The sequence below is a fragment of the Rosistilla oblonga genome (assembly GCF_007751715.1).
Classification (GTDB): domain Bacteria; phylum Planctomycetota; class Planctomycetia; order Pirellulales; family Pirellulaceae; genus Rosistilla; species Rosistilla oblonga.
Window position 1 is genome coordinate 5824822 of the sequence record NZ_CP036292.1, and the last position, 57671, is coordinate 5882492.

General features: G+C 58.3%; 45 protein-coding genes and 1 pseudogene (2 of these 46 only partly in view). 20 read left to right on the forward strand and 26 right to left on the reverse strand.

Features of this window, described 5'->3' with window-relative positions; genetic code table 11:
* Positions 1-1081 carry the 5' portion of a beta-propeller fold lactonase family protein gene (locus CA51_RS20615; RefSeq protein WP_145123064.1) on the reverse strand. Its footprint begins 737 nt before the window's first position, so the window shows 1081 of its 1818 coding nt (coding positions 1-1081); the start codon lies at positions 1079-1081; the stop codon falls past the left edge of the window.
* Between the two features lie 191 nt (positions 1082-1272).
* On the reverse strand, positions 1273-2127 hold the full coding sequence (locus CA51_RS20620; RefSeq protein WP_231745807.1) for a class I SAM-dependent methyltransferase: 855 nt from the start codon (positions 2125-2127) through the stop codon (positions 1273-1275).
* Positions 2128-2396: 269 nt separating this feature from the next.
* Here CA51_RS20620 and CA51_RS20625 point away from each other — a divergent pair, with 269 nt between their 5' ends.
* Both CA51_RS20625 and CA51_RS20630 read left to right on the forward strand, forming a co-directional pair.
* Complete coding sequence (locus CA51_RS20625) at positions 2397-3887, forward strand: sulfatase family protein (RefSeq protein ID WP_231746214.1); 1491 nt, start codon at positions 2397-2399, stop codon at positions 3885-3887.
* A gap of 105 nt (positions 3888-3992) precedes the next feature.
* Positions 3993-4439: a Dabb family protein gene (locus CA51_RS20630; protein WP_231745808.1), complete on the forward strand. Its 447-nt coding sequence runs from the start codon at positions 3993-3995 to the stop codon at positions 4437-4439.
* Between the two features lie 58 nt (positions 4440-4497).
* Here CA51_RS20630 and galE read toward each other — a convergent pair whose 3' ends face one another.
* Both galE and CA51_RS20640 read right to left on the reverse strand, forming a co-directional pair.
* Positions 4498-5520, reverse strand: a complete 1023-nt coding sequence (gene galE / locus CA51_RS20635) for a UDP-glucose 4-epimerase GalE (protein ID WP_145123066.1) — start codon at positions 5518-5520, stop codon at positions 4498-4500.
* A gap of 366 nt (positions 5521-5886) precedes the next feature.
* Positions 5887-7437: an adenylate/guanylate cyclase domain-containing protein gene (locus CA51_RS20640; RefSeq protein ID WP_145123067.1), complete on the reverse strand. Its 1551-nt coding sequence runs from the start codon at positions 7435-7437 to the stop codon at positions 5887-5889.
* Between the two features lie 136 nt (positions 7438-7573).
* Between CA51_RS20640 and CA51_RS20645 the strand changes: the two genes are divergently transcribed.
* The gene (locus CA51_RS20645; RefSeq protein WP_145123068.1) at positions 7574-8857 is read left to right on the forward strand and encodes a 3-keto-disaccharide hydrolase; all 1284 of its coding nucleotides are present in this window, start codon (positions 7574-7576) and stop codon (positions 8855-8857) included.
* A gap of 12 nt (positions 8858-8869) precedes the next feature.
* Here CA51_RS20645 and CA51_RS20650 read toward each other — a convergent pair whose 3' ends face one another.
* The 7 genes from CA51_RS20650 to CA51_RS20680 form a co-directional block, all read right to left on the reverse strand.
* The gene (locus tag CA51_RS20650) at positions 8870-10066 is read right to left on the reverse strand and encodes an LptF/LptG family permease (protein WP_145123069.1); all 1197 of its coding nucleotides are present in this window, start codon (positions 10064-10066) and stop codon (positions 8870-8872) included.
* 216 nt (positions 10067-10282) lie between these two features.
* On the reverse strand, positions 10283-12232 hold the full coding sequence (locus tag CA51_RS20655; RefSeq protein WP_231745810.1) for a redoxin domain-containing protein: 1950 nt from the start codon (positions 12230-12232) through the stop codon (positions 10283-10285).
* Between the two features lie 1102 nt (positions 12233-13334).
* On the reverse strand, positions 13335-13562 hold the full coding sequence (locus CA51_RS20660; RefSeq protein WP_145123070.1) for a hypothetical protein: 228 nt from the start codon (positions 13560-13562) through the stop codon (positions 13335-13337).
* 664 nt (positions 13563-14226) lie between these two features.
* Entirely contained in the window at positions 14227-15261 is a 1035-nt protein-coding gene (locus CA51_RS20665; RefSeq protein WP_145123071.1) for a DUF4917 family protein, read from the reverse strand.
* A gap of 546 nt (positions 15262-15807) precedes the next feature.
* Entirely contained in the window at positions 15808-16440 is a 633-nt protein-coding gene (locus CA51_RS20670) for a LutC/YkgG family protein (RefSeq protein WP_145123072.1), read from the reverse strand.
* Positions 16430-17854, reverse strand: coding sequence for a lactate utilization protein B (locus CA51_RS20675; protein WP_145123073.1), 1425 nt, complete (start codon positions 17852-17854; stop codon positions 16430-16432). The genes CA51_RS20670 and CA51_RS20675 overlap by 11 nt, the downstream gene beginning before the upstream one ends.
* 81 nt (positions 17855-17935) lie before the next feature.
* Positions 17936-18727: a (Fe-S)-binding protein gene (locus CA51_RS20680; RefSeq protein WP_145123074.1), complete on the reverse strand. Its 792-nt coding sequence runs from the start codon at positions 18725-18727 to the stop codon at positions 17936-17938.
* Positions 18728-19170: 443 nt separating this feature from the next.
* Between CA51_RS20680 and ppnP the strand changes: the two genes are divergently transcribed.
* Positions 19171-19461 (forward strand): pyrimidine/purine nucleoside phosphorylase, encoded by a 291-nt coding sequence (gene ppnP, locus CA51_RS20685; protein WP_145123075.1) that lies wholly within the window; start codon positions 19171-19173, stop codon positions 19459-19461.
* Between the two features lie 158 nt (positions 19462-19619).
* Here the strand turns inward: ppnP and CA51_RS20690 are convergent, their stop codons facing one another.
* Positions 19620-20756: a hypothetical protein gene (locus CA51_RS20690; protein ID WP_145123076.1), complete on the reverse strand. Its 1137-nt coding sequence runs from the start codon at positions 20754-20756 to the stop codon at positions 19620-19622.
* A gap of 238 nt (positions 20757-20994) precedes the next feature.
* Between CA51_RS20690 and CA51_RS20695 the strand changes: the two genes are divergently transcribed.
* From CA51_RS20695 to CA51_RS20730, 8 genes are all read left to right on the forward strand, one after another.
* Positions 20995-22803: an ATP-binding cassette domain-containing protein gene (locus CA51_RS20695; RefSeq protein WP_145123077.1), complete on the forward strand. Its 1809-nt coding sequence runs from the start codon at positions 20995-20997 to the stop codon at positions 22801-22803.
* A 244-nt stretch (positions 22804-23047) separates the two neighbouring features.
* Positions 23048-23782, forward strand: coding sequence for an arginyltransferase (locus CA51_RS20700; protein ID WP_145123078.1), 735 nt, complete (start codon positions 23048-23050; stop codon positions 23780-23782).
* A 170-nt stretch (positions 23783-23952) separates the two neighbouring features.
* Positions 23953-24387 carry a thioredoxin family protein gene (locus CA51_RS20705; RefSeq protein ID WP_145123079.1) on the forward strand — a complete coding sequence of 145 codons (435 nt, stop codon included), beginning with the start codon at positions 23953-23955 and terminating at the stop codon, positions 24385-24387.
* Positions 24388-24460: 73 nt separating this feature from the next.
* Complete coding sequence (locus CA51_RS20710; RefSeq protein ID WP_145123080.1) at positions 24461-24904, forward strand: anti-sigma factor; 444 nt, start codon at positions 24461-24463, stop codon at positions 24902-24904.
* A gap of 773 nt (positions 24905-25677) precedes the next feature.
* Positions 25678-28731 (forward strand): vitamin B12-dependent ribonucleotide reductase, encoded by a 3054-nt coding sequence (locus CA51_RS20715; protein WP_145123081.1) that lies wholly within the window; start codon positions 25678-25680, stop codon positions 28729-28731.
* Positions 28732-28873: 142 nt separating this feature from the next.
* Positions 28874-29353: a dihydrofolate reductase gene (locus CA51_RS20720; protein ID WP_231745811.1), complete on the forward strand. Its 480-nt coding sequence runs from the start codon at positions 28874-28876 to the stop codon at positions 29351-29353.
* 396 nt (positions 29354-29749) lie between these two features.
* Complete coding sequence (locus tag CA51_RS20725; protein ID WP_145123083.1) at positions 29750-31174, forward strand: TonB-dependent receptor; 1425 nt, start codon at positions 29750-29752, stop codon at positions 31172-31174.
* A 40-nt stretch (positions 31175-31214) separates the two neighbouring features.
* A complete protein-coding gene (locus CA51_RS20730; RefSeq protein WP_145123084.1) occupies positions 31215-32282 on the forward strand; it encodes a potassium channel family protein in 1068 nt (355 codons plus the stop codon).
* 18 nt (positions 32283-32300) lie between these two features.
* On the opposite strand, the gene CA51_RS20735 is transcribed toward CA51_RS20730, so the two are convergent.
* The 6 genes from CA51_RS20735 to rpsM all read right to left on the reverse strand — a co-directional run bounded on the left by CA51_RS20735 (position 32301) and on the right by rpsM (position 36680).
* Positions 32301-32810 (reverse strand): RDD family protein, encoded by a 510-nt coding sequence (locus CA51_RS20735; RefSeq protein WP_197451360.1) that lies wholly within the window; start codon positions 32808-32810, stop codon positions 32301-32303.
* Between the two features lie 187 nt (positions 32811-32997).
* Positions 32998-33627: a class I SAM-dependent methyltransferase gene (locus CA51_RS20740; protein WP_231745812.1), complete on the reverse strand. Its 630-nt coding sequence runs from the start codon at positions 33625-33627 to the stop codon at positions 32998-33000.
* A gap of 305 nt (positions 33628-33932) precedes the next feature.
* A complete protein-coding gene (locus tag CA51_RS20745) occupies positions 33933-34556 on the reverse strand; it encodes a bL17 family ribosomal protein (RefSeq protein ID WP_145123087.1) in 624 nt (207 codons plus the stop codon).
* A 93-nt stretch (positions 34557-34649) separates the two neighbouring features.
* On the reverse strand, positions 34650-35639 hold the full coding sequence (locus tag CA51_RS20750; protein WP_145123088.1) for a DNA-directed RNA polymerase subunit alpha: 990 nt from the start codon (positions 35637-35639) through the stop codon (positions 34650-34652).
* A gap of 100 nt (positions 35640-35739) precedes the next feature.
* Positions 35740-36123, reverse strand: a complete 384-nt coding sequence (rpsK, locus tag CA51_RS20755; RefSeq protein WP_145123089.1) for a 30S ribosomal protein S11 — start codon at positions 36121-36123, stop codon at positions 35740-35742.
* Between the two features lie 185 nt (positions 36124-36308).
* Complete coding sequence (gene rpsM, locus CA51_RS20760) at positions 36309-36680, reverse strand: 30S ribosomal protein S13 (RefSeq protein WP_145124283.1); 372 nt, start codon at positions 36678-36680, stop codon at positions 36309-36311.
* Between the two features lie 1924 nt (positions 36681-38604).
* On the opposite strand from rpsM, the gene CA51_RS20765 reads away from it, so the two are divergent.
* Both CA51_RS20765 and CA51_RS20770 read left to right on the forward strand, forming a co-directional pair.
* On the forward strand, positions 38605-38910 hold the full coding sequence (locus CA51_RS20765; RefSeq protein ID WP_145117213.1) for a transposase: 306 nt from the start codon (positions 38605-38607) through the stop codon (positions 38908-38910).
* Positions 38907-39791, forward strand: a complete 885-nt coding sequence (locus tag CA51_RS20770; RefSeq protein ID WP_145117212.1) for an IS3 family transposase — start codon at positions 38907-38909, stop codon at positions 39789-39791. Before CA51_RS20765 ends, CA51_RS20770 begins: the two co-directional genes overlap by 4 nt.
* 776 nt (positions 39792-40567) lie before the next feature.
* Here CA51_RS20770 and CA51_RS20775 read toward each other — a convergent pair.
* Both CA51_RS20775 and CA51_RS20780 read right to left on the reverse strand, forming a co-directional pair.
* The gene (locus CA51_RS20775) at positions 40568-42010 is read right to left on the reverse strand and encodes a PP2C family protein-serine/threonine phosphatase (protein ID WP_145123090.1); all 1443 of its coding nucleotides are present in this window, start codon (positions 42008-42010) and stop codon (positions 40568-40570) included.
* Between the two features lie 477 nt (positions 42011-42487).
* Positions 42488-43489, reverse strand: a complete 1002-nt coding sequence (locus CA51_RS20780; RefSeq protein ID WP_145123091.1) for an LOG family protein — start codon at positions 43487-43489, stop codon at positions 42488-42490.
* A gap of 95 nt (positions 43490-43584) precedes the next feature.
* On the opposite strand from CA51_RS20780, the pseudogene CA51_RS20785 reads away from it, so the two are divergent.
* A pseudogene (locus CA51_RS20785) lies at positions 43585-44226 on the forward strand (NADPH-dependent F420 reductase); the annotation flags it as partial.
* Between the two features lie 79 nt (positions 44227-44305).
* Positions 44306-45319 (forward strand): DUF6807 domain-containing protein, encoded by a 1014-nt coding sequence (locus CA51_RS20790; RefSeq protein ID WP_145123093.1) that lies wholly within the window; start codon positions 44306-44308, stop codon positions 45317-45319.
* 40 nt (positions 45320-45359) lie between these two features.
* On the opposite strand, the gene CA51_RS20795 is transcribed toward CA51_RS20790, so the two are convergent.
* The 4 genes from CA51_RS20795 to CA51_RS20810 all read right to left on the reverse strand — a co-directional run bounded on the left by CA51_RS20795 (position 45360) and on the right by CA51_RS20810 (position 50249).
* The gene (locus CA51_RS20795; protein ID WP_145123094.1) at positions 45360-46400 is read right to left on the reverse strand and encodes an aldo/keto reductase; all 1041 of its coding nucleotides are present in this window, start codon (positions 46398-46400) and stop codon (positions 45360-45362) included.
* Positions 46401-46421: 21 nt separating this feature from the next.
* A complete protein-coding gene (gene sdhB / locus CA51_RS20800; RefSeq protein WP_145100442.1) occupies positions 46422-47267 on the reverse strand; it encodes a succinate dehydrogenase iron-sulfur subunit in 846 nt (281 codons plus the stop codon).
* A gap of 39 nt (positions 47268-47306) precedes the next feature.
* Complete coding sequence (gene sdhA, locus CA51_RS20805) at positions 47307-49280, reverse strand: succinate dehydrogenase flavoprotein subunit (protein ID WP_145123095.1); 1974 nt, start codon at positions 49278-49280, stop codon at positions 47307-47309.
* A 69-nt stretch (positions 49281-49349) separates the two neighbouring features.
* Positions 49350-50249 carry a succinate dehydrogenase cytochrome b558 subunit gene (locus CA51_RS20810; RefSeq protein WP_231745813.1) on the reverse strand — a complete coding sequence of 300 codons (900 nt, stop codon included), beginning with the start codon at positions 50247-50249 and terminating at the stop codon, positions 49350-49352.
* Positions 50250-50653: 404 nt separating this feature from the next.
* Between CA51_RS20810 and CA51_RS20815 the strand changes: the two genes are divergently transcribed.
* Both CA51_RS20815 and CA51_RS20820 read left to right on the forward strand, forming a co-directional pair.
* The gene (locus CA51_RS20815; protein WP_145123096.1) at positions 50654-51070 is read left to right on the forward strand and encodes a response regulator; all 417 of its coding nucleotides are present in this window, start codon (positions 50654-50656) and stop codon (positions 51068-51070) included.
* A gap of 288 nt (positions 51071-51358) precedes the next feature.
* Positions 51359-52120, forward strand: a complete 762-nt coding sequence (locus tag CA51_RS20820; RefSeq protein WP_145123097.1) for a hypothetical protein — start codon at positions 51359-51361, stop codon at positions 52118-52120.
* Between the two features lie 103 nt (positions 52121-52223).
* Here the strand turns inward: CA51_RS20820 and CA51_RS20825 are convergent, their stop codons facing one another.
* On the reverse strand, positions 52224-52817 hold the full coding sequence (locus tag CA51_RS20825; protein ID WP_145100429.1) for a peroxiredoxin: 594 nt from the start codon (positions 52815-52817) through the stop codon (positions 52224-52226).
* Positions 52818-53243: 426 nt separating this feature from the next.
* Between CA51_RS20825 and CA51_RS20830 the strand changes: the two genes are divergently transcribed.
* Entirely contained in the window at positions 53244-54980 is a 1737-nt protein-coding gene (locus CA51_RS20830) for a methionine-R-sulfoxide reductase (protein ID WP_231745814.1), read from the forward strand.
* Between the two features lie 361 nt (positions 54981-55341).
* A complete protein-coding gene (locus CA51_RS20840) occupies positions 55342-56589 on the forward strand; it encodes a class I SAM-dependent methyltransferase (RefSeq protein ID WP_145123098.1) in 1248 nt (415 codons plus the stop codon).
* 105 nt (positions 56590-56694) lie between these two features.
* On the opposite strand, the gene CA51_RS20845 is transcribed toward CA51_RS20840, so the two are convergent.
* A protein-coding gene (locus CA51_RS20845) for an IS630 family transposase (RefSeq protein ID WP_145124286.1) occupies positions 56695-57671 on the reverse strand; the annotation gives its coding sequence in 2 pieces (ribosomal slippage) (positions 56695-57392 and positions 57392-57671; 1134 coding nt in all); it runs 156 nt beyond the window's last position.

The following is a 57671-nucleotide window of genomic DNA, read 5'->3' on the forward strand; positions in this document are numbered from 1 at the left end:
GAGAGTTCTTCAGATAGTTGGCGACATAAACCGTTTGATTGTCCGATGCGATCTCCAGTCCCATCGGCCGACCGCCAACGTCGATCCGACTGAATCGATCCCGATCGCGCTGCAACCGTCGATCGATCAGATCGCCGGGCCCACCGGTCGAGACAAAAGGAAGATCGGGCAAGCGATAGACGAGCAATTCGTGTGTCCCCGACGAGGACGCAACCAAACGCTGGCCGTCGCCGCTGATCGCCAAGCCATGCGGATCGGCCACCGCCATCTCGGGCACATCCAACGAGATCGCCTCGCGATACGAAGCTCCATCCAGACGGACGCGGCCGATTCGGCTGGCCAAAATCCAACCCCGTTGAATGTTGTCGCGAGTGATTGGATTGGTGCGATAGATCATCCAAGTGAAGTAGGCGTATTGCCCGTCGGCTGATGGCGTCATGTGTCCAATGTTCACGCCGTTAGCCAACGGCTCCTCATACAGCGGTTCAGCCGTTGCGGTGTCGATGACTTCGATCTCGGCATCGCCGCTGGAACCGACAGCCAGTCGTGTTCCATCGGGCGAGAGCGTTAGATAACGCGGCCAATTCCCAACGTCGATTCGGCGGACGACCGACAGGCTGCGAAGATCGACTTGCGCGACCTGAGCCGCTGCGGTCAGTCCCACGTAAACAGTTCGGTTGTCCGGGGCGATCGCAAAACCTTGCGGATGCCCGCCGACGTGAACCGATCCGATGGCGGCAAGTTTGCCATCGCGAATCGCCAGCAGACTCAGTTCCCCCGACCACTGATTGGTCGCCAAAACCGTAGTCCCATCGGGCGTGAAGTCGATGTGTGCTGGATGGCTTCCAATCCGAAGCTCGTCGACCACACGTCCCGCGGCGGCGTCGATCAACGACACGCTGCCGGAGGTTTCGTTGGCGGTGACCAGCCACTTTCCATCGGGCGAGAGGGCCAAGTCGACGGGCGAACGATCGATCGATGGATCGATCACGTCCGCTCGAGCCGCAACCGCAGCTCCGCAACCGACAGCCAAACTCAGGTAAACCAACGTCAGCAACAAGGCTCGCGATCGAGATTGCATAAAGCGGTTCCGGTGGGATTTCGGGAAGGAAGGAGTAAAGGATCGGGGCACGGCTCCAATCCGTTTCGCGTTTCCATCGCGGAGATCAACCGGCACACGCTAGCGTCCGATTCGCCCCAATGGAAACCACCTCGACGCAGTGCATTGTATCAACCAAGGTTCCCACTGTCCGCGCCGATCCTTGCAACGAATCAACTGGGCAGTAGCAAACCGCTGCGGGGCTCGGCGGTTTGCTTGCGCCGCGCCTTGATCCGCACATAGGGAGCGATATAGCTGGCTCGGTGCGCGAACGCCCCCGGTTCGGCATCGGGCTTGGTGTGCATCGGTTCGACAAGATCTTCGATCACCATCCCGGCGCGGCAGATTCCGCCAACGATCTGTTCCCAGCGATGCAGGTATTCGATCGCGCGATCCTCCCGCAACCGCTTGGCGGCGTGCGTCTTCTCCGTCGCCGCGGGGATCGCTTGCTGCCGGTAATAGGTGTGCTGTACCGCATAATGTCCGCTAGCCGATGGGGACAGCGTCGACTGCAAACTTGTCGGTTGTTTGTGTTGGCTGATGTACAGACCGCCGGGGAGCAGCAACCGCGCGATCTCTTGAAAAACAGGAGCCACGTCGGGGACGTAACATGTGCTGACGGGATGGATGATCAGATCGAAACTGGCCGAATCCAACATCGGCAGATGCTGCATGTTCGCCTGGATCGTGCGGATCGGCAACTGATGCTCCTGCGCCGCTCGGCGATCGAGTTCCAGCATCTCGCCGCTGATATCGACCACCGTCACGTCGGCTCCCGCCTTGGCATACAACGCACTCTGCCGACCGCCGCCGGCCGCCAAGCACAACACTCGCCAACCGGCGATGCTTTTGCCCAGCCAGCCGATTCGATCGACAGTCCCCAGCGGATCGCTCAATTCCGCTTTGGTCGCCGGGCGACATAACGGCTCGCCCGCCAACGCCATCTGATCGTACGCGCGGCGGTTGTGATCGATCGCGGCATCGTGATCGTTTTGCGTCAGCCGGGACTGCGGGTCGGAATTGCTCAATTCAATCAACTTTTCTGGTGCGTGATGCGACGCTGCGCTCAGTTTTGCCCTGATTCGCTGACAAACTGCTCGATTCGAGCGATCACATCTCGGTATGATAGGGAGGCCCCGTTCTTGCGGAACCGATCATTGTCGGATCGATTCCCAAAAACGCAACTTCAAATCCGTTTGCCCTCAAATTCCAACGGAATCCCAACATGACGTACGCTCCACTTTCGACGAGCCGACCGCGCGTCGGCCGCTCTGCGATAATCAGCTGCTGCCTGCTGATGATCCTCGCCTCCTCGGCGATGCTGCAAGCCGCCGACCGTCCGAATATCTTATTCATCATCGCCGACGATCAGTCTCCGTTCGACTTGAAGTCGTACAATCCCGATTCAGCCCTGGAGACTCCCGTCCTGGATCGCTTAGCCGCCGAGGGGATGACGATCGACGGAGCGTATCACATGGGATCGTGGTCGGGCGCAGTCTGCACCCCGTCGCGGCACATGGTGATGTCGGGGCGAACGCTGTGGCATCTACCCGGCCCCAAACCGAACAAGAAGCAAAAAGCGAAAGCGGGAAACAACAAGCCGGTCGGATTCGATCACGCCCCCGCCGATCTGGCGGAGCAAACGATGGCGGCGGTCTTTAACCGCGCCGGGTACGCGACGATGCGAACCTGCAAACGGGGGAACAGTTACGAAGCGGCCAACCGCCAGTTCACGCGGCGGCACGACGCGACGAAACGTGGCGGGACGGCGGAATCCGGCAGCGCGTGGCATGCCGAACAAGTGTTGGACTATCTGAACGATCGCGAATCGGAAAAACAGACCGATCCGTTTCTGATCTACTTTGGTTTTTCGCACCCTCACGACACGCGTGACGGTACTCCCGAACTGTTGTCAAAATATGGAGCGGTCAACCACGCCGATCCCGAAACGCTACCGCCAGCCAGCGAAGATGCACCGCAACTGCCGGTCAACTATCTTCCCGAACATCCGTTCCATCACGGCCACCCGAACCTTCGCGATGAGGTCAGCGTCAGTGGCGTCTGGAAACGCCGCGACCCGACGACGATCCGCAACGAGATCGGACGCGAATTCGCCTGCAGCGAGAACATCGACATCCAGATCGGCCGCGTGTTGGAAAAGTTGGACGCGATGGGCGAACTGGACAACACCTACATCGTCTACACCGCCGACCATGGCATGGCGATTGGCCGACACGGCTTGCAGGGCAAACAAAATCTGTATCAACACACCTGGCGGGTGCCGTTGATCGTCAAAGGTCCCGGGATCAAAGCGGCCAGCCGCGCCGAGGGGAACGTCTATCTGTTGGACGTCTTGGCGACGCTGTGCGATCTGACGGGCGTCCAACCGCCGAATACCAACGAAGGAACCAGTTTTGCCCCAATCCTGAAAGGCGAACAACAGAAGATCCGCGACGTTCTCTATGGCGTCTACTGCGGTGGCACCAAGCCGGGGATGCGATGCGTCAAACAAGGGGATTGGAAACTGATCAAATACGATGTCCTCGATGGCAAGGTCCGCGAGACGCAACTGTTCAACTTGGCCGCCAATCCGCATGAATTTCTGACGCAGCATCACGCATCGTCGGTCAGCCAGTTGACGGGGACTGCCCCCACCGCGGACCAAGTGAACCTGGCCGACGACCCGCGATTTGCGGAGAAGCGGAAAGAAATGGAAGCCCTGCTGTTATCGCAGCAACAGAAGTTCGACGATCCCTACCGATTGTGGGACCAGCCGCAGAACGACTGATCCAGATTGCCAGCATCCCACCGCCAAGGCATCGTTGCCGGGGCGGTGGTGTTATAATTCGACCTTCAAAAATCACTCACCTTTCACCCCGACAGGTTCCACATCATGAGATTTCAAACTCTTGCTTCACACAAATGGTTCGTCGCAGCATCCCTGGCCAGCGCTCTGCTGGGCGGTGCGATCATGAGCGGACAACTGGGAGACCGATCGGTGGCGATCGCCGACGAAAAACCAGCAGCCAAGACACAGCTGTTGCGGCACGTGGTGCTGTTTAAGTTCAAAGAGAGTTCATCCGAGGCGGACGTTCAGAAGGTCGTCGACGAGTTCGGCAAACTGAAGAGCAAGATCCCGCAGATCTACGCCTATGAACACGGCACCGAGAACAGCCCCGAAGGGCTCGCCGACGGGTTCACCCATTGCTTTCTAGTGACCTTCAAAAGCGAAGCCGATCGCGCGGCCTACCTTCCCCACGCCGATCACCTCGCCTTTGTCGACGTGCTGAAGCCCCATTTGGACAAAGTGTTGGTCGTCGATTATTGGACCAACGAATAGGCGTCGCCCGATCGCTTGCCGCCGCTGGTCTCGCCGACCAGCGCGGCCGGCCGAAGCATTAGACCGCTTCGACCATCCCTTCGGGATTTTTGTGTTGCCAGTTCCATCCATCGCGACACATGTCCAATAGATTCCGCGTCGCCTTCCAGCCCAGTTCTCGCTCGGCACGCGACGGATCGGCATACGCGACGATCACGTCGCCGGCGCGACGGTCGACGATTTCGTAAGGCAGATCGATCCCGGTTGCTTCGCGGAACGCAGCGATCACCTGCAACACGCTCGACCCGGTTCCCGTTCCCAGATTGTACGTGAAGATCCCCTCGTCGGTGCCGACCTTCTCGACAGCTTTGACGTGCGCCAGGGCGAGGTCGACGACATGGATGTAATCGCGGATGCAGGTTCCATCGGGCGTGTCGTAATCGCCGCCGAAGACATTTAATTTCTCGTGTTTGCCCAACGCAACTTGCGTGATGAATGGCATCAGATTGTTAGGAATGCCATTGGGATCTTCGCCGATGTCGCCGCTGGGATGGGCTCCGACGGGATTGAAGTAACGCAGCAGAGCGAAGTTCCAACTGGGGTCGCTGACATAGACGTCGCGCATGATCTGCTCGGTCATCAGCTTGGTCCAACCGTACGGGCTCTCCGCTTGAGCGACCGGATGGTCCTCGGTCACAGGGCGTTGCTGCGGTTCGCCATAAACGGTGCAGGACGAACTGTAGACGAGGTTCTTGCAACCGCAGGAGCGCATCGCATCCATCAGGTTGATCGTGCCGGTGACGTTGTTCTGGTAATACTCCAACGGTTTGGCGACCGATTCACCAACCGCCTTAAAGGCTGCAAAGTGGATCACGGCATCAAAATCGGCAGCGGCCAAGACGCGGGTTAACGCATCGCGATCCAACAGGCTCAGTTCGTGGAAATCCAGCGTCTTGCCAGCCAGTTGTTGGACGCGGCGCAGCGACTCGCGTTTGCTGTTGCTCAAGTCGTCGACGACGACCAGTTCGTGCCCCGCCTGCAATAATTCCACGCAGGTGTGGCTGCCGATATAGCCTGCACCGCCGGTCACTAGAATTCGCATCCGTATCGATCCTGCCCAAGTTAAATAGGAAGTTGGTGTTGTGTCGTGATTTGCGATCGCAGCGATCATCCGGCCCCATCGTGGCTCGAAAAACAGACGTCGCCGCACTCGAGACAAATCGCTGGACGCTAAAGCTTAGGTCACAATCCCACGCTGTCCAACCAGTCGTCGCCGCGCCGCCCCGGGGCCAAATCACGGTTTCATTTGAGCTATCAGCCGCCACGCGTCAGCAGCCCGTTGTCGGGAGAACCGGACGCTAACGGCTCGTCGGTTTAAACGTTAGCCCCGGTTCCGCTGCCACGAAACCGGGGCTAACGCCCAAACGGCTAATGCAAGGAAGCTCGTTGTGAGTAAACCGACAAGCCGCTAATGCGTGGCGGCTGATTCGCGGAGACCATAGGTGACGATCGGATCTCGGATTCCCTTGACCGGTTGCGGAGCGTGAGGCTGCAGATCGTGAGTGCGCTTCAGTCGCCTGTGCGTTGCCGCGGTCAACAGCATCGTGGCGCCGACGGTTTTGGTCAGAGATTCGATTCGCGAAGCGATGTTCACCGCATCCCCGATCGCCGTGAATTCCAGCCGTTGGTTCGATCCGATACTTCCGACCAGCGCGGTTCCCGTATGGATCCCGATACCGATCCGCAGCGGCGGCATCTGCCGCGAATCAAACGTCGCGTTCAGTTCCGCCAATCGATCGATCATGCTCACCCCGGCATCGACAGCATCGTCGGCGTGTTGCGGTCGATCGTCGCCGACGCCAAACAGAGCCATAAAACCATCGCCCAGATATTTGTTGACCATCCCGTGATGTTGCGTCTCGACGACCTCGACCATCGCCGTCAGGAACTCGTTCAGCACCGCAACGACTTCGGTTGGCTCGCGTCCTTCGCTGCTGGAGGTGAAGCCGCGGATATCGACAAACATCACCGTGACCTCTCGCTCCACACCGCCCAGCCCCGGCACGCTGGCTAGGATCTGTTCGGCCGCTTGGCGACCGACGTGCAGACCAAACATCCGCCGCAGCGATTCCTTCTCTCGTAGGCCCCGTGTCATGTGGTTGAACTCTTCGATCAACGGCCCAAACTCATCGGCTCGCAACAGCCGGATGTCGGTATCCAGCTGGCCGCGGCCAACCGCTTGAGCGGCTTTCTTCAGCTCGCGGATCGGCGTTCCGTACAAGCGACCGACCAGCCACGCCGATACGAGCCCGAACAGCATCGCGATACATCCGACGGCGATCGGAAACGCCAGCCCCCGCTGCGCCTCGGGCTGCGGTACGTAGAACAACAGCAGGATCGAAACGATCGGACAGAAGACCGCCGACAGACTCCAAGCGATCCCGCGACCGCGGAGAGTCAATGGATACGCGCCCCGGATCGACGACGGCTGGTTCTTTTCAAACAACAGCGGAAACAGACACTTATGAAGAGCAAGTTCCAACGCAAAGAAGGCGTGCGTCAACGCGATCATCGCCGACACGATGATCGAAACCGTCAACAGGATCGGGACTCGAGAGTCGAGCCCGCTGTCGGCGAGGTTCAGCGGGATGACGATCATCGGAATACAAGACAGCCAAGCCAGGCTGCCGATCAAAATCATCCACCAGGGAAGATTGATCGCCAGGCGTTGAATCGATTCAAGTCGGTCGGGGGGGATCGGTAGGGCACGCTCCCGCTGACTCAGTATCGATTGAAAACGCCAGACGACGCTCCCCCAAGCAATCGTCGCCGCCGGATAGACAAGGCAATTGACCCACATGATCGAACGCAGCAGCACCGCCTGCTGAGCGTCGGAGATTAGAGGGCGGACGTGGGCGACGTTGTAAAAAATATTGAACGCGCTACCGACCAATTGAGCCGCGATGGGAATGATCGCAACAAAAATCAAGGCTTGGCGGTAGGTAATCGGACGCTGCATCTTCTCATTGAACCCAACGGCGGGGGTTTCGGGAATGTGGGGCGCCAGAAACCGTAGCTTACCTGGGATGCTCAGGTTACAATGGCGATCCCCGTCAATCTAACCCACCTCTATTTCAATCTGGAGTGCCTCGCACATGCAGCGTTCTGCTTTTATCGTTCCCCTTTTGGCGTTGGTTTGCACCTTCGCCAACGCACAAGATACCACATCGAAGTTCACCTCTTTGGTCCCCGAATCGGGACTCGAAGGCTGGCACGGGCGTCCCCATTTGGACCCCCGCAAATATGCTGACGTCGACGCGGAAAAGCTTGCTCAATGGAAGCAAGAGACCGAAGCCCACTGGTCGAACAAAGACGGCGTGCTGATCAACGACGGCCACGGCCCGTACCTGACGACCGACAAAGAATACACCGATTACGAACTGAAGCTGGAATACCGCACCGTTGCCAAAGCGGACAGCGGGATCTATCTGCGCGGCACACCGCAGGTTCAGATCTGGGACACGACCGACGAAAGCAAATTCAAACTGGGTGCCAACCTCGGCTCCGGCGCCCTCTGGAACAACTCCGCCGGCGCTCCCGGCAAAGACCCACTGGTCAAAGCCGACAAGCCGTTCGGCGAATGGAACTCGGTTCGCGTGATCCAAGTCGGTCAACGCACGACCGTCTACCTGAACGATCAATTGGTCGTCGACAACGCATTGATGGAAAACTACTGGGACCGCAGCCAACCGCTATTCCGCAGCGGCCCAATCCAACTGCAAACCCACGGCGGAGAGATCCTGTGGCGCGACGTTGCGATCCGCGAGATCGGTGCCGACGAAGCGAATCAGATCCTGGCGTCTCATGGAAACGAAGGCTTCGAATCGGTATTCGATGGCAAAACGCTGAACGGTTGGAAGGGTGCAGTCGACAACTACGAAGTCGTCGACGGCATGATCCGCTGCAAGCCAAAGCATGGCGGAACCCTGTTCACCGACAAGACCTACGGCGACTTCAAGGTCCGCGTGATGTTCCGTCTGCCTCCAGGCGGCAACAACGGCTTGGCGATTCGTTACCCCGGCGAAGGCAACCCAGCTTATTCGGGAATGACCGAACTGCAGGTTCTGGACAACACAGCTGAAAAGTATGCCAAGCTCGACGCGCGGCAATATCACGGTTCGGCTTACGGCATGGCAGCGGCAGCTCGCGGCTTCCTTCGCGACGTCGGCCAATGGAACTTCCAAGAAGTGACAGTCAAAGGACCGACGATCACTGTCGAACTCAACGGCAACAAGATCTTGGAGACCGACGTCAGCAAGGTGACCGAATTCATGGCCGATACGCCACACCCAGGTCGCGAACTCAGCAAAGGTCACTTCGGATTCGCTGGACACAACGATCCGGTCGAATTCAAAGAGATCAGCATCTTGCCACTGTAAGCTGCTTGAAGATCAATAACGCCAAACGCGTTTGATCATAAAGACAGCGACAATCGCCACGACGGAGTTTGCCATCCACACACTGTAGGGTGGCAATTCTCCGTTTTTGGCATAGTCCTGGCCGACGATGAAGATCGGAAAATAGAACAGCAGGATCGGCAGGAAGACCATTCCAAAGCTGGTCCAATAATCGGCGGTCTTGGCCATGATCGCCAACGGTGCACCGACCAGCACGAAGAAGAAACAAGAGAATCCGAACGACCAGCGTCGCCAGGGTTCGACGTGCAATCGAGTCAACCGATGGGCGCCGCCACCGATCGCTCCACGCAGCTGTGCCCCCGGCGATCCGACGATATCGCTCCATCGCCCGTTGGCTAACGCGAAACCTGTCTGAGCCGCCAACCGTTGCCGGTCGATCGACATCGCTTTCTCGCTGCGGATCGCCTCGGGACCAATCAGATACAACGGCAGATCCGCCGGTCGCGAACTGCTTGGATCACCTTTGGCGAAGGCTTTGTTCAGTGGAATCTCCGGCACGATCTCGCCGGGGAAGTGGCTGCGGAAAGCTCCGCCCCCCTCGATTCGGCTGTCGACCAACCGCAGCATCAACGTCTCCCGCTCGGCATTTAAATGCAAGCTTCCTTCGCTGGCTGTGACGGTGATCGGCAACTCGCTGCCCGAATTGTGCAGCGTGACCGTCGGCCACAACAGTCGGTGGTCCTTGACGTCTTGGACGTGGATCGAGAACCCCTTGTCCGAACTGTAGGAACGCTGGGCTTGGAGTCGTCGATAAACGATCTCTTCGAGTGAATGCAGCAGCACATGTTTGACGCCCGGCTTGCCCCAGGAGACAGCCAGATCGTTCAGCCCCACCGCGATCGGACTGAGGATCAGCCCGAAAATAAAAGCGGGCTTCATGATCGTTAGTGGCGAAATCCCGGCGGCTTTGATCGTCGCGATCTCTCCGTCGGCCGCGATCCGGCCATAGACGGCACTCACCGCAAACAGCGCCGTCGTCGGCAACGCAAACTGCAGACTCAGCGGCAGGAACAACGGCAACAGCTGCAACAAGGCAGCCGGCCCGAGCCCTTGGCGCAATAATTCGCGGGCGACGACGATCAATAAGATCAGCACCGTTAGCGAAACAATCGCAACCAGGAACACCTTCGTGATTTCCCAGAGGATATATCGGGTCAGCCGTGTCGGCATCCGGCAATCACACTTGAGGCCTTGAGAATCTAAATATTGGGCGAAGAATAGCGAATTCCGCGAAAATCGGAAACGCCGATACGCCTTTACTTCTATAGATAATCGGCCCGACCGCTGCACTCGTTGAGCCCCAATCGCAGCGGCGACGTTGCCAATCCGGTGCCGAACCCGAATTGGCGCCAGTCAGTCAAAATAGGAGGGCGAATGCTAGCGTGCTCAGTCGCCCGTTTCGACCTCGGCACGCGTCAGAATGCTATCACTATTGCGATCCAAGCGATCGAAGGTTGCATGCAATTGAGCGGGCGTTTGCTTGCGAGTGATCTTGCCATCGCCATCGATATCGATCCGCTCGAAGACTCGCAAGCGGGTGTTTCGACGCACCTCATCGGCCGCCCGCTGGCGCATCGTCGCCGCGTCCAGCTTCACTTCGCCACGCGGCACCGCGTAATGGAAGTACCCGATCATCATCTCGTCCCAAGTCTGATCGCCCCAGCGAACTGTTGCTGTCGGATCGGGATTATTCAGGTTCTTGGAACTGTTATCAAACGCGGCGGTGCACAACATCTGCGATCCCGCGTCGATCGACATCGGATTGTCGAACAGATAAAACGTCTGCCAATTGAAGTCGTACGCGGGAATGTCCAACAACGTGCTGCGATCCCCGCTGGGGTCGATCAATTCGTAACGGAACGCCTTGCCGCGCAGATGCATGTGGGGACTGAAGCCCAGCAGTTGGCTGTCGGGCAGATCGCGTTGGACCGCCGTGACGGTGTAGTTATCGTCGCCGGGCGGAATGTTCAAACGAGGCTGCACCGCGCTGGTGGTGACGATCTCGTGAGTCACCTCTGCATCGTCGGCAAAGATCATCCCCAGTCGGCTGTGATCGATCTGCGGCGACCCGATCGGCGTGTAGTGGACCTGGAATATCAGCTCGCTGCCGGCGGGAATCTTTTTAGCCCAGCCCTTGGGAATCGGTTCGATCCGTGTGCCGGGAACATATCCGACCAAGTAGCCTCGCTCTGCATTGAGCCGCTTCGTCCCGTCTTTGTCGCGAGCGAAAGCCAAGATGTGATGGACCACTTCGCGATTGCCGGGCTGTAGTTCGGCATAACGCAGCCATTTGTCTTCGGTGAAACCTGGATCGACTCGGAAATATTGATACTTCACAGCCCCATCGGCTGGAACCTCGAAAGGCTCGGGGCTGACGTTCACGACCATGTCGGGCTCTTTGGGCAGCAGCCAGCCGGGAGTGTATTGAATCGGCTCGGGAAGATTCGCCAGATCGCCCGCCGGAGCCCCCGCGTCGGCCCAATCGTACAGCGTCTGTTTGTCCTCGTCGGACATCGAGCGATCGTTTGCAAACGAACCGTGCGCGGGATCGGCGTGCCATGGAGGCATCCGTCCGCCGCGAACGGTTTCAGCGATCATGTCGGCCCAGCCGGAGACCTCATCGTAATCGGTCAACGCAAACGGCGCGATCTCTCCCTCGCGATGGCACTCGACGCAGTGCTTCTGCAGGATCCGCGAAACCTGATTGCCAAAAGTGACCTTCGAATCGCTGTCGGCTTTCTTTTGACGGCCGATGATACATCCAATCGATCGCGTCACCGGCGTCTTGATCGGCCGATCGGCCAGTCGATCGTCGATCGCATTTTTGAGATCGAAGCTGCGAGGGAAATCGCGGGCGTAACCGATCCCGTATTGGTCGTCGACGCGTCCCCAATAGATGACCTTTCGCTCGCGGTCCAACAGGAAGACTTCCGGCGTCCGCTCGGCAGCCAGTCGATCGGCGATCCGATTCCCGGCGTCTTTGAGCACGGGAAACGTCAACTTGTGATCGCGAGCAAAGGCGGCGATCTCAGCGATCGAATCCTGCGTGTTGCTCATCACCGCGACAAAGCCGACACCGCGGGAAGCGTATTCTTTTTCGAGCTCGACCAACCGCGTCGCATACAGTTTTGCCAGCGGACACTGCGTCCCCAGGAACGCGACGACTAACAGTTGCGGCTGGTCAAAGTCTTCGAGTTGCCAACGCCGGCCACGAAAATCGTCGGCATCGATCTGAGACAGCTGCGTCCCTAGATGCCCAGCCAACGAATCGGCAGCGGAGAGTGGAGAGGCGATTGAAGCAACGACCAATACAGTAGCAACGAGCGAGCGAAGCACGACGAGCAACCCTTCCGTTTGAGGAAACCTATCCCTGGTCTACCGCCGAGCGAACCGGCGGTCACAGTCACGCATCCAATGATACGCAATTTGAGGGGAAACATCTCGCCTTCACGACGCAGATTTCAAGAATTGCCTCCCCAACGCTCCCACCAGCCGCAGAGCGGCGATCGCATAAAGCCTGGCGCGCAAGCCCCAGGCCCCCGCAAAACACACGACACAAACCATCCAATCACGCCCACCACAAAATCACACTCCCACCAGCCGCAGAGCGGCGATCGCATAAAGCCTGGCGGCGCAAGCCCCAGGCCCCCGCAAAACACACGACACAAACCATCCAATCACGCCCACCACCAATCACACTCCTACCAGCTGCGGAGCGGCGATCGCATATAGCCTGGCGGCGCAAGGCCCCAGGCCTGCTTGATTGGCAGAATGATCGGGGCAGAATGATGCCATCCCTGCCCAACACGGGTGACTCACACCGTTGGCAGATAGATCTGTCGAGCTTCGTCCATCGGGCTCGTCCGATGACGATGTCAACGAGCCCGCGACTCTGTGAACTCGGTGGCCTCTGTGGCTTCAAACGCCGCGGCGAACCGGGCGGTTGGGTGCGCTCGGTCGGCTGAAGCCTTCACTCCAGCGCGGCCCGATGGGCACGCGGTTAAACGATGACGCGATCGTCGGGTTTTGTTTAACCGCGTAGCCAACGCCCCGCGTGTCGGGATGCAACTTCGAGAGATGCGCTAGGTCGGCTGAAGACTGTCTCGGTTTGAAGCCCAACCGCCGCTACGTCGGTTTCCGCAACAGCTAGTCGTTTCCTGGCCCTGAGCGGCCGCGAATGATTGATCGTTGAACGCCAGTGCTCTGCCGGCAACTAAGGATCGCATAGACGACAGCGGTGCCACCCTCTGCCCGGTAATATATCGCGAAGGGAAACTTACGGCTGAACGCACAGCCTAACCCAAAACGCGTTCCGTGGCTTCCGGCGGTAGTTCTCAAACCAACAAGATCTTCCTGAATCCGAGCGACAAAATGATCGCCCCAACCGTCACTTTTGTTGTTGAGAAACTGCGCCGCGCGATAGATGTCATCAACCGCTTCAGGTCGAAGGTGGACGTCCATCGAGCCTCCGCCTGACTTCTTCGATGGCGTCGTCGAGCGGCAGTGAAGGCCCCGTCGACGGATTCGTTAGTCGCTGCGACAGAACCTCGCCGTGCCAGGCTGGTACTTCTAGTAAATCTTCGCCGAGCAAAGCCTGCCACAGCACTTCGAATGCCTCTCGACGCTCCTCCCCAGAAAGTCCGTCAATCAGTGTTCGTACTGTCATCTGCAAGGTCCTCCCTAGCCCAGAATAGCGTTCAAGGCAGCGCGTCGCAAGCTTCGGCAACGACAGCTATGCACCACGGATACGGCATATCCATCAGCGGGCGTCAGCAACAATCTCGCTGTCAATAAAGAAGAGCATTGGGGACAGAGCAGAAGAGCATTGGGGACAGAGCATGTTATCGGGTTGGCACAACCCGATGGCTTTCTGTGCGGGGCGGTGGGTAGCGACTTCCCTCGAAAATGAAGACTGTCTCGATTTTGGCCCGACCAGGAATAGCCGACTTCGACAACAGAACTTTCCAATGTCCTCGCATTCGGGGCTCTCCCACCAGCCGCGGAGCGGCGGTCGCATATAGCCTGGCGGCGCAAGCCCCAGGCCTGCTTGGTTGGCAGAATGATTGGGGCAGAATGATGCCATCTCCTCGCCAATGAACCTGGCTGTCCTACACGGGTGACTCACACCGGTGGCAGATAGATCTGTCGAGCTTCGTCCATCGGGCTCGTCCGATGACGATGTCAACGAGCCCGCGACTCTGTGAACTCGGTGGCCTCTGTGGCTTCAAACGCCGCGGCGAACCGGGCGGTTGGGTGCGCTCGGTCGGTTGAAGCCTCGACTCCAGCGCGCGGCCCGCAGCTCCGTGTTCAATCCATTGTTATGTCGTGGACTAGGGGCCCCAAACATTGGCACTCGCGGCATCAAAAAAATCGACCTTCAGAGTTCTCTTGCCCTGACGGTTATCCCGGAGCAGATTCGCTCTACGTACGATCTGTTTGTTTGTAGCAGAGTCAGGATCACCGTAGATTCCTACGTAAACTTGCTCAAGTTTACCACGCTCAATCAGCTTGAGGTAATGTTCATCGTTCGCAGCTAGAGAATGCCCGTATATGAACAAGCATTTTTGAATGGACTGAAAACTACGGTATGCCTTAGCGAGGTAATCACTATGCCTAATCCGCAGAAGTTTTTCATCAGAAGTACCTTCTGCGACAAAGAGTGGAAAGAAATCGTTGTGGAGTGCCTTGCGAGTTTGCTCGATCAAACGTACGCCTGTACGACGCCAAGTGTATTTTTGAATTTCTAATCCAGAATCAAAAACGTGCAATGCACCATGCAGGAACCAGGTGTTCTGGCCATGTGACTGTCCGGGTTCCCAAATCACGTAGCCTGATTCCGTGTCAAAGTCGATGTCGTCCTGTGACGTCCGAAATCCGTCGTCAGAATTTACGCTGTCTGGATTTTCATGATGCATTTGCGCCCAATAAAGCAGCAGGTCGTAGTTGAAAGTGTATATGGTCGTGAAATGGCTTAAGAACTGCTGGCATGCTTGGTATTCTGATGCTGAAAGATCGGATGGCCGTTCTGGGTGACTCTTCGCAATGGTTTGGACTAGTAGTTCCTTAAGCGCATTCGCATCCTCACGCATTTGAACAGCAGCATCAGGCCCGATCCCGTATACATCTGCGACTGCTGCTGTATCGTTGAGTGCACGAATAACTTTTTCGAAGTCAGAAGTTGAAAGCGAGTCAAACGCATCACGTGCCGATTGCGAAACTAGCGCAAAGTCCGCCTGTGTGAACAGCTTGCCATAGACAAAGATGTCTGGGCGACAGGCAATACTAAAGCCGTTGCCCAGCAAGAGGTGTCGTTTGGAAAAGTGATCAGTCGCGGCAATAGCTTTAGCGAAGGTGATTGGTTGCATATTACCTCGCAAAATTATTGAGGAGTGACATGAGCATGTTTCTCAGCAAAACGATCGTGCGATAACAGGTGGCGTGCTTACAGATCGTTTATACGTCAGCGACTGATCGCCTCACCAGCAGAACACGCTTCACTCGCAACTTGCCGACCACCACCGTTGTGACCGGGATCGTTTTATCACATCGGGGAGCGGTGTCAACTTTGGTTCCTTCCCGGACAGTGCATGGCTTGAGCTGACGGCAGGGCTTGTTGAGACCGCCGCCTTGCCGCATCCCAAACCGTTGTGCTGTACTCAAATCGTGTTGCTGAAGAAGGCCCGACGAAACCGTGACTCTGTGAACTCGATGGCTTCAAACGCCGCCGCGAACCGGGCGGTTGGGTGCGCTCGGTCGGCTGAAGCCTTGACTCCAGCGCGGCCCGTTGGGCACGCGGTTAAACGATGGCGTGATCGTTGGGTTTCGTTTAACCGCGTGGGCAACGCCCCGCGCGTTGGTATGCAGCGTCGAGAGATGCGCTCGGTCGGCTGAAGCCTTGACTCCAGCGCGGGTTAGGCTGGCTCGTCGACTAAGAAGACGGTGAGTGTTCGGCAGCCGTGGGCGCCTAGGACCAGCGACTGTTCGATGTCGGCGGTCTTCGATGGGCCGGCGATGAAGACGCCAAAGGGTGTCTCGGGTTGGCCGATCCGTTCGTACGCTTGGTGCATGTTGCTGATGATCGAATGCCGCGATACGACCAGCGCCAAGTGCTGAGTGATGAACAGCGAAGCGCGATGCCGGATGTCGCGGTCGGTGATCCACATCGCCCCGTTTTCGGCGACGCCAAACTCGGCTCGAGCGATCAGGAAATCGAGACTGCTCAAATCGTGCGGGTCTTCGATCTCTTGCAAGTTGACGTTGCCGGGGATCTCGTCGCCGACCAGCGAACAACGGCGTGCCGCGTCGCGGTAGACCTCGTCCTGTTCCAGCTTGTTCAGCGCCTCCTGCATCGAACCAACCTGCAGACACAATCCTCCGACCGCTTCAACAGTTCCAGCGAACTGCGTCGGCGGATCGTCGAAGCCGATCGCAACTTGGCTGATCGAATCGTCGCCAAAGATCGCGGGCAATTCGACTGGCGTCACCTCGCGGCTGCGCAATCGGTCGAGGATCGCTTGTCGGCTGTCGCGTGCTTTACTTCCCATTTTTCGCTTCCTTTGATTTCATCCCCTCGTCGACCGAAGTCCCTTGGCGATTGGTCTGCCACCACGAACGGAAACTCTCCACCGGCGGCTCGGGGAGATCGCGATCCAGTCCCCACGGGTTGGCGCGATTGTAGATCCAACTCTTCGGCAACCAACGCAACGCGCGGCGGCCAAGCGCTCCGGCCAAAGCGTAGATTCGCGGATGCTGGAACAACATGCTGCCAGCTCGCATCGCCGCGGTCTTGCTGACCGGCAACAGTCCCTGGGATGCGATCTGTTGACGCCAGGTGAGCAGTTGATGGTGCAGCGGAATTTTGACGGGACAAACATCGGTGCAGGACCCACACAAACTGCACGCATACGGCAGACTGCGATGCTGTTTCGTATCGGCGGCCGGCGACAGAACCGAACCGATCGGGCCCGGCACGACCGCGTCGTAGCTGTGCCCGCCGCTGCGACGAAAAACGGGGCAGGTGTTCATGCACGCGCCGCAGCGGATACATCCGAGCGCCGATCGGAATTCATCGCTGTCGCGGATCCGGCTGCGGCCGTTGTCGACCAGCACGATATGCAGTTCGCAGCCAGGCCGCGGACCGTGGAAGTGAGAGGTGTAGGTGGTGATCGGTTGCCCGGTCGCCGAACGGGCCAACAGCCGCACGAAGACGCTGAGATCGACCAGCCGTGGGATCAGTTTTTCGATTCCCATGCAGGCGATGTGGACGCGCGGCAGCGAAGCGCCCAGATCGGCGTTCCCTTCGTTGGTGCAGACGACAAAGCCGCCGGTTTCGGCGATCGCAAAATTGACGCCGGTGATGCCAACTTCGGCTTCCAAGAACTTGCTGCGCAGATGCTGGCGAGCCGCTTCGGTCAGGTACTGCGGATCGCTCGCCCCCGGTTCGGTCCCCAAATATTTAGCGAACGTCTCGCCGACCTCTTCCTTCTTAATATGGATCGCCGGCAGGACGATGTGGCTGGGGCGTTCGCCGCGCATCTGCACGATCCGTTCGCCCAGATCGGTATCGATCACCTCGATCCCGTTGACCTCCAAGTGCGGATTCAAATGGCACTCTTCGGTCAGCATCGACTTGCTTTTGACGACGCGGGTCGCGTTCTGTTTGCGAATGATCTCCAGCACGATCTCGTTGTGCTCTTGCGCGTCGGCGGCCCAGTGGACATGCACGCCGCGCGCCTTGGCGTTCGCTTCGAACTGCTGCAAGATCTCGGGGAGATTGGCGATCGTGTGAGCTTTGATCTGCGAAGCCGTACTCCGCAGCCGCTCCCACTCGGGCAGCGAATGAGCCATCCGATCGCGCTTGCTGCGGACAAACCACAGCGCCCCGTCGTGCCAGCGCGAACGAGAGCGATCGGCGATATAAGCCGCTGCTTTTTCAGGATGCTCGGAAACCGTAGCCATGGTGGATTCCAGGGTTTTCAAAAATGGAAGTTGGATCGGGATGCTGTCGTCGGTAACGCGGATCGCTCGTCGCAGAGCGTGTTACAACACGTTGCCAGCTTTCGGTTTGATCGAGTTTTTAACCGAGACCGAAGGGGATCGCCCGGCGAGGACTTGCGCGACGTGCATCACAGCCAGCGGAGAACCTTGACGACTGATCAGGCCCCACAGATGCATCAGGCAGGACATATCCGATGCGACCATCACCTCGGCTCCCGCCTCCAGATGATCCTGCACGCGGTCTTCGCCCATCGCCACCGAGACGGCTCGTTCATTAACCGCAAACGTTCCGCCGAAGCCACAACATTCGTCGACGCGTTGCAATTCGACGAAGCTCAATCCCTGAACCTGAGCCAACAGCGAACGGACTTTGTCGGGGCGTTCGATCATCTGTTCGCTGTCGCCGCCGAGTCGCAGTTCGCGCAGACCGTGGCACGATTGGTGCAAACCGACGCGGAATGGAAACCGGTTGCCGCTGAAATCGACCGGATGGACATCGTGCAAAAATTCGCACAACTCAAAGGTTCGCGACTGGATCGATGCCAGCCGCGGATCGTTGCCGACGAGGTCGCTGAAGTGATTGCGAACCATCGACGTGCAGCTGCCCGAGGGACAGACGATGTAATCGAAGGGATCGAACAGATCCAAGAACCTCGCCGCCAGCGGCCGCGCCGCATCGTTGCATCCGGTGTTGGCCATCGGTTGGCCACAGCAGGTTTGGGCGGCGGGGAACTCGACCTTCAAACCCGCCCCTTCGAGCAGTTCCAGGGTCGCGACCGCAACATCGGGATACATTTGGTCGATGTAGCAGGGAACAAACAGGCCGACTCTCATGGAGTTTTCCATCACTGCGAATGAACGAAAAGGACCAGGGCAATTGAGTGTTTGTGCTTTGGCGAGTTCGCCGGCACGCGGTAGCACGGCGATGTCCAAGGGAACCGGTCGCAAGCGCGTACCGGTGTGATACCGCAAATCGAAACACTGCTTAACACTGCGAAAAGAACGATACGTCTGGCCGAAGTATACTTGCCAATGCCAGTTTGTAGCACCCATGGAGGCAATTCAGGGTGCAAACGCTTCCATCTACAACGACGCACCCGAACGCTGGCTGCCGCCGATCGCCCCACTGCTGAACCGCCACGGTTTTGCTAAAACGTGCAATTCGGCGAGGGTCTGGTGTTGGGCTGCCCAAACCTTCCAACGCCCGGCGGCTGCCAGCGGCAGTCCCGAACCGTTTTTTGTGACACGCTACCTATTATATAGATGAGAAGCTTGCGATGAAGGTAAATGAATATTTCGACGGCAACGTCACGTCGATCGCTTTTGAAAACAGCGAAGGCCGGGCGACCGCGGGCGTAATGGCGGCGGGAGAATACGAGTTCGGCACTTCGGAAAACGAGTGGATGAAAGTCGTTTCGGGCGAATTGCAAGTCAAACTGCCCGGCGCCGAAAGCTTCAAGTCGTTTCCGGCGGGAACCGATTTCCGCGTCGGTGCCAACGTGAAGTTCCAGTTGATCGTCCCCGAACCGACGGTCTACCTCTGCTTCTACGGCGAATCGGCAGTTTAATTGGCTCTGGCCTTGGCGATAGAAAAACGCCCCAATGCAGCGTCAAAACTAAAATTCATGGTAGTGGACGAGGTCACGAGTCCTTCCGCGCCAGAAATTATGGGGACTCGTGACCTCGTTCACTACCATCAGTCCTCAAATCAAAGTTTGACAAACCACTAGCGATCCTCTTCTTGCGGCGACGCTTCGTCGCCGCGCGGCGTCCAGAGTTCGGCGCGGGAGCGATGCCGTGTGAGATCGATCGTCCATTCGGCGGTGATCAGATCGCCAGCTTCCGTTTGGACGCGGCAATAGACATCGACGGTATCGCCCAAGGGATACTTCACATCCCATTTGATCGGCAGGTGCACGCCATCGGTGGCAGCTGTCGTTCGCCAGGCCTCGCGGACCTTTTCCAAATCGAAGTCCCAGCGGCCGAGCCGAGCCTGAGAACCGCTGCGTTTGGGATCCATGATCGCCACCTGTATCGGAGCGTCGACTTTCAGCTCGCGCCCCTCGGCATCCAAGCCTTTGACGACCAAGTAGACTCCCGTCTGTTCGCCATCGGCGCTGAAGTCGTGGCCGCGCGAATAGATCGGATCGATCACCAACGCGGCAAGCTCTCGAGGCGTCTCGTCGACAGGACTCTCCGCCACAGCCAATTCGACCTGCGATTCCGGTTCCAATTCTTCGGTCACCGACGCGGGCAGGATCACCTGACCGGGACGCGGCGGCGCGGGGTTGCTGGCATCGCCCGGAGGCAAGATCTGCCCCGGATCGATCTCCGGTGGAATCAGCATCGAATCCGAAGGCGGCCTGAGATCGCCTGGAATAATATCGGGCAATTGGATATCGGGAACGTCGTCGTTGCCGGGGCGATTGCGATCCGGCGGCGTCACGTTGGGCTGCCCCAAGTCGACGCGCGGCGTCTTGATCGGACCAAGCGTATCCTGGACGTCGTCGTCACGCTTCTTCGTCGCCGCGTCGTCGCGGTCGCTCGGCCGGCTCGAACCAACGGCATCGCTGGTCGACCGATCCGATGGCTTGGGCCGACGGATCAAGCTCTTCGGCGGCGTCGGCTTCGAACGCGCTTCGGCTCGCTTCGCACGCTGCAACTTTTCTCGCAGGACTTTGTTTTCGTAATCGATCTGGTACAGCTGGTCCTCGAGGAACCGCACCTCGGCCGCAAGCTTATCGACGTAAACATCGTTGTGAGCCGCGCTGCGACATCCACCGAGAAACAGCAGCAACGCCACGCAACATGCCATCGGCACGCAGGTCGTTGAGAGTCGCAGGGAGGTGGAAATCGGTTTCATCGGCGGGCGTTTGCTAGCTGTTGGCGCAGAGATTTACTCAGCAATAGATTGTCGATTACCAGAGAATCGCCATCACGGTCAAGCCAACCCTGGGAAAGTTGACAAATTCGTTCAAGTTCAGCGGCCGATCTGCCGCCGCGGCACAGGGGGCAGGAGGGCGGGTCGGCGAAAAACGTTCCATCGGCTAATCTTGAGGGCGTCACGTCGACGCAAACGTCCGTTATTCACTAGGTTCTTCATGGCTCTTATTTCACTGCAAAACATCACCATCGGATTTCGCGGCCCCAGTCTGCTGGACGACGTCAATTGCCAGATCGAAGCCGGCGGGCGGATCGGTCTGCTGGGACGCAATGGCGCGGGGAAGTCGACGCTGCTGAAGATGCTCCGCGGCGGAGTCCTCCCCGACCACGGATCGATCATCCTTTCGCCGGGCACGCGGGTCGCGTACCTGCAGCAAGATGTCCCCTCGGGAACCAGCGAAACCGTCGCCGAAGTAACCGCGAAGGGACTCGGCGAAGAGTTCCATCTGCAGGAGAACGCCTGGGAGGCGGAGCACCTGGTCGAACAGACCCTGTCGCGGATGGAGCTGGATGGCGAGGCGTTGTTCGAAACGCTGTCGTCGGGAATGAAGCGCCGCGTCCTGTTGGCTCAAGCGATCGTTTCGAAGCCTCAGTTGCTGCTGTTGGACGAACCGACAAACCACTTGGACATCGAAGCGATCGGTTGGTTGGAAGGCTTTCTCGCCAAATGGCCCGGGACGCTGATCTTCGTAACGCACGATCGGATGTTTTTGCGGAAAGTGGCGACGCGGATCCTGGAGATCGATCGCGGCCAGTTGTTCGATTGGTCGTGCGATTACGACACGTTCCTGCGGCGTAAAGAAGAGGCCTTGGCGGCGCAAGAGAAACAGGACGCGCTGTTCGACAAAAAACTGGCTCAAGAGGAAGTCTGGATTCGCCAGGGAATCAAGGCTCGGCGGACCCGCAACGAAGGACGCGTGCGAGCGTTGGAAAAGCTGCGTGAAACGCGATCGCAGCGCCGCGGCGCGACCGGCACCGTGCAGATGCAGGTGCAAGCCGCCGAGCGGAGCGGCAACCTGGTGACCGAAGTCAAAGATGTCAGCTTCGAATATCCCGATCGCCCGATCTTGAAGAACTTCTCGACAAGCATCATGCGTGGCGACAAGATCGGAATCATCGGCCCCAACGGCGTCGGCAAGACGACGATGCTGAAGATCCTGCTGGGACAACTGGAACCTCAATCGGGAACAGTTCGGACGGGAACCAATCTACAGATCGCCTACTTCGACCAACTGCGGGATCAATTGGACGAAGAGGAAACGATTCAGGAGAACGTTGGTCTGGGGCACACGCAGATCGTGATCAACGGTCGCGAGAAACATATCATCGGCTACCTGCAGGACTTTTTGTTCAGCCCCGAACGGGCCCGCACGCAGGTGAAATTCCTGTCCGGCGGCGAACGCAATCGCGTCCTGTTGGCGCGGCTGTTCGCCAACCCGGCCAACGTGATCGTGTTGGATGAACCGACAAACGATCTCGATGCGGAGACGCTGGAGATGCTCGAAGACAAGTTGGTCGGATACGACGGCACGCTGCTGTTGGTCAGCCACGACCGGGCGTTCTTGAACAATGTCGTCACCAGCACGATCGTCTACGAACCCGATGGCGTGAAGGAATACGTCGGCGGATACGACGATTGGCTGGCTCAACGCGGGCCGCTGCCAACGGCGACGACCGAGAGCAGTTCGGCTGGCGGCAGCAAATCGAAATCGAAGGGGAAGGCGAAAGCCGATCCCGAACCGGCGAAGAAGCGGCTGAGCTACAAGCAACAGCGCGAACTCGACGGCTTGCCAGCAAAGATCGAGACCTTGGAAGGTCAAATCGCCGAGATCCATCAGACGATCGCCGACCCCAGCTTTTATCAGGGGCCGGGAGAGCGGATCGCCGAGGAGCAACGGAAGCTGAAAGACCTGGAACAGAAGCTGGCCGATACCTACGCGCGGTGGGAAGAGCTGGAGGGGACTTGATCGCGGCGGGCGTCCGCAATAGCGGAGGGCAAATCACGGTTTCAAACCGGCGTGTCAGAGGCATTGGCAACCCGACGCGGCAGCGAGGGATTCTCTCGGCGTCTCGCTGACGCGCCGGATTACCGATAATCCCCCGACTCAGACCGCGATTTGCCGCGTGCAAAACCAACAATCCGCGTGAGCCCAAACGCAGAATCCAGTACACTGGAACTGGTCTCTTTTTAATGCCCGCATGGCGTCCGCGATGTTCCAGCCCGCACGAGCTCAAAGCGAATCGAGCAATCCATTGATCGTCGTTCACGACGAACCTCAGCCATGCCCTTATATCCCCGGCCGCGAGGCGCGGATGCCGCTGCAGTGGCCGATGGGAACGATGACGCCCGAGATGCACGACCGCTGTCTGGCCGAAGGGTATCGCCGCAGCGGGCCGTTTTTGTATCGCACGAAATGCGAACGATGTCAGGCTTGCGAATCGACGCGGGTCGACATGCAAGACTTCCGCTGGTCGCAATCGTTTCGGCGGATCTTGAACCGCGGCAACCGCGATCTGCAGGTTCGCATCGCCCCGCCGACAGTCGACGCGGCGCGAGTGGAGCTGTTCAATCAACATCGCAACGCCCGCCAATTGGGGCTGTCCGAGCGGGAACTCGACGCGCAAGAGTATTCGGGTTTCCTTGTCGAAACCGTCTGCGACACCAAAGAGATCAGCTTCTGGAAAGACGATCAATTGGTCGCGATCGCAACGACCGACTTCGGCCGCGACAGCCTGTCGCTGGTCTACTGCTTCTTCGATCCGCAGTTCAGCCGCTACAGCCCAGGGACTTATTCGATCCTGAAGAACTTCGAACTGGCGATGCAATCCGACCGCCGCTGGGTCTATTTGGGGATGTACGTCGCCAGCAATTCGCACCTGAATTACAAAGCTCGCTTCGTGCCACAGCAGCGTTTACACCAAAAGGACTGGACGACTTTCCGCTAACTTGGCGGGCAAAAGCTTGCTATTCGGCAATTTCCACCCACAGTGTGTCGTAGTTCACCGAACTGAATCCGTGAACAAACGATGATTTGGTTATCGAGTCGCACAGATCGCGATCGAAGGGAACCAAGTTGTCGCATCAAACACATCGAAAGAATCGAGGAGTGGTGGAAATGCGTAAACCGCAAATTGGCAGTGTGTTGATTGGAGCCGTGATTGGATGCAGCCTGATGCTAGCCCAAAGCGAAGCGAGTGGCGAAATCCGCTGGATCAATTCGGTCCGCCAAGCACAGCAGAAATGGAGCGCGTCGCGTAAACCGTTGTTGGTCTACGTCACGTCGGAGAGCTGTTTCTTCTGCAAGAAATTGGACCAAGCAACCTGGATGGACCCGTCGGTAGGCGATCTGGTAAAGGAACGCTTTGTCAAATTGAAAGTCAACGGACAACGCAATCATGCGATCGCACAGCAGTTGAACGTGACGGCCTTCCCGACAGTCATCGTTCTGTCGGCCGACGGCCAAGTGCTCGGACGCCGCGATGGTTTTGTCGAACCGACCGAGATGTCGGCATTCCTGCAAACCGTCGCCCCTGCGACGACGCTGCATTAATAATATTCATCGCTGCCGTAGGTGAAGCCGCGACGGTGTGAGATAGAAATTTCATTTCGAAGGAAAACCTTCCGTGAACCGACCGCAAACCTCTTCGGACGACTGGCAGCCTTGCGAGCCGGGGACCTTGCAACGTTTGGCCGATCGACAACGCCGCGGCCGGCGGATCGCAGCGACCAAGCGGATCGCAGTGCCAGTCGCTGCGGTGGCGTTGTTGTTTGTCGTCGGACTCAGTTTCACCCGCCGCGACCAACCGGCCCACCAGCCGCACGGCGGCCTGTCGTGCGCTGAATTCGCTCGCCACATCCACGCCTATGCCGAGAACCAAGTCGATGCGACGTTGGCGGGGCAGATGCACCAACACGCGTTGGATTGCCCTCGCTGTCAGCAGAAGCTCGATGCGCTGCGCGACGCGGCGGCGACCCGTTTCCCCGCCGCTGCCCCAGGCTTACCGTTGCCACTAGGCCCCATTACCGATGGCGGCCGCGACCTACTGGCGCTCACAGAGTCTCGCTAAACGCTGGTCCCAAACGGCGCCGACGCCCCCCTCAGAAAACGGGTCTCTTTCCATCGCGACGCGGCGGCTGTGGCTTGCGCGCCGCGGAGAAATCTTCAGCCCCCGACGCGGCACTCGACCACCGCTCGATTCGGGCATGCAGCGTTTGACTCGGTCGCTGCCAAATGACGAACTCTTTGCGTCCCAAGCCTTCCGACGCGCGCCGTTCCGCTCGCTTTCGCAAAACTGCAACCGGTCAACGATTGCCGCAACAAGGCTTCGCTAACGTCAAAGTTTGACTAGGCGTCAGTTGCGGTCGCAGGAATTTCAATATTTCACGAAATCTAAGCAGTTTTTTCAGGTGTCTAATATCGGTTTCGTTGTAATTCTCTAAATCTTAAAGCAGCCTGAATTTACGTTGCTCAACGGCGACAAACCGGGCGACTGATCTTGGCTTTGCTATCGCCGCTAGCAAAGCAGTTTCCTGCATTTTCCGTACTTTGTGGTGTTCGTTGACAGCGAACAGCCGAACGGTAGGATAAGTGGAGATCAACATGTAGTGCCAATCACAACCGAAAGCCACTACAGGTAGTGTCCTGCGATTGCTAGCGATTCTTACGACTGACGTGGATATGAGATCATACACGCAGCGAGCACGCTCTGGCAGGCACGAAGATTGATCGACAGCTTTACGACTATTTCTACATAACGGACTCACGCCAGACGCTGGGAAGCGTGCATCGCAAGGTGCTTGGAGTGAGTCACACGGATGAAAACAAGGGAGTTTCTGACTTATGGCAATTGCGCCGACATGTCCCCAAAATGACCTGCAACATGGTATCGATCACGCCCGCGCCAAGTTTTCCTCCGCTGGACGCAGTAGCGTCGTTGGACTGAAAATTGATTCGGAGTTCTGCCCAACCGATGTCGACAGCCCGTTCGACACCAGCGAGTGGGTGCTCCGTAGCGCGGCGATCAAAGACGAAACGGGCACCGCTTTGTTCGAGCAACACGCCTGCGAAGTCCCCGCGAAGTGGAGCCAACTGGCGACCAACGTCGTCGTCAGCAAGTACTTCTATGGCGACCCCAAGAAGGCCGAACGCGAAACCAGCGTTCGCCAATTGATCCACCGCGTCACCCGCACGATCTCCGACTGGGGATTGGCCGACGGTTACTTCGACACCGCCGAAGATGGTGAAAATTTCTATCGCGATCTGACTTGGTTGTGCCTGCACCAACACGGTGCTTTCAACAGCCCAGTTTGGTTTAATGTCGGTCTATACGACCAGTACGGCGTGACCGGCGCGAAGTGCAACTGGCACTACGACAAGACACAAGGCCGCGTCGACCAACCCGAGAACCCCTACGAATTTCCTCAGGGCTCGGCTTGCTTCATCCAGAAGGTTGAAGACAACATGGAAGACATCATGCGTCTTGCGACAAGCGAGGCGATGTTGTTCAAGTTTGGCAGCGGCACCGGCACCGACCTATCGAGCATCCGCAGCGAGCGAGAGAACCTGTCGGGCGGCGGCAACCCATCGGGCCCGCTGTCGTTCATGCGTGTCTACGATCAGATCGCGGCGGTTGTTAAGAGCGGCGGCAAGACCCGTCGCGCTGCGAAGATGCAGTCCTTAAAGGTATGGCATCCCGATATCTTGGAATTCATCGAGTGCAAGTGGAGCGAAGAGCGAAAGGCTCACGCGCTGATCCAACAAGGTTACGACAGCAACTTCAACGGCGAAGCCTATTCGTCGGTGATGTTCCAAAACGCGAACCTGTCGGTCCGCGTGACCGATGATTACATGAAAGCGGTCCGCGACGGCAAGCGTTGGCAAACGCAATGGATCAGCGAAAAAGCGACCGGCACGCCGCCGGAATACGACGCTCGCGAACTGTTGAACAAGATGGCCGAATGCGCATGGCACTGCGGCGATCCCGGCGTTCAATACGACTCGACGATCAACACCTGGCACACCTGCCCTAACAGCGGCCGGATCAACGCCAGCAACCCTTGCTCGGAATACATGTTCCTGGACGACACGGCTTGCAACCTGGCGTCGATCAATCTGATGAAGTTCCGCCGCGCCGACGGCAGCTTCGACGTCGATCGTTTCCACGCCGCCTGCCGCGTCTTCTTCATCGCTCAAGAAATCCTTGTCGATCACGCCAGCTATCCAACCGCCGACATCGCGCTGAACAGCCACAACTATCGCCCGTTGGGTCTGGGGTATTCGAACCTCGGTTCGTTGGTGATGACCAGCGGCCTGCCTTACGATTCCGACGGAGCTCGCGGATTGTGCGGCAGCCTGACCGCGCTGATGCACGGATCGGCTAACCTGACAAGCGCCGAGATGGCGGGTGTTGTCGGACCGTTTGAAGGCTTCGCCAACAATCGCGAACCGATGCTGAAGGTGATGGGCATGCACCGCGATGCCGTCGAAGACATCAACGACGAGGGCCCTGAATACCTTAAGGATGCAGCTCGCAACCTGTGGGACAAGGTCATCGAACTTGGCAACCGCTACGGATTCCGCAACGCTCAAGCGACCGTGCTGGCACCAACCGGAACGATCAGCTTCTTGATGGACTGCGATACCACGGGCGTCGAGCCCGATATCGCGCTTGTCAAATACAAGCAACTGGCTGGCGGCGGAATGCTGAAGATCGTCAACCGCGGCGTCGAAGGTGCTCTGGAATCGCTCGGTTACGACACGACGCAAGCCAAAGAAATCGTCGCCTACATCGACGAACACGATACGATCGAAGGTGCACCACATCTTGCCGACGAGCATCTGCCCGTCTTCGATTGTGCGTTTACGCCCGCCGGTGGAACGCGCAGCATCGCTTGGCAAGCTCACGTGACGATGATGGCCGCCGCTCAACCGTTCCTGTCGGGTGCGATCAGCAAGACGGTCAACATGCCGACCGATTCGACTCCTCAAGATATCGCCGACGCTTATTTCTGGGGTTGGGAACTGGGCCTTAAAGCGATCGCGATCTATCGCGATGGTTCGAAGCAGAGCCAACCGCTGAACACCAAGAGCGGTGAGAAGACCGCGGCGGATGCGGAAGTCAAGGTTGTCGAGAAGGTTGTCTATCGACCACGCCGCGAACGCTTGGAAGATACCCGCCACAGCTTGACCCACAAGTTCAACATCGCGGGGCACGAAGGCTACATCAACGTCGGCCTGTATCCCGACGGTCGCCCTGGCGAAGTCTTCATCACGATGGCGAAAGAGGGATCGACGATCGGCGGTCTGATGGACAGCTTCGGCACCTCGACTTCGATCGCGCTGCAATACGGCGTTCCGATCGAGGTCTTGGTCAACAAGTTCACTCACACCCGCTTCGAACCGATGGGGCATACCAGCAACCCTGACATTCGAATCGCCAAGAGTATCGTCGATTACATCTTCCGTTGGATGGGAATTACCTTCCTGGCGGGATACCGCGAAGCGACAGTACCGGGTGCGGCGGAGAAGAGCGACAGCGGAACTTCGACCGAAACGAAGTCGCCCGCAAGCGAAGCTGCTTCGAAAGAATCCGGCGACGGCGAAGAGATGAAGCTCGGCGGCAACGGCCCAACAACCGAAACCCACGACACCGCAGCGAGATTCACCGTTGGCAATCTGCCCACCGTGAACATCGACGCTCTGGAACGAGCTGGCGTTTCGATGCAGATCTCGGCTGACGGAGCGAACGACATCGACAAGCCTGGTTCGCGCAGCGATCAATTCGCTCGCTTCCAAAGCGATGCACCGGCCTGCGATAACTGCGGCAGCATCACCGTTCGCAACGGTAACTGTTACCTGTGCCACAACTGTGGTGCCAGCATGGGCTGCAGCTAACGCTTCGGCAGAACCCTGCCTGAAAGAAGAAACACCCTGCGTGGGCTTCGCCGCTCACGCAAGGTGCTGATAATGAAACGGCCACCCTCGCGGTGGCCTTTTTTTTGACCACCGCTTTCCCCTTCTGCTCGAGACCGATCGCGTGTCATTGACTGCTGTTGTTGCTGCCACTCCCACCGGAACGATCGGTCTGGATAACGATATGCCGTGGCAACTGAGTCACGATCTGCGGCGTTTCAAGCGATTGACGATGGGCAGCATTCTGATCATGGGGCGGAAGACGTTTGATTCGATCGGACGCCCGCTGCCCGGGCGAACGACGTTTGTCTTGACCCGCGACCAATCGTGGGCGCATCCCGGCGTCGAGGCTTTCACCGATCCCGACGCGATGCTTGTGGCGGTTGGCGATCGCTCGGCCTACGTCGTCGGCGGTGCTCAAATCTACACGGCGATGATGCCGGCCTGCGATCATCTGTACCTGACGCGCGTCTGGAGCCAGGTCGTCGGAGACACCGCGGTCGAGATCGATCTCCAAGATTGGCGATGCCGCTTTGTCGAACGGATCCCCGCCGGTTCGCGCGACAGCATCCCCAGCGAATTCAGCGTCTGGGATCGAGCCTAAATTGAAGGCCGACAGCGCCTCGCCATTGAGATCGGCAGCCGCAACGCTGCTTGCTTTCATTGCCTTGGTGCCCCCATTCTAGGCACGATGCGTGGTGCACGACGATCGACCGATGGCCACGACCAGTTGACTCTGCGCGCTTGCTCCGGCGCCGTATCCGACTTGCGATCGATTTGTAAGACAAGGTGTTGATCCATCGAATTGCAAGTCGAGGCGAACCGATCGAAGGACCGGAGCGGGGCGGGTCCGTATCGGTGGCCACTTTGCAGGCCTGCCCACAGCGGAAAATTCATTTCTTACCCTCCATGAATTGCGTGATTGGTACACTTCGTGCTCCTAAGGCGTGATTAACTATTTTCACTTCATTCGCGTTTGAACACGGCGGGCTTTTTCAAAATGCATTTGTCACCACGAATTCCCACATCCGAACCAATCGACACGCACCAAAAGGCGCTGCAGGTTAATCTCGATCCACGACGCTACGGCACGTTTGCAGAGATTGGTGCCGGCCAAGAAGTGGTTCGGTGGTTCTTTCGTGTCGGTGGCGGTGCGGGGACGATCGCCAAGAGCATGTCGGCATATGACATGAAAGTCAGCGACGCGATTTACGGTCGAGCCAGCCGATACGTCTGCCGCGAACGTTTGCAGGCGATGCTCGATTACGAACACAAACTGAACCTCGACCGCTTGAAAGATGTTCGCGGCGACACGACTGCATTTTTTGCATTCGCCGACACCGTTTCGGCGCGAAACTTCCAAGGGACCAACGACTGCCACGGTTGGATCGGAGTCAAATTCCAGGCGCACCCGCGCGACGACGACAGCCAGATCATCATCCACGTGCGGATGTTGGACAACGAAGCGGCGCTGCAACAAGAAGCGTTGGGCATCGTCGGCGTGAATCTTGTTCACGGCGCGTTCGCTCTCAATCATGAACCCGAACTTTTAGTCGATTCGCTGCTGGACGGACTTTCGACGTCGCGGATCGAGATCGACATGATCGAGTTTTCGGGGATCGCTTTTCGCCACGTCGACAATCGGTTGATGAGTCTCAAACTAGTCGAACTGGGACTCACCGGCGCCGCGATGTTCGCCGCCAACGGCGATGTTTTGCAGCCATCGGAATTCTTTCACCGCAAACCGATCCTGGTCGAACGCGGCAGCTTCCGTCCCGTCTGCAATGTCAACTTGGACATGCTGCACTGCGCCCACGAAAAGTTCACGCAACTGCCAAGCGTCCAAGGAAAAGAAGTTGCTCAGGTGATGGAGATCACCATGCGGAACTTAAAAGCCGAAGGGGAGATCGATCTCCGCGACTTCCTGGCTCGCGCCGACGTGATGTCCGCCTGCGGCATGACCGTGCTGATCTCCGACTACTTTCAGTACTATCGCCTGGCGTCGTACCTGTCGCGATACACCAAAGAGAGCATCGCGATCACGATGGGAGCCGCCAGCCTGTTGGATCTATTCGACGAGAAATATTACGCCGGACTCGAAGGCGGAATCCTCGAATCGTTTGGCCGATTGTTCAAGAACGACCTGAAAATCTATTGCTATCCGCTGCGCGACCAGACGACAGGCGAGATGACGACGTGTGAGAATCTGGAGATCAAACCCGAACTGCAGAAACTGTACGGCTACCTGAAAGACCGCGGCGGGATCAACGACTTGGATAACTTCAATTCCGACTGCCTGAACATCTTCTCGCGCGACGTGCTGTGCAAGATCAAGCAGGGAGACATGAGTTGGGAATCGATGGTTCCCCCACCCGTCGCCGACGTCATCAAATCGCGCAGTTATTTCGAATACCAGGCGACATGAGCAGTCGTCGACCGAAGCTTCGCCCGCGGAAACGCTGGTAATGGGCGACAGCACTTCGATGCGGAAGATGCTGGTCGGGTTGACGTTCCTGTCGATCACTTGCGTCGCGGCGGTACTTGGCTTCATCGCGGCGGGATGGTCGGTCGTCGATTCGATCTACATGGTCGTGATCACAATTTTTGGTGTCGGTTACGGCGAAGTCCACCCGATCGACAGCACCGGGATGAAAGTCTTTACGGCTTTTATCATCATCGCCGGCTGTTCGTCGGGGATCTATGTGGTCGGCGGATTTGTACAAATGGTTGCCGAGGGCGAATTCTATCGAGCGTTGGGAGCGAGGCGGATGAGCCAAGGGATCGAACAAACATCCAACCATGTGATCATCTGCGGATTCGGCCGAGTCGGACGCAATTTGGCCGAGGAGCTCAGATCGCTGGACCAACCGTTCGTCTGCATCGATGAAAAGCCCGACCGTATCGTGCAAGCCGAGGAATTGGGCTATCTCGTAGTGACCGGCAACGCAGGCGAAGAGGAGACGTTGATCAAGGCTGGCATCCATCGTGCCGCGTACCTGGCCACGGTCTTGCCCGAGGATGCCGCCAATGTCTTCATCACGTTGACGGCTCGAGAGCTGACGCAAGAATTGCAGATCATTGCCCGTGGCGAATCGGAATCGACTCAGCGGAAGCTTGTCCGCAGCGGGGCCAATCATGTGGTGATGCCCGAAGCGATTGGCGCCGCACGGATCGCTAACATGCTCTCATGCCCGACCGCCGATTCACTGATCTCCGACGCGAGCCAAAGGAATCGCTGGAACAACGACCTGAAGGCGCTACGGCTTGCGATTCGCGAGGTCCGCGCCGAGGGGGCTTCGGCGGTCGCCGGCGGCAAGATCGCTGATCTGAATCTTCACGATGGCAGGCCCCTGATCGTGGCGATCCTATCAACCGATGGTCGGATCCGCCGCAACCCCGATACGAACGAACCGATACTCCCGGGCGACATCCTGTATGTCATGTCAAGCCAAGAGAAGACGCTGGCCGTGATTCGTCAAGTCCAGGCGCAACGCGCCGAGCTCACCTATCGTGGCTCGCGCGTTCAATCCTAAGCTGGTGGCCAATCTACGTTAGCGGCGAGCTGCGCGGGTGTGAACGACACGCGTTCCCGATAGTGAATCATGCCAGCCGGTGGTTTTGTCACCGAACAGAAACGATAAGGGCTCAAACGGAATCAAACGGGCGAAGGTGCGGCCGACGATTTTTCCGAAGCTCGCTTTCCCGCCGCCCGCGTCGACAACCCGTGTGCCGGTCAGCAGTTTGCCGATCGTCACCCCCAACGTCGCCTCCAGAAGAACGAAATAAAACACAACGACGCCCAACCCAACTACCATCCCCATCAACTGCAGTGTCGCGACTTCGTCTTGTGTGATCTGCCCACTGCTGGTCTCCACAAAAGCCTCACCGATCACACCCGCGACGCCCCCCGCTACAATCTGTACCATCACGTTGTCTACCAAGAAGTTCACGAGCCGTCTATTTTGCGAGGCAAACGGTACCCCATCGATACTCGCTCCGTCGTCGGCAGTCGGAATTGCTGCGGGCGTGGCGACGGGACTGGCATACGGATTGTCGGACATCGTTCTAACTCCTGGATCAATCATTCCAAAACAACTACCTAATCTGGTGGTCCAGCGGTGCAGGATGGATTATAGCGTTCACCAACACCGCCAGTTTGAAATAAGTATCTGTTGTTTGTCGCCGTCGCGAACTCACAGGACAGCCAGTCGAGTTTTCGAAGCCACTCCATCCACTGCGATCCGACATTCAAGGCTTAACAGCTCGGGTGGCAATGAAGGTATCGAGGAAGCTCGATAGCGGGTCGTCGTCGCTTTCACCAAAACGATCTTCGTAGAAGCCCGTTAACATGAAGCCGGCATTCAGCTGACCACCGATCTGATCCTCAAGGGTATGCCCAAATTCGAGCGGATTCCCTAGCTCGATCTCCTTGCGGATGTGCGGTTCATTGCGATGGTCCAGATCGGAATACGGGAGCGAATACCGGACCTCCAAATTGCCATTCAATCTGCGTTCATCATCGAAGATGTATCTGACCGCGTTGGTAAATCCAGCCAGCAACACTCCACCGGACCGCAACACGCGGAAGCATTCACGCCACACGGGAATCACATTTGGAATGAAGCCGTTCGAACAGGGGTGAAAGATCAAATCGAACGATTCATCGGAGAAGCGAGAGAGGTCAGCCATATCGCCTTCTTCAAAGCTCATATCGAGCCCATCGCGCTCGGCAACCAAACGATCTTGGTCGAGTTGCCGCGGTGAATTATCAAACACAGTTACCCGGGCTCCTGCAGCGCCGAGCACCGGAGCCTGTTGACCGCCGGCCGAAGCAAGACACAGCGTCTGCGTGGCATGAAGCGGCGGGAACCACGCCATCGGAACAGGCTTTGTCGGCGTCAAAACGATGCGAAAATCACCGCCTCGCGCGGCGTCGATGACTTCCGAACCGGCGGGCTGCGTCCAACGATCGGCCTGTTCGACTTTCCGGTTCCACGCAGTGCGGTTATACGATCGAACGTCCATATTGCTCTCCCATCTTCAGAAACACGACCGCCGCGATCTTCCGGCTTCGATCGGCGCACAAAAAAAGAACAAGCCGTAAAAGCCTGTTCTCTTCGTTGTTTTACTTTCCACAACGCCGACCTTTTGATCCGCGTGATGGGGAAGGGACTTGCGATCGACTACTCTTTCGCTGCGGTCTCTTCTTCGGTTGCGACTTCATCGTCAGCTGCCGAATCGCTGTCGTCATCGAACGATGGGCGTTCCGCCTTTTGGCTCACGCGATCGTTGACACCAACAAATTCCAAGATCGCACGAGTACCGGCATCGCCTAGACGCGGAGTCGCCAGACGCATGATGCGCGTGTATCCGCCTGGACGATCGCGGAAGCGGTCAGCCATTTCGTCGAATACGATCCGCATCGCTTGCTTGTCGCCGAGCAATTGCAAAACGCGACGTCGAGCGGCGATGGCTGGAGCACGAGCGTCGCTCCACTTCCGCCAGTTTTCACTCTTACGCCAAGTCTTCCAAGCTTCGGATCCGCGTTCGGCGTCGGTCGCGTACTTCTGCGACTCTTCCTCCGCTGCCAGCGATCGTTTTGCGATCGTGATGCAGCGTTCCACTAGCGGGCGAATTTCCTTGGCCTTTTCCAAAGTAGTGACAACGCGGCCTTTAACCTTTGGCGCGTTATCATCAAACTCTGCATCTCGTTCGGTGAGGAACAAGCTGCTAGCCAGGTTCTTGTACATTGCCTTGCGGTGGCTCGGACTGCGGCCGAGAACACGCCCTTTTCGTCGATGTCGCATGATTGAACTGCTTGGATGAGACAGGCGTTAGGCCCGTCGATAAACAAAATGTGTTAGTGCTGGATTACAACGCGATGCTGATATCAGCAACGATTACATCAACCCGCCAGTTGGAACCCGCATCCCCAGATGCAATCCCAACGCATTGAGCTTGTCGCGAACTTCGTTCAATGTAGTATCGCCAAAGTTGCGGACTTCGATCAGTTGATCTTCGGTGCGAACGACCAAATCGCGAACTGTGCGGATCTGTTCGGATTCCAAGCAGTTGCCTGCACGGACCGAAAGACGCAGGTCGCTGATCGGCATGTTCAGCTTGGCTTCCAATTGAGCTTCCGCCGAGTTCGCTCCGCCACGAGCGACGGTGTGGATTCCTGGTCCCAGTTCGGTGTATTGAACGAATGGGTTCAGGTGCTTTCGCATGATCTTGGCCGATTCGGTCAGCGCCAATTCGGGGCCAACGGTTCCGTCGGTCCAGATTTCCATGATCAAGCGATCGTAGTTAGTCTTTTGACCAACGCGAGTCTCTTCGACTTCGTAACGAACGCGAGTCACGGGGCTGAAAACCGCGTCGATCGGAATGATGCCGATCTCGTGTTCGCCGGTGCTGTGTTCGGTCGACGGGACATAACCGCGGCCGTTCTCAACAACCATTTCCATCATGAACGGCACGTCTTCGGTCAAAGTCGCCAAGACGTGGTTGTTGTTGATGATTTCGACATCTTGGTCGGTTTGAACGTCGTTACCGGTGACATCGCCAGCGGTATTGCGTTGCACGGTGATCACGCGAGTCGATTCGCTGTGGTTGCGAACGATCAAGCTTTTGACGTTCAGAACGATCTCGGTGACGTCTTCCATCACGCCGGCGATCGAGCTGAACTCGTGCTGTGCCCCATGCACTTTGATCTGAGTGACGGCGCTACCTTCGAGGCTCGACAGCAACACGCGACGCAGGCTGTTGCCGACGCTGTTGCCAAATCCACGCTCGAACGGTTCGGCCACAAATTTGCCGTAGGTGGGAGACAATGATTCACGATCGACTTCGACCGTGCTGGGCAATTCCATTCCACGCCAACGAATGTGCATGGCTGATGTTCCTTGTTACGGAAAACTAATATTAGTGGGAGGCTTCACGGGGCCGGGGGCCCAGTGCTTGCAATACGGTGACCTAGCGGACCAGCAGACGCTAGACGCGTCGCTTCTTGCGAGGTCGGCAGCCATTGTGCGGGATCGGCGTGACGTCTTCGATCAACTTGACCTTCAGGCCGGCGGACTGCAGCGAAGTGATCGCGTTTTCGCGGCCACTGCCCGGGCCTTTGACGCGAACTTCAACTTCGCGAACGCCGAACTTCTGCGCCTTCTCAGCACATTGTTGAGCTGCCATTTGACCGGCGAAAGGAGTGCTCTTGCGACTGCCCTTGAACCCGCACGTGCCAGCGCTGGCCCAGCACAAGGTCTCACCCTTGGGATCTGTGATGGTGACCGTGGTGTTATTGAAGGTCGCGTGGATGTGGGCAACGCCCGAAACCACGTTGCGGCGTTGCTTTTTTTTGGTTTTAACTTTTGACACGTTTTTTAATCTTCTCAGTCTGGTTTGCTGGGCTTCCCTGGCACTTTATTGCACTAGCGAAGGGCATACCCCATGTGGTGAAAAGGACAACTTGGAATTCGGAGCGTCTTGGCGGGAGCTGGCGGGTCGCCTGCTCAACACAGGCCAGAGCAGGAGCGAGGCTCCTGCCACTGCGAAACATCGGATTACCGCAAGTCCTTAACGCCCTTCTTACCGGCGACAGTCTTCTTGGGGCCCTTGCGTGTTCGGGCATTGGTCTTGGTCCGCTGTCCGCGAACAGGCAACCCCAAGCGGTGCCGGATGCCGCGATAAGACTTAACTTCGCGCAGACGGCTGATATTGGAGCTCAACTGACGTCGCAAAGGGCCTTCGACGGTGTATTCGCTTTCCAAAAAGGCAGCCAGTTTACTGACTTCTTCTTCGGACAAGTCGAACGCTTTGCGTTTCGGATCGATTTGCAATCGCTCACACGCTTCACGTGCGGTATGCAAACCGACGCCGTAAAGGTAAGTCAGCGAATACTGAATTTGTTTGTCGTTAGGGACATCAACGCCCAAAATACGGGGCATAACGGCATTCTCCTGTCACAGTTGCCGTGCTATCAATGCAGACGTTCGCCCACAGCGAACCATCGAGCTGGCTAAGAACCACGAAATATAGCGTCTGGCCCCCAAATTGCTCAATGGGTTAAACGCACGATTTTCCACAAAGAATTATATATCGACCACAATAAACCGCGAGACAGCGGAAAATTGGAGCAATTAACAAGAATGCATCTGGGACTGCCCGCTAAATAGAACTTTTGGAAGTCGGAGTCTTTGTACCACAAGATCTGCGGCGTCGGAATACAGTCGAATCCCCAAACCAGCGGCGAACGACGAGACAAGCCGCCACGTTCCGGCAGGCCGCAGATGGCCGGAAGAGCTAATCAGAAGAGAAGCCGGAAGAGGACAGGCACAGTCCTGGAACGTCTAACTCGCCGACGAAAGAGGACAGACACAGTCCGAGAACGCCCAATCCGGGCCGTAGGTCCGACAATTTACATAGCCCAGCCAGCAGGGCTGGGTAGCGGCCAACCACACCTTCAAATTTCCATCGGGCGAAGGGCCAACGGCCCGTGATGGGGGGAACCAAAAGGGGACAGGCACATTCCGGGAACGCCCAATGCGGGCCGCAGGCCCAGCAATTTGCATAGCCCAGCCAGCAGGGCTGGGTAGCGGCCGACCACACTCCAAAACCAAAAGGGGACAGGCACATTCCGAGACCGCCCGACGCGGGCCGTAGGTCCAGCAATTTGCATAGCCCAGTCCGCAGGGCTGGGTAGCGGCCAACCACACTCCACTACATTTCCATCGGGTGAAGGGCCAACGGCCCGGGATGGGGCCGTCGCATGCGGGGCCTTCAGCCCAACCGGGGCGAAGTCGTGCAACGTTCACCCAGGCCGATGGCTGGGCTAGGCAAATAGTCGAGCCTTCAGCCCTGACTCGGACAGAACCGGGACAGGCAGAATCAAAAGGGGACAGGTAAACCAAAAGGGGACAGGCACATTCCGAGAACGCCCGACGCGGGCCGTAGGTCCGACAATTTACATAGCCGAGCCTGCAGGGCTGGGTAGCGGCCAACCACACCTTCAAATTTCCATCGGGTGAAGGGCCAACGGCCCGTGATGGGGCCGTCGCATGCGGGGCCTTCAGCCCAACCGTGGCAAAACCAAAAGGGGACAGGCACATTTCGAGACCGCCCGACGCGGGCCGCAGGTCCGACAATTTGCATAGCCCAGCCTGCAGGGCTGGGTAGCGGCCGACCACACTCCACGTTTCCATCGGGTGAAGGGCCAACGGCACGGGATGGGGCCGTCGCGTGCGGGGCCTTCAGCCCAACCGGGGCGAATGCGTGCAACGTTCACCCAGGCCGATGGCTGGGCTAGGCAAATAGTCGAGCCTTCAGCCCTGACTCGGACAGAACCGGGACAGGCAGAATCAAAAGGGGACAGGTAAACCAAAAGGGGACAGGCACATTCCCAGACCGCCCGACACTGGCCGCAGGTCCGACAATTTAAACCAAAAAGGGGACAGGCACATTCCGAGAACGCCCGACGCGGGCCGTAGGTCCGACAATTTACATAGCCGAGCCTGCAGGGCTGGGTAGCGGCCAACCACACCTTCAAATTTCCATCGGGTGAAGGGCCAACGGCCCGTGATGGGGCCGTCGCATGCGGGGCCTTCAGCCCAACCGTGGCAAAACCAAAAGGGGACAGTCACATTTCGAGACCGCCCGACGCGGGCCGCAGGTCCGACAATTTGCATAGCCCAGCCTGCAGGGCTGGGTAGCGGCCGACCACACTCCACGTTTCCATCGGGTGAAGGGCCAACGGCCCGGGAGAGGGCCGTCACGTTCGGGGCCTTCAGCCCAACCGTGGTGCGATAGACCACGACTGGCGGACACTCCAAGGATTACTCAGAATCTTCCCAGGAGAAAATAATGCCAGAGAACCCTAGACAGCCGCGACGTGTGCATTCGGACGAGTTTAAACGCAGTGCCGTGGAGCTCGTTACGAAGAAGGGCTACACGATCAAACAGGCCGCCGATGCAGTTGCAGTGGCTCCGAGGAGCATCCGCGATTGGATCAAGAAATTTGACGCCAGTGCGATCCCCGCTTCAGTCGGCTCAAGCAACGATGCGCTGATTGCCGAGAACCGTCGCCTGAAGAAGGCGCTGCTGCAGGCCGAAATGGAACGAGACATATTAAAAAAAGCCACGGCGTATTTTGCGAAGGAGTCGAAATGAAGTACGCCTGGATCAAACAACATCGCGACTCGTTTCCAATTCAGACCATGTGCCGAGTGATGCGTGTCAGCAGGAGCGGCTATTACGCCTGGTGCGTGCGCGAGCCAAGTGCACGCAAGCAAAGAACGAATAAGATTCGCGCGGATGTTCAGCGGGTGCACGCCAGTTCGAAGCAGATCTACGGAAGCTACAAGGTCGCTGAACTGATGCAGGCCGACGCGCAGCTCGAGTCGGCAAGTCGCAATACGGTTGCCAAGGCGATGCGTGAAATGGGCCTAAAAAGCAAGGTCCACAAGCGTTTCACTCCAACGACCACGGTCGCCGATCCAACCAAAGTCCCCGCACCGAATCTACTCGACCAGGTCTTCGAGGCGGAAGGACCAAACCGCAAATGGGTAACCGATATCACCTATTTGCCATCGGCCAACGGCTGGATCTATCTTGCTGTTGTGCTCGATCTGTTTAGCCGCAAAGTGGTTGGATGGTCGATTTCCGAAAGCCTCGCAACGCCTCTGGTTGAAGATGCGTTGAGGCAAGCGATCGCAAATCGACGGCCCGACACAGCGAACCTGCTGCACCACAGCGATCGTGGATGCCAGTACACCAGCAGCGAGTATCAACGTACGCTGAAGACTCTCGGCATCACCTGCTCGATGAGCCGCACTGGATGTTGTTATGACAACGCCGTGATGGAACGATTCTTTTGGTCCCTGAAACATGAGTGGACCAAATTTGAATCGTTTGCCGATATCAACGATGCCCGAAGCAGCGTATTTGAATACATCGAAGCGTTTTACAACTCCACGCGAATTCATCAAACCCTTGGCTACCGAACTCCCAACCAGTTCGAAGTCGACCACGAGCAATCCTTAGCCCTTTGACGCCCCTTGGAGTGTCCGTCAGTCGTGGTCTATCGCATGGCGAATGCGTGCAACGTTCCCCCAGGCCGATGGCCTGGGTTAGGCAAACGGTCGAGCCTTCGGCCCTGACTCGGACGGAATCAAAAAGGGGACAGGCACATTCCGTGAACGCCCAACGCGTGCCGCAGGCCCAGCAATTTGCATAGCCCAGCCAGCAGGGCTGGGTAGCGGTCGACCACACTCCACTACATTTCCATCGGGTGAAGGGCCAACGGCCCGTGATGGGGCCGTCGCATGCGGGGCCTTCAGCCCAACCGTGGCGAATTCGTGCAACGTTCACCCAGGCCGATGGCCTGGGCTAGGCAAACGGCCGAGCCTTCGGCCCTGACTCGGACGGAACCGGGTAGCCAAAAAAGCGAAATGGGGACAGGCACATTCCGAGACCGCCCGACGCGGGCCGCAGGTCCGGCAATTTACATCGCCCAGTCCGCAGGGCTGGGTAAACCAAAAGGGGACAGGCACACTTCGAGAACGCCCAATGCGGGCCGTAGGTCCGGCAATTTGCATAGCCCAGCCAGCAGGGCTGGGTAGCGGCCGACCACACTCCACTACATTTCCATCGGGTGAAGGGCCAACGGCACGGGATGGGGCCGTCGCGCTCGGGGCCTTCAGCCCAACCGTGGCGAATTCGTGCAACGTTCACCCAGGCCGATGGCCTGGGCTAGGCAAACGGCCGAGCCTTCGGCCCTGACTCGTAGCGAAAAGGGGACAGGCTGATCCCAACAGCCGGCTGCCACCTACTGGCGCTGCAGGATCGCGATCGATCGATCGGCGGCGGCGGGACCGGCTTGGGCGAACAGTCGCCGCAGGCACGACAGCGCCGGTTCGGGACCGTTGACCAATTCGTGGCGGATCGAATCGGTTAACGTTTGTTGCGTCAGCCGCCCCGATTCGGGAGCTCCATTGCTGGCGATCGCCCCTTGGCTGACCAAGACCAACGCCTCGCCGGGCAGCAGTCGCATCGTGTGCACCAGCGGGCGGACGTCGGGGTCGCGGCCCAACGGTTCAGTCGGCGACGCGAGCATTCGATATCCGTAGCGATTGACGATCAGTCCCTGACAAGTCCCCGCGGAAGAGAACTGCCCCTCCCCCGTCTCGGGATCGACGGTAACGTACAGCAGGCTTGTCGATTGGTCGCCGGTCGATGTCTGCCACAGCGTGTCGTTGACTCGGCTGAGCACTTGATTCGTCTTGTGCCGGTACCCGGTGTGCGATTGCCAAGCCGAACGCGCGGTTGCAGCCGTCAACGCCGACTCGATCCCGCTGGCTCCAACCGAAGCGATGGCGATCGCGATCTTGCCGTCGGGCAGGATGTCCCAGGCAAACCAATCGCCCCCGACCGCTTCAGCCGCTTCGTTCCAACCGGCCACATCCCAATCTTTGTCCAACGGAACCGCTGGCGGCAACTGACGCGATTGCCAAGCCGCGGCGGCACGCAATTCGTCGCGGACCTCTGCCTGTTCAGCCGCCTTGGTGCCGATCACCTCGCGTTCCAACTCCGCCGCAATTCGCCCGGCGGCGAGAGTTGCCGACGCCTGTTGCGCCGACGTGATGTCGCGGGGCTGATCGTCCCACAGCCACAGGGTTCCCAACGGCAGATCGCCGCCGCGAATCGCAACCACGATCGCAGCGCCACGCTCCTCGGGACTCTCCCAGTGCGGCATCCGCGGAATATCTTCGATCGTAACAACCGGCGAGACCAACGCCTCGAGATCGCCCAATGCGCCACGCAGCGCCCGCGGCGGTTGAGCCAACCGCGACTTGGGCAGCCCAAAGCAGGAACGCAATTTCAAATGACTGGTATCGGCATCCAGCAAATAGAGTCCCGCGGCGTCACAACCGGTGGCGGCACTCGCCTCTTTCAAAACAGCTTCCAAACGATCGGCGATATGTCCGGCCGCGGGGAGGCAACCGGCGTTGGCATCTTCAACGGCGTGGGTCGCTTCCTGGTTCCTTAGCAAACCTTCGAATTCACGCAAACGGTCGGCGATTCGCGACGCGGCCTGTGCAAGCGTTTCCGCTGCACTTTTTGAAACCGCCGGCTGCGCGTCGGCAGAATCAACATCCATCATCGCCTCGGTGCAGGCGGGCAACAACATCAGCCGGTGCGCCGTGGTGCCAGTGGAAGGTTTGATTCGCCAACCCGTCGCATCAACATAAGCCTGCCAAAAAGCGGACATCTCGTCGCTTGCAGCAAACTTCCGTGGGGAGGTGTTGTCGTCTGCGTGAATTCGAAGGTAGTCAGGTATTTGCAAGGTCACGTCGTCGATCCAGGCTCAGGTGACGCCGCTCTGTCATCATTGACGGCGGCTTGACATTGGGCACCAGCGAGTCCTTGCCGGAAGCTATCCCTCACGCGGCTCTGAAGCGATCGCACCGCAAACAGCAGTGCATTGGATCGATCCGGTCGCATGAAGACTTAACAGTTTTGATTCCCTTCATGGGTCACACTGCTAGCATCGGCAGACCGGAGAAGCTTTCGTGACCGCAGAAGTCGACGCAGCCGATAAAGTTCACGAACTCGATCGCGCCGCCGTCACAAGCGACACGACCGGACCACCGCCGATGCGGTCATCCCCACATCCGCTTCAACCTGTCCCGACGGGCGTCGCGAACGCCCCGAGAAAATGCCCTGCGAGCTCACCTCGACCGCGAGATCACTCGTCTTCGTTGATAAAGTCGATCAGCATTCGCAATCGCCCCATCGCGCGGCGATTGAACAAAAAGACTAGCCGTGGCAATTCGGCGATCTCCGCTTCGGAGTGCTCCTCCGGCAGCGCAGCCATCTGCTCGAAACCGCCTTTGACGACGATATCGGAGAACCGATCGTTGACCGCTGCCAACTTCGCCGCTCCCAACGGTCGCTGCAACCGCAACACCAGCTTGCCGTTGACATACCGCATGCTGTGATAGACACGATAGAAGCGATCGAGTTCGGCGACCGCTTCGTCGACCGATTCGGTAATTTTGTACAACCGCAGATCCTCGGGCGAGATCATCCCGCCGTCGAGCAGTTGCGAATCGACGAACTTGCCAAACTCCTTCCAATACGTTCCACCGGGGGCGTCCAACAGCACGACGGGAATCATCGGGTGCTTGCCCGTTTGCAGCAGTGTCAGTACTTCGGCGGTTTCGTCGAGCGTTCCAAAGCCGCCGGGCAGGCTGACCACCGCGTGACACTCTTTCACAAACATCAACTTGCGAGTGAAAAAGTACTTCATCGTGACCAGCTTGCGATCGCCTTCGATCACCGGGTTGGCTCCCTGTTCGAAGGGCAACATGATGTTCAGCCCCATCGAATGCTCGCGCCCCGCGCCGCGGTGCCCCGCCTCCATGATCCCGCTACCCGCACCGGTGACGACCATCCAGTCCTCGGCCGCCATCCGCCGACCAAACTCCTCGGCCGCTTTAAACGTTGGATGCGACGGCGCGGTCCGAGCCGACCCGAAGACGGTCACTTTGCGATGTCGCCGATAAGGCCGGAAGACACTGAACGCATATCGCAATTCGATCAACGTGCGGCTGAGGATCTTCAGATCGCCGCGAGCGGTCCGGTCGCGGACCAGCCGATCGATCGTCTTCCGCATCACTTCGATCAAGTCGGGGCTGCGCAACCGTGTCTCTTTGTTGCTTCCCGAATCGTCCGGTTTCTCGGTCATTCTCGTTCTCTTCAGGGGCGTGTAGCAGGATATCAAGCCATGCGGGTTGACAATACAATGCAACCAGTCATTCACATCCCCGTTATAGTCAAAGGTTTGAAGCATTGGATATCGCAGTTTTAGGTACGGGCAACGTCGGTGCAACCCTGGGCCGCCGTCTGGCCGGACTCGGTCACAACATCGTCTTTGGCTCGCGACTGCCACAAAGTGAGCGTGTGCAACAGTTGATCGAAGAGAATCCGCACGCCCATGCTGCCGAAACGATCGCCGAAGCGGCGCGGCAATGCGATACGATCCTGTTCGCCGCCCCATGGACCGCCGCCCGCGAAACGCTGACCAACGCAGGCGATTTGACCGGCAAAACCTTGATCGATTGCACCAACCCGCTAAACGAAACCTTCGACGGGATCACGCTCGGCCACACCGAATCGGCAGCCGAAAAGATCGCGCACTGGGCCGCCGGAGCACACGTTGTCAAAGCCTTCAACACCGCCAGCTTGGCGACGATGGAAAACCCCGATTTCGATGGCCAACGCGCCACGATGTTCTACTGTGGCGACGACATCACAGCCAAAGCGACCGCAGGAACGCTGATCGACGAGCTTGGTTTTGAGGCGATCGATGCGGGCGACCTGCAATCGGCACGCTACTTGGAACCGATGGCGATGCTCTACATCCAACTCGCCATCCATCAGAAGATGGGCAGCCAGTTCGCCCTGAAAATGCTCCGTCGCTAAACCGCGGCGCCGCCAACCGCGAGGCCGCCGCACCGTCCACAACCGAACCTTCCCTGGGCACCGCATAAAGGACGAACCGATGACATTGACGACACGATCGCTACTTTCAAGCCTGCTTGCGGCCTGGTGTTTACTGGCATCCCCAATCGCCGCCGCCGACCTGCAAGTGAAGGAGACCAACGCGGCGATCGAGATCGCCAGCGACGGCAAGTCGGTGTTGGTCTATAACAAGCAATCGCCGCCGGTCCCCGACGGAATCGATCCGATCTATCACCGCAGCGGATTCCTGCATCCTGTCGCTTCGCCGGCCGGAAACGTCGTCACGGCAGCGTTTCCAGCGGACCATCCGCACCAACAGGGAGTCTTCAGCGCGTGGGTGAGGACCAACTACGACGGACGCGAGATCGACTTCTGGAATCTTGCCGGAGGCGTCGGACGCGTGTCGCATGAACGCGTCGTCAAGACGTTTACCGAAAACGAATCGGCAGGGTTCGAGGTCGATCTGATTCACCATACGGTCGCCGAACCGAAGGTCGATATACTGCGTGAGCGCTGGCGAATCACGGTCCAACCGACCGACGGATCCTACCGCTGCTTCGATCTACAAACGACTCAGGAAGCACTAACCGACAAGCCGTTGACAGTCGAAAAGTATCATTACGGCGGCGTTGCGACGCGCGGCCCCGCTCGCTGGAGCCTGCCGTCGGGAAAGAAAGCTGCGGCAAAAGCAAGCGACGCCGACAACAATAAACCAAGCGAACCGATCAGCGAGATCGTCGACGAGCACGGCCACGACCGGATCGCCGGGAACCATCATCCGACGCGATGGGTGACGCTTTCGGGAACCGAAGGGGACGATTTGGTCTGCATCACGATGCTTGGACACGCCGATAACTTCCGAGCCCCGCAGCCGGCGCGGCTCCATCCCAGCATGCCCTACTTCTGCTTTGCACCTTGCGTGACGGGGGAGTTTCAGATCGCCAAAGACCAGCCCTACGAAGCGAGCTTTCGATTCCTGGTCACCGATGGAAAGCCCGATCCGGCGTGGATTGAACAGCAATGGCAAGCGTGGTGCGGCGACAAAGCCCAATAGTTCGCAAGAGCAACGAAGTCGATCGCCGCTCGTGCGGCCGCTATCCCAAGAACGGGAACGACGGATCGATCACGTGCATCTCTTTCAGATGCGACCAGAAGCTTGGTGGCGCCGCGCCGTCGACCGCCGCAACGGTTCGTGCAATGTTGTGCGGACTGGAACTGCTGATCGCGACAGCTTGGATTCCTGGCACGCTGCGAGCAAACTCCAGGCAGGCAGCCGCCGGCGCGACGTCGAACCGCTGGCACGCAGTCTGGAATCGCTGCCGCCAATCGAGTAGCTCGCGATCCTCGGCCGATTCGCCGGTGACGACGCGGTAGTCGTAGAACTTGCCGCCGAGCGCGAAGCCGGCGTTAAAGACCGCGGCGTTTAAGATCCCGACTCCGGCTTCATCCAACTGTTCGATAAACGCCAGCAGCTCCGGCGGATGTTTCATGATCGTCAGCGAATTGGCCAACATCACCCAGTCGAGATCGACGCGATCGCAGACGTCGCGGATCGAAGTCCAATCCTTGGCTCCCACGCCAACGCCCAAGACCTTCCCTTCGCTGCGCAGCTCGCCCAGCGCTCGATAAGCCTCTTCGATGTCGTGCCAACGCTGCTTGTGATCGGCGGGATCGGTTGCCGCAGCCAGGTACTCATCGGGATCGTGGACCGAAACCAGACCGGCTTGGTAATCGCCAAGCAGTTCGTTCCCTTGGTGATAACAGCGAAGGATCCCCTCGTAACTGATCTCCTGACGCGCGTCGTGCGTCAGCCCAAACCAAGCACCCGGTTCAAACGTAGGCTCATCGCCAACCAATGGCTGGCGAGTCCAAGCAAGCTTGTTGCTGATCACCACGTCGGCGGGATCGATGTTCAGCCGCGACAGCTCGCGACCGATGATCTCCAACGACATCCCAGCGCCGTACTTGCCGGCGGAGTCGATAAAGACAGGGGCTTCGACGCGGCGAAACCACTCCGCAACCACCTGCTGCTTCGCTTCGTCGGGAACCTCGGCAAACAGATTCCCCAAGCTGGTCGAACCGAATACGACCGGCGGAATTCGCAAGCCGGTTTTGCCAAACAGCTGTCGTTGCATCGAGGTTTACCGATTCAGAAATTACCGGTCGAAGAACTGCTTGATCGCGTGAACCGTCGCGGCGCGACCGGCGCGAGCAATCGAGGTCGTCAACGGAATCTCTTTCGGGCAGACCGCGACACAGTTCTGAGCGTTACCGCAGACCTGGATTCCACCTGGCTCGGTCAGCGCTTCCATCCGTTCGTCAGCCATCATCTTGCCGACAGGATGATCGTTGAACAGCATCACTTGGCTGATCGCATTGGCACCGATAAACGCGTTGTCATATTCGGCGTTGCAGCGGGCTTGGTAATCCTCTTCCGACTCGCCAGTGATCCGATCGACTTCGATCTTCTTGTACTGAGGGCAAGCGTCCAGACAGCAACCACAGCTCATGCATTGGCTCAACGGATAAGCCTGCTCTTGCTGTTCGCGACTCTGCCGTTCGCCCGGTCCCATGTCGTAATAGCCATCGACAGGCACCCAGGCTTTGATCTTCTTCAGCCCACGGAACAGACGCGATCGATCGACCAACAGATCGCGAAGCACGGGGAACTTGGTCATCGGAGCCAGTTCGATGTGCGACGGTTGGTCAGCCAACAACTTGTCGACCAACGCCGAGCAACTCTGACGCACACGGCCGTTGATGACCATCGTGCACGATCCGCACACCTCTTCCAAGCAGCCGCAATCCCAGGCGACGGGAGCAACGTCCTTGCCTTCGACGGTCTTCGCTTGCGCGGCGACCTTCTGCAGCACGCTGATCACGTTCATCTCGCGCTCGTACTGGATACGATGACGTTCCCAGTAAGGCTTTTTACCGGGTCCCTCTTGGCGCAAGATCCGGACATCGATCGTATCGGGCATAGATTTTTCAGGTGCAATCATTGGTATGAAACCGGTAGGCGTGGATCGATTTGATTGTTGTTAGTTGGCTGCGTCTTGAGAGGCTGTCGCGGCGGCGGCTTTCGCCTTGGCAGCCCGTTCGTTCCAGACCTCGCTGATCACTTCAGCACCCTTGAGGCCATACAGCCGTGGACGCGGAGGAATCAGCGACGTGTCGACATCTTCGTATGCGATCGACACATCGTTCCCTTCCCAAGTGGCAACGGAACTCTTCAAGAATTTCTTGTTGTTCTCTTCGAAGCGATCGCACCACGCTTCGGCTTCGCGGCGACGATCGGCATCGTTGTCGCTTGTCAATTCGGGCATCGAGAAGGCTGGCTTGAAGTGAGCACCGCGGCACTCATCCCGCTGCAACGCACCCTTCAACAACGCCTTGGCCAACGGGAACATGTCCTGAACCGCTTTGGCAAAGATCACGTTTTGGTTGGTCCAGGTGCCGGTATCGGACAGCGAAACCTTCTGCACGCGTTGATGCAGATCGTCGACCGTCTTGATCGCTTCTTCGAGCTGTTCGTTTTTGCGAACCACGGTCGCCGCGCGAGTCAGCACGTCGCCCAGTTCTTGATGGATCAAGTAAGGGTTCTCGCCGCCGGCACTCTGGTTCAACAGAGCATCGTGACGTTCCTGTTGCTTGCGGACCGCAGCTTCTACATCGCTGGTCGTTGCTTCGCTGCGACCTTGGATGAAGTTGGCGATGCCAGGACCGCTGAAGAGGCCCGTGAAGATGCAGCTGAGCAGCGAGTTGGCACCCAAACGGTTCGCACCGTGGTAATGGTAATCGCATTCGCCCATCGCGTACAAACCGTTGATGGTCGTCATCTGGTTGCGAGGGTTGCCCGCTTCCATGCCGCCATCGGCCGAACGGACATAATCAGCCCACAGGCCGCCCATGCTGTAGTGAACCGCGGGGAAGATCTTCATCGGTTCGTCGCGAGGATCGACGCCTTGGAACTTCTCGTAGATCTCCAAGATGCCGCCCAGCTTGCGGTCCAGTTCGGATCGCTCGATATGGGTCAGATCCAAGTAGACGCACATCCGTCCCGCTTCGACGCTCAATCCGTCGTTGACGCAGACGTCGAAGATCTCGCGGGTCGCGATATCGCGTGGCACCAAGTTGCCGTATTCGGGATAACGCTCTTCCAAGAAGTAGTAGCGTTCGTTTTCGGGGATCTGGCGAGGCGAGCGAGGATCTTGCGGCTTCTTCGGAACCCACACGCGTCCACCTTCGCCACGCGCCGATTCGCTCATCAGTCGCAACTTGTCGGCGCCTGGAATCGCGGTCGGGTGAACCTGAATGAACTCCGCGTTGCCGTACTTGGCACCGGCTTGGAAACAGCGACTGGCGGCACTGCCGTTGCAGAAGACGCTCATCGTGCTGCGACCGTACAGCAAACCGCAACCACCACTGGCGACGACAACTGCCGACGCAGGGAAGCCGCGAATTTCCATCGAGACCATGTCTTGAGCGACGACGCCGCGGCATTCGCCATTGCTGTCTTGGATCGGTCCCAAGAAGTCCCAGAATTCAAACTTGCGAACCAGTCCTTCGCTCTCGCGGCGACGCACCTGTTCGTCCAACGCATACAACAACTGTTGGCCGGTGGTTGCGCCCGAGAAGGCAGTCCGCTTGTACAGCGTTCCGCCGAAGCGGCGGCGGTCGATAAAGCCTTCGCCGGTGCGGTTGAACGGAACGCCCAAGCGATCCATCAACTCGATCACCTTTGGCGCCCACAACGTCATCTCTTTGACGGGCGGTTGGTGCTGCAGGAAGTCACCACCGTAGACGGTATCGTCGAAGTGCTTCCATTCGCTGTCGCCCAACTGACGCGTCTGGTCGTTACAAGCGTTGATGCCACCCTGGGCACACACGCTGTGCGAACGCTTGACCGGCGTCAGACTGATCAGATCGACCGGAATGCCCAGCTCTGCCAGCTTCATCGTGGCAGACAGACCGGCCAGGCCACCGCCGATAACTACGACCCGTTGCTGGGACATTGATGACTCCAAATGATATAAATCGGTGTGTGTTTGATGATTCGTTAGGTAGGATGCGACGCGGTGAGACTACTCTGCCGCGGAGGTCTCGGGTTCGGCAGTCTTTTCGTCACTGGCGGCGGCTTCGTCAGCCGTGCTCGCGTCGGCGTCGACTTCCGCTTCCGATTCCTCGGACTCAACCGCTTCGGGAGCCGAGCGTTTGTGCGGGTCGTCGAAGACGGCGCCCGATTCCAAGCCCGCTTCGTACATCCGATCCTCGACGATCCGAGCTTCCTTGGGATCGACAGTCAACGCGCCAACCCAAGCGGTGATCGAGATGATGCCGACCAACAGGCCGATCCCGCCACACAACATCGATGCACGTTTCTGAGCTGCAGGCGAAACCCACAATCCCCAGGTGATCCCGGCGGTCCACAGACCGTTAGCAAAGTGATAGACGCACGACAGGACACCGACCAGGTAAAACGCGGGCCAGAAAACGCCGTCCATCGCGTGAGCCAAGCTGGATGCCGCGTTGTAAGGCTTGAACTGAGCCATCCCGAGCGGCGTGGCGATGTAGTCCAACCAAGGACCGAAGTGGAACCAACCATGCAGATGGAAGACATGCATCGTGATGTAGACAAACGCGATGTAGCCGGTGATGCGTTGGAACCGGTAGCGGCGATTCGCCGTGTATTTGTAGCGATCGGTGTTCGATTCGCCGGTCATTCCAATCCAAATGCCAATGATGGCGTGGAACAGCAGCGGCAAAAAGATGAAGCCCCATTCGACGACAGGCAGCGCCGGCCCCAGACTGTGGATCTGATTCACCATCCGCTGGAAGGCCCCAGGCCCCGCCATCAGGCTAGCATTGGTTGTCAGGTGAACGCACATGTAGAGCCCGATCGGCACGACACCCAACAAAGAATGGATGCGGCGAATGGCAAATTCGTGCTTCAGAAAAAATGAAGGTTCAGTTTGCGTTGACACAGAACATACCTACCCCTCGTCTGAGGGTGCTGATGGTGAGGTAAAGTCTCGGTGGGTCTAACCGAAAAGTCGCGGTGATGCGTAACTTTTGCGTTAGTTTAAGGTTGCTACGGCGGGCCGCAAGCATAGTTGAGCGATTCCGACCTGGATCGAAAGACCCATTTTCGCATATTCTCGGTTTGCAGGAAACCACAAGATTGTGGCTGCGACGAATTGGCAAACTGTGTAAGTTACCAAAGGCACGGTAGCAATTTATCAGTCATAATAACCAAGACGACTCGAGTTGCGAGCGCTTCGTCCTCCTTGGCCTCGAATTTGCTCGACACCTTGGATGCCATCGCGCCACGTGACAAATTGGCAGAATCATTTCCGCTGCATGTGGCAATATGCCCTAGAGGCCTCTGATGAAGCTGACGAAGCCCAACCTATTGATCACCGACGACGATCGCGCGTTTCGAGAGACGCTGCGAAGCGTGTTGGATCGGTTCGACTTTGAGATGTATCTAGCCGAAGATGGCGAAGAGGCACTGGAGATTATCAGCCGGCACCAGGTCCATCTAGCGCTCTTCGACGTCCACATGCCCCGCTTGAGTGGTCTCGAAGCCCTCACGCGAATGCGTGCCTCGGGGCTCTCCCTCCCCTGCATTCTGATGTCGGCTGCTCTGGACGAAGCGATCTGCGACGCAGCCAGCAAGCTGGAAGATGTCTCGGTGATCCCCAAACCGCTGAAAATCCGTGAGATCTCCAGCGTCGTCACTCACCTGCTCGCCAAACGCTACGGCTGGCAAGCCGAATCGCCCGCCGTCGATCGCCCCGAATGACGTCACTCTGACGACAGCGATATCAAATCGACGACACTCTGGCGTCCTGGCCAGCTCTTCGTTTCCCTGCCTGTCATCGATCGCAACCTATTGTTGCACAGCGACTTAGCAACCCCCGAGCGATCTCTTCCCGCGGTTTGGCACACTGCATGCGATAGCAATAAACCAGGTCGCTTTGATGGCGACCCGCTGTCGCCAAGTACAGGCACCGCAACGATTGCGGCGACAGCCAACCGATCGACGACCCTGGGAGCTAGAACGGCTCCTCCCTCCCCAAGGAACACGAAGATGCGTTACCTAACTGCAACCCTCGCTATCGCCCTGCTGTCCACCGCCGCCACCACCGCACGGGCCGACCACCGGCTGGAAGCGGTCGCCCGCGACTATCACCGTTCCGTTCATGTTCTGGCCGATTACATCACGCATGATCGCCACAGTTCGCCTTACTTGAGCCGCTATGTCAGCCGATTGGACGACGTTTCGCACGACTTCTACGAAGCCCTCGTTCACGATCCGTATCGCTCGAGAACCCGCGGCCTGTTCGACGACGTGCGTTCGCTGCACTACCGCGTTCGCAGTCTGCTGGGGCACAGCTGCCGAGCGTTGCCCGGTGCTGCCGCAGTCTGGCACGACGCCGACCGCCTGTATTCGCGACTGTCGCACGCCTTCTCCGACAACCATCACGGTCACCACCACCATCCCCACCGTGTCGGACGTGTGATCCTGCCGCCAACAACGGTCCCCTACCCTCAAAAACGGGTGGAGATCCGCGTGGAAGTGCCACGTAGCCAAGGGAAGCCCAACCACCGCGACCGATTTGATTCGCGTGGTCCCTCCAACAATCGCGATCGAGGCGATGCACGAGGTCCATCGAACGACCGAGACCGCAACCGAGGCGACGCGGGCAAACCGCGATATAATCTGGACCGCGAACGATCTGAACGCACAGAGAACGAATCGCGCAAGCCCAACCAACGCCCCTCAACCTCGCTCCGTTCGGATGTTTCCAACGAAGCGGTCGGCCGATTGCTGACGTCGCTGTTCAACTGAACCGCGCCGGACGCCTCAACACCCAACAAAAAAACCGCGAGTCGGATTCGACCCGCGGTTTTTTATTGGATTGGCTGAACGAAAGGCTTTCGTTCCGCTGGCGTTACGCCGAGTATTCCGCTCCGAAGAACTCTTTGCTCGCGTCGACATCTGGCTTGATGGTGCGAGCGCCTTCGGTCCAGTTCGCTGGGCAAACTTCGCCGTTAGCTTCGAAGTATTGCAGTGCTTTGCACATCCGCAACGCTTCGTCGACGCTACGTCCCAGTGGCAGATCGTTGACGACTTGGTGACGGACAACGCCGTCCTTGTCGATCAAGAACAGACCACGCAAAGCGATGCCGCCGTCCAACAGGACGTCGTAATCGCGAGCGATCTGCTTGTTCAGGTCGGCAACCAATGGGTATTGGATGTCGCCCAAACCGCCTTGAGCGCGGGGGGTGTTACGCCACGCCAAGTGCGAGAAGTGGCTGTCGACCGAAACGCCCAACAGTTGCACGTTGAGAGCTTCGAACTCTTTGGCCGCTTCGCTCATCGCGATGATTTCAGTCGGGCAGACAAAGGTGAAGTCCAATGGGTAGAAGAAAAGCACGACATATTTGCCGCGATAATCGGTCAGGCTGATCGATTTGAACGATCCGTCGGCCATCACGGCCTGCGCGGTGAAATTTGGCGCTTCGTGGGTTACGAGCTGTGTCATATTCGGTCGGTCTCCAGATTGGGATGCCCATGAATTGTCAAAGCACCGCCTGCTGCGGGGCCCGTTGCGACGACACCTTGTGTAGCCAGGGATGACATAAATACCCTCGTGAGACGACACAATGGTGTCAATCCGAGCCACAAATGGCATCGAGCCGCGAGCGGTATTGTAGGTCCGATGGCAAGGATCCGAAACTAGGCCATCGCAGCAAATCGCCCCCCCACCCGACCGGTTTCAGCAGAAAGCGTTGTGTGGGAATGGCCGCCGGTTTGTGCTAATCTAGTGAGACCGTGAGTGGCTTCGAATAGGACACTCCGACGCTTCCTCGGCACCGCCCGCTCCTGGGCCTCCCCCAACCGAGCGTCCGAAGTACGGCAACATCCCCCTATGCCCCACCTGTCAATATAAATGGAGATCCCGAATCCCATGAGAGCTTTGATCCGTTGCATGTTCCCCGTGAACTGCCTGTTTGTATTTGCATTGCTTTCGGTCGCGGGTTCGAACTGCAGCGCCCAGCCGGCGGCGACAGCTGAATTTGCGATCCCGGCGACCGATGAGGGACTGCCCGGCGACGGACCGCTGCGACGCGCAGACTGGTTTAAGAAGCTGTGGGAATCCCGCCGCAGCCTGTGGGCGACTCAGGTTCAACAAGATCAAGGCGCTGTCGTCTTCTTGGGCGATTCGATCACTCAGGGCTGGGGCTCAAAGCTGAACGAATATTTCGCCGGAATGAAAGTTGCCAACCGCGGCATCAGCGGCGACACGACTCGCGGCGTTCTGATCCGTCTGGAGGAAGATGTGCTGTCGCTCAATCCGGCGGCGGTGGTGATCCTGATCGGAACCAACGATCTCGAAGATCAAGCGGCCCCCGAGGTGATCGCCAGCAATCTGGAACTGATCATCGCGGCGTTGAAGCAGCACAATCCGAAGATGCCGATCGTGCTGTGCGAAACCTTCCCGAGCTCGGCTACCAAGTCGCGGCCAGCCGACAAGATCCGCAAGGTAAACGACCTCTACAAGGCGGCCGTCAAAGGGGACAAACAAATCACAGTCGTCGACACATGGACATTGTTCGCCGACGAAAATGGGGACGCTCCCAAATCGGAATTCCCCGATCTGCTGCATCCCAACTCCAAGGGCTACCAGAAATGGGCCGACGCGATCCGGCCGATCTTCGCAACGCTCGGCTTCCTAGAAACCGAAGCGGACGACTTCAAGGTCGAACCCGGTTTTGTCAGCTTGTTCAACGGCAACGACCTTTCGGGCTGGGGATATCGCCAACGGAAAACACTCAAGCCGTTGGCTAGCTTCGAAGGCCCCGCCAGCACGGACGGACGTTACGTTGCGATCAACGGACGCTTGGTCGTGACGACACCCGCCGAAGGCCGCAAGGGACAACAGCTGTGGACCACCCAAGAGTTCGGCAACGACTTCACGTTGAAGCTGCAATTCCGAGCGACGCCCAACGCCGATTCGGGCGTCTTCATTCGGGGGCCACAATTGCAATGCCGCGATTATCCGCTGGCTGGCCCTTACAAGAACCTGAAAAACTACAAGCCACAACAATGGAACGATCTTGTCGTAACGGTTCGCGGCAACGTGGCCCACTGCACCTGTAATGGCGAAGTCCTCGAAGCCGAAATGAAGGTTCCCGACTCGGGGCCGATCGGGCTCGAGGGAGACCGCGGTCAGATGGAATATCGTCGCATCCGAATCAGCGATCCCAAAGCCAACCAATTCAAAGGAGCCACGTTGATGAGCTTTAACAAACTGACCCCCGAAGAAGAATATGTGATCGTTCGCAAGGGGACCGAGCGTCCAGGGACCGGGGCGCTGTTAAACAACAAGAAGAAAGGGACCTACATCTGCCGTCGCTGCAACGCAGCGTTGTACAAGAGCGACAGCAAGTTCGAGAGTCACTGTGGCTGGCCCAGCTTCGACGATGAAATCGAAGGGGCTGTCCGTCGCAGCGTCGATGCCGACGGACGCCGCACCGAGATCCTCTGCAAGAACTGCGACGGCCACTTGGGACACGTCTTCTTAGGCGAAGGCTTTACCAAGAAGAACACACGACACTGCGTCAATTCGCTGTCGATGGCGTTTGTCGAAGAGGATGAAGAGCTGCCGCCAGTGGTCAAGCCACCGGCCGACGCCAAGCCCTAGTCTCGATCGTTGCCACGATATCGCTGCCGTCTGTCGCTCTTGGGGCCGGACGCAGCGATCAGGCGTCACCGACGAGAATCTGGCCGATGAGGACCCAAATACCGGTGAAAACAATGCCAAGGCATGCATGAAAGAAGTCGGGTGTCATGATTGTGGGGATCCTAATGCGTAGCGCGGACAGTTCGATTGCCAGCTCGGCTAAAATCCATAGCCTGTCCAAATTGAGATCCCTCTCATGGCATCAGTGACCTAGATCGGAACTCCACCGAAAAACCTTCACCCTTTTTTTGAATGCCGGCACGGTTTACTCAATCGGCCCCGTTTACCAACCACCCCGCGACGCGGATCCCAACAGAAATATATGCCCTCCAGCCACGACCTCCCCGCGTCCGCGGATCCCAATCCGCAGGTCATCCCGTGGCTTTCTTCCCCCGAGGCGCTCGAAGCGATCGACCGCGCCGAGGCAGCCGGGCAAGCGACCGTCGCCCGGACCGCAGCGCTGCGAAGAAAGATCGGCCCCGACCGCGCCGCAGCAGTTCTCTCCGCAGCAGCAGCGCGAGGCAAGGCGATCGACAAATGGGGCGCTGGGCCGTGGCTGGTCACCGATCGCGGGATCCAACAAGCGACCGATCGGGCGATCGCCAGCTACAAGTCGCGGCGCGTTCCCGCCGGGCTGGAGATCTTCGACTGGTGCTGTGGCGTCGGCGGCGAAGCGATGCAATTGAGCGACCGCGGCCCGCTGACAGCGATCGACCGCGATCCCAAGATCGCTGAAATGGCAAGACACAATCTGGGCGTGCATCGCGAGCAGCAAGCGGCCAGCGACGTCGCTGGCTGGGAGTTTCGGTCGACGGTGATCTGCGACGACGTCTTTGCTCACCATCCACCAGCCGCGGCCTGGTTGAACCTCGATCCCGATCGCCGCAGTGAATCCAACACTGCCGGGACCAGCCGCGCGACGCATTGCGATTACCTGCAGCCGCCGCTGAGCGATTGGTTGCCGGTCGCAAAACAAGTCGCCGGCGCGTCGATCAAACTGGCTCCAGCGACCCAGTTGCCCGAGGAGTGCCACGAGCTGGGAGAGCGCGAATGGATCAGCCATCGCGGCAGCTGTCGCCAGCAAGTGCTGTGGCTCGGCGAGGCGAGTCCCCGTGGAACGATCCGAGCGACCGTTGTCACCGGAGACGATTCGGCGACCAGTTTCGCTGTCGACCAACTGCAGCAGGGCGATGAAACCGACACCTGCGAAGCGTTTGCCTTCGACCTCGATCCGGCGGTTCGCGCGGCGGGATTGAGCGAATCGTATGCGGCGGCCAAAGGCTTGCGGGCGCTCGGTGGACCGGCTGGCTTTTTCACCGCACAACAAAACGATGTCGACGCGTTGGCTCAACCGTTCGAAGTCCTTTGGCACGGCGTGGCCGATATGAAAAAGCTCCGCCAAGCCGTCGCTGCGATCGACGGTTGCGTGAGCGAAGTGAAAATCCGCGGGCTCGATTGGAAGCCGCCAACGATCATCAAGAAGCTGGGGCGGCGAGAGGGAAAAAAGCTGACGCTGCTGGCCAGCCGAATCGGTTCGTATTGCGGAGCGATCCTGGCGGTCCGGCCATAAAAATCGAGTAGGGTGAGCCAGCGGAGCGACCGCTGACTCAGCCCTCTCACAGAACCGTACGTACGGGTCCGTATACGGCTCCTGTTTTATTTGCCTAGTGCTTTGTCAGGCTTTGATTTTGGGGTAGAGGGATTTTAGTTTTGTTCTCGCATCTTTGACTTGGAATTGCCAGTCAACGCCACGCTGTCTTCTGTTTGAGTGTGAGGACCACGCCTGTGTTTCCTTTCTCAGCGGCGCAATCGTCGCGAATCGACGACCGTTGATACACTGCCGCGTCATTGAACTGAGTTCGTTCTCAGCCGCGTTGAGCCAACTTCCATGCTTGGGTGTGTAACGGAACTCGATGCGACGAACCAAGGCACGGGCTTTTTCTGGCTTAAAGGCCTCGTAGAAGGCGCCTTTGGTGTGGGTATTGAGATTGTCACATACCAGGATGATCTTCTTCGCCTTTTTGTAGCGTGTCGTCAGCAGTGCCTCCATTTCGATGGCCCAATCGACCTTGGTTCGCTTTGGACGCACGGTGACTTCTCTCCATCCGGCCAGCGGCTCGGTGAACATGAACACGCTGGCGGTTCCGCACCGTTCATACTCGTAATCGACGCGTCGAGCATGATTGCGGGTCGCCGGGATCGGCGTTCGCGTCTCTTTGTGAAGCTGGACCGGCTGTTCGTCCATGCACACCACGGGATAGTCCGAATCATACGGTTCTTCGTAGGTGTCTAGGACTTCTTCCATGCACGCTACAAATTCGGAGTCGGCGTCGGGTGGAATCACCCAATACTGGATCTTGCGATTGGTCATGCCGTTTTTTTAAGCGTTTGGCGAACGGTTTCGTAGCTGATCGAGTCCACGATCCCCAGTTCTACCACGTGGTCTGCCAACAGACGCAGCGACCAACTCGCGAACCCTTTGGGAGGTTTCCCCAACCGCAAGGCGATCACTTTCGCTTCTTGCTTTCCGTCAAGCGTCTTCTCTCGCGGGGCGCTCAAACGCGGTTTCCCGTGCAGCGCCGTATCGAACCCTTCGGTCACCAAACGTTTGCGAAGATTCTCCACGGTCTGAATCCGACACGCCAAAGCTTC

What these genes read in the sequence shown, in the direction of transcription:
- CA51_RS20650 (WP_145123069.1), bottom strand. Translation starts at nt 10,066, where the DNA reads ATGCCGACACGGCTGACCCGATATATCCTCTGGGAAATCACGAAGGTG.
- sdhB (WP_145100442.1), bottom strand. Translation starts at nt 47,267, where the DNA reads ATGATTGCACCTGAAAAATCTATGCCCGATACGATCGATGTCCGGATC.
- CA51_RS20740 (WP_231745812.1), bottom strand. Translation starts at nt 33,627, where the DNA reads ATGGCGTGGTTCCCGCCGCTTCATGCCACGCAGACGCTGTGTCTTGCT.
- CA51_RS20765 (WP_145117213.1), top strand. Translation starts at nt 38,605, where the DNA reads ATGCCAGAGAACCCTAGACAGCCGCGACGTGTGCATTCGGACGAGTTT.
- CA51_RS20725 (WP_145123083.1), top strand. Translation starts at nt 29,750, where the DNA reads ATGCATTTGTCACCACGAATTCCCACATCCGAACCAATCGACACGCAC.
- CA51_RS20630 (WP_231745808.1), top strand. Translation starts at nt 3,993, where the DNA reads ATGAGATTTCAAACTCTTGCTTCACACAAATGGTTCGTCGCAGCATCC.
- CA51_RS20745 (WP_145123087.1), bottom strand. Translation starts at nt 34,556, where the DNA reads ATGCGACATCGACGAAAAGGGCGTGTTCTCGGCCGCAGTCCGAGCCAC.
- CA51_RS20700 (WP_145123078.1), top strand. Translation starts at nt 23,048, where the DNA reads ATGTTCCAGCCCGCACGAGCTCAAAGCGAATCGAGCAATCCATTGATC.
- CA51_RS20840 (WP_145123098.1), top strand. Translation starts at nt 55,342, where the DNA reads ATGCCCTCCAGCCACGACCTCCCCGCGTCCGCGGATCCCAATCCGCAG.
- galE (WP_145123066.1), bottom strand. Translation starts at nt 5,520, where the DNA reads ATGCGAATTCTAGTGACCGGCGGTGCAGGCTATATCGGCAGCCACACC.
- CA51_RS20680 (WP_145123074.1), bottom strand. Translation starts at nt 18,727, where the DNA reads ATGAGAGTCGGCCTGTTTGTTCCCTGCTACATCGACCAAATGTATCCC.
- CA51_RS20775 (WP_145123090.1), bottom strand. Translation starts at nt 42,010, where the DNA reads ATGTCCGCTTTTTGGCAGGCTTATGTTGATGCGACGGGTTGGCGAATC.
- CA51_RS20795 (WP_145123094.1), bottom strand. Translation starts at nt 46,400, where the DNA reads ATGCAACGACAGCTGTTTGGCAAAACCGGCTTGCGAATTCCGCCGGTC.
- CA51_RS20640 (WP_145123067.1), bottom strand. Translation starts at nt 7,437, where the DNA reads ATGCAGCGTCCGATTACCTACCGCCAAGCCTTGATTTTTGTTGCGATC.
- CA51_RS20715 (WP_145123081.1), top strand. Translation starts at nt 25,678, where the DNA reads ATGGCAATTGCGCCGACATGTCCCCAAAATGACCTGCAACATGGTATC.
- CA51_RS20705 (WP_145123079.1), top strand. Translation starts at nt 23,953, where the DNA reads ATGCGTAAACCGCAAATTGGCAGTGTGTTGATTGGAGCCGTGATTGGA.
- CA51_RS20675 (WP_145123073.1), bottom strand. Translation starts at nt 17,854, where the DNA reads ATGGCTACGGTTTCCGAGCATCCTGAAAAAGCAGCGGCTTATATCGCC.
- CA51_RS20690 (WP_145123076.1), bottom strand. Translation starts at nt 20,756, where the DNA reads ATGAAACCGATTTCCACCTCCCTGCGACTCTCAACGACCTGCGTGCCG.
- CA51_RS20735 (WP_197451360.1), bottom strand. Translation starts at nt 32,810, where the DNA reads ATGTCCGACAATCCGTATGCCAGTCCCGTCGCCACGCCCGCAGCAATT.
- CA51_RS20770 (WP_145117212.1), top strand. Translation starts at nt 38,907, where the DNA reads ATGAAGTACGCCTGGATCAAACAACATCGCGACTCGTTTCCAATTCAG.
- CA51_RS20830 (WP_231745814.1), top strand. Translation starts at nt 53,244, where the DNA reads ATGAGAGCTTTGATCCGTTGCATGTTCCCCGTGAACTGCCTGTTTGTA.
- CA51_RS20660 (WP_145123070.1), bottom strand. Translation starts at nt 13,562, where the DNA reads ATGACAGTACGAACACTGATTGACGGACTTTCTGGGGAGGAGCGTCGA.
- CA51_RS20780 (WP_145123091.1), bottom strand. Translation starts at nt 43,489, where the DNA reads ATGACCGAGAAACCGGACGATTCGGGAAGCAACAAAGAGACACGGTTG.
- CA51_RS20815 (WP_145123096.1), top strand. Translation starts at nt 50,654, where the DNA reads ATGAAGCTGACGAAGCCCAACCTATTGATCACCGACGACGATCGCGCG.
- CA51_RS20750 (WP_145123088.1), bottom strand. Translation starts at nt 35,639, where the DNA reads ATGCACATTCGTTGGCGTGGAATGGAATTGCCCAGCACGGTCGAAGTC.
- CA51_RS20695 (WP_145123077.1), top strand. Translation starts at nt 20,995, where the DNA reads ATGGCTCTTATTTCACTGCAAAACATCACCATCGGATTTCGCGGCCCC.
- CA51_RS20625 (WP_231746214.1), top strand. Translation starts at nt 2,397, where the DNA reads ATGATCCTCGCCTCCTCGGCGATGCTGCAAGCCGCCGACCGTCCGAAT.
- CA51_RS20730 (WP_145123084.1), top strand. Translation starts at nt 31,215, where the DNA reads ATGGGCGACAGCACTTCGATGCGGAAGATGCTGGTCGGGTTGACGTTC.
- CA51_RS20645 (WP_145123068.1), top strand. Translation starts at nt 7,574, where the DNA reads ATGCAGCGTTCTGCTTTTATCGTTCCCCTTTTGGCGTTGGTTTGCACC.
- CA51_RS20665 (WP_145123071.1), bottom strand. Translation starts at nt 15,261, where the DNA reads ATGCAACCAATCACCTTCGCTAAAGCTATTGCCGCGACTGATCACTTT.
- CA51_RS20670 (WP_145123072.1), bottom strand. Translation starts at nt 16,440, where the DNA reads ATGGGAAGTAAAGCACGCGACAGCCGACAAGCGATCCTCGACCGATTG.
- CA51_RS20820 (WP_145123097.1), top strand. Translation starts at nt 51,359, where the DNA reads ATGCGTTACCTAACTGCAACCCTCGCTATCGCCCTGCTGTCCACCGCC.
- CA51_RS20790 (WP_145123093.1), top strand. Translation starts at nt 44,306, where the DNA reads ATGACATTGACGACACGATCGCTACTTTCAAGCCTGCTTGCGGCCTGG.
- sdhA (WP_145123095.1), bottom strand. Translation starts at nt 49,280, where the DNA reads ATGTCCCAGCAACGGGTCGTAGTTATCGGCGGTGGCCTGGCCGGTCTG.
- CA51_RS20825 (WP_145100429.1), bottom strand. Translation starts at nt 52,817, where the DNA reads ATGACACAGCTCGTAACCCACGAAGCGCCAAATTTCACCGCGCAGGCC.
- ppnP (WP_145123075.1), top strand. Translation starts at nt 19,171, where the DNA reads ATGAAGGTAAATGAATATTTCGACGGCAACGTCACGTCGATCGCTTTT.